58 protein-coding genes (1 of these 58 running past the window's edge) are annotated in these 57671 nt (G+C 32.7%); 24 read left to right on the forward strand and 34 right to left on the reverse strand.

Annotated elements, in window-relative coordinates:
• Positions 1 to 170: 170 nt before the first annotated feature.
• The 4 genes from DG435_RS00005 to DG435_RS00020 all read right to left on the reverse strand — a co-directional run bounded on the left by DG435_RS00005 (position 171) and on the right by DG435_RS00020 (position 2888).
• Entirely contained in the window at positions 171 to 458 is a 288-nt protein-coding gene (locus tag DG435_RS00005; RefSeq protein ID WP_106794748.1) for a hypothetical protein, read from the reverse strand.
• A gap of 1 nt (position 459) precedes the next feature.
• Positions 460 to 1374 carry a hypothetical protein gene (locus DG435_RS00010; protein ID WP_106794747.1) on the reverse strand — a complete coding sequence of 305 codons (915 nt, stop codon included), beginning with the start codon at positions 1372 to 1374 and terminating at the stop codon, positions 460 to 462.
• Positions 1375 to 1406: 32 nt separating this feature from the next.
• Positions 1407 to 1751, reverse strand: coding sequence for a hypothetical protein (locus DG435_RS00015; protein ID WP_106794746.1), 345 nt, complete (start codon positions 1749 to 1751; stop codon positions 1407 to 1409).
• A 63-nt stretch (positions 1752 to 1814) separates the two neighbouring features.
• A complete protein-coding gene (locus DG435_RS00020; RefSeq protein WP_106794745.1) occupies positions 1815 to 2888 on the reverse strand; it encodes a tyrosine-type recombinase/integrase in 1074 nt (357 codons plus the stop codon).
• Between the two features lie 139 nt (positions 2889 to 3027).
• Between DG435_RS00020 and DG435_RS00025 the strand changes: the two genes are divergently transcribed.
• Positions 3028 to 3387: a hypothetical protein gene (locus DG435_RS00025; protein WP_024769613.1), complete on the forward strand. Its 360-nt coding sequence runs from the start codon at positions 3028 to 3030 to the stop codon at positions 3385 to 3387.
• A 97-nt stretch (positions 3388 to 3484) separates the two neighbouring features.
• Here DG435_RS00025 and DG435_RS25340 read toward each other — a convergent pair whose 3' ends face one another.
• From DG435_RS25340 to DG435_RS00040, 6 genes are all read right to left on the reverse strand, one after another.
• Positions 3485 to 3667, reverse strand: coding sequence for a hypothetical protein (locus tag DG435_RS25340; RefSeq protein ID WP_159025768.1), 183 nt, complete (start codon positions 3665 to 3667; stop codon positions 3485 to 3487).
• Positions 3668 to 3851: 184 nt separating this feature from the next.
• Positions 3852 to 4040, reverse strand: a complete 189-nt coding sequence (locus DG435_RS00030; RefSeq protein WP_024769612.1) for a hypothetical protein — start codon at positions 4038 to 4040, stop codon at positions 3852 to 3854.
• 132 nt (positions 4041 to 4172) lie between these two features.
• The gene (locus DG435_RS25345) at positions 4173 to 4358 is read right to left on the reverse strand and encodes a hypothetical protein (protein ID WP_024769611.1); all 186 of its coding nucleotides are present in this window, start codon (positions 4356 to 4358) and stop codon (positions 4173 to 4175) included.
• A gap of 184 nt (positions 4359 to 4542) precedes the next feature.
• Positions 4543 to 4719, reverse strand: a complete 177-nt coding sequence (locus DG435_RS25350; protein WP_159025767.1) for a hypothetical protein — start codon at positions 4717 to 4719, stop codon at positions 4543 to 4545.
• A gap of 155 nt (positions 4720 to 4874) precedes the next feature.
• Entirely contained in the window at positions 4875 to 5063 is a 189-nt protein-coding gene (locus DG435_RS00035) for a hypothetical protein (protein WP_106794744.1), read from the reverse strand.
• A gap of 130 nt (positions 5064 to 5193) precedes the next feature.
• Complete coding sequence (locus DG435_RS00040) at positions 5194 to 5379, reverse strand: hypothetical protein (RefSeq protein ID WP_024769610.1); 186 nt, start codon at positions 5377 to 5379, stop codon at positions 5194 to 5196.
• 441 nt (positions 5380 to 5820) lie between these two features.
• Between DG435_RS00040 and DG435_RS00045 the strand changes: the two genes are divergently transcribed.
• A complete protein-coding gene (locus DG435_RS00045) occupies positions 5821 to 8394 on the forward strand; it encodes an endonuclease (protein WP_234387184.1) in 2574 nt (857 codons plus the stop codon).
• A 55-nt stretch (positions 8395 to 8449) separates the two neighbouring features.
• Here DG435_RS00045 and DG435_RS00050 read toward each other — a convergent pair whose 3' ends face one another.
• The 6 genes from DG435_RS00050 to recG form a co-directional block, all read right to left on the reverse strand.
• Positions 8450 to 8986: an alpha/beta hydrolase gene (locus tag DG435_RS00050; protein ID WP_106794742.1), complete on the reverse strand. Its 537-nt coding sequence runs from the start codon at positions 8984 to 8986 to the stop codon at positions 8450 to 8452.
• Between the two features lie 11 nt (positions 8987 to 8997).
• Positions 8998 to 9777, reverse strand: coding sequence for a glycerophosphodiester phosphodiesterase family protein (locus tag DG435_RS00055; RefSeq protein ID WP_106794741.1), 780 nt, complete (start codon positions 9775 to 9777; stop codon positions 8998 to 9000).
• Between the two features lie 130 nt (positions 9778 to 9907).
• The gene (locus DG435_RS00060) at positions 9908 to 10567 is read right to left on the reverse strand and encodes a LysE family translocator (protein ID WP_106794740.1); all 660 of its coding nucleotides are present in this window, start codon (positions 10565 to 10567) and stop codon (positions 9908 to 9910) included.
• Between the two features lie 33 nt (positions 10568 to 10600).
• A complete protein-coding gene (locus DG435_RS00065) occupies positions 10601 to 11131 on the reverse strand; it encodes a GNAT family N-acetyltransferase (RefSeq protein WP_106794739.1) in 531 nt (176 codons plus the stop codon).
• Between the two features lie 146 nt (positions 11132 to 11277).
• A complete protein-coding gene (locus tag DG435_RS00070; RefSeq protein WP_106794738.1) occupies positions 11278 to 11805 on the reverse strand; it encodes a hypothetical protein in 528 nt (175 codons plus the stop codon).
• 130 nt (positions 11806 to 11935) lie between these two features.
• On the reverse strand, positions 11936 to 14041 hold the full coding sequence (gene recG / locus DG435_RS00075) for an ATP-dependent DNA helicase RecG (protein ID WP_106794737.1): 2106 nt from the start codon (positions 14039 to 14041) through the stop codon (positions 11936 to 11938).
• A gap of 102 nt (positions 14042 to 14143) precedes the next feature.
• Here recG and DG435_RS00080 point away from each other — a divergent pair, with 102 nt between their 5' ends.
• From DG435_RS00080 to DG435_RS00090, 3 genes are read left to right on the forward strand one after another with little or no spacing between them, the layout of a single operon-like run.
• Entirely contained in the window at positions 14144 to 16264 is a 2121-nt protein-coding gene (locus DG435_RS00080; RefSeq protein WP_106794736.1) for a M1 family metallopeptidase, read from the forward strand.
• 8 nt (positions 16265 to 16272) lie between these two features.
• Complete coding sequence (locus DG435_RS00085) at positions 16273 to 17166, forward strand: patatin family protein (protein ID WP_074409920.1); 894 nt, start codon at positions 16273 to 16275, stop codon at positions 17164 to 17166.
• A 1-nt stretch (position 17167) separates the two neighbouring features.
• A complete protein-coding gene (locus DG435_RS00090) occupies positions 17168 to 18091 on the forward strand; it encodes a patatin family protein (protein ID WP_106794735.1) in 924 nt (307 codons plus the stop codon).
• 35 nt (positions 18092 to 18126) lie between these two features.
• On the opposite strand, the gene DG435_RS00095 is transcribed toward DG435_RS00090, so the two are convergent.
• Positions 18127 to 18645 carry a hypothetical protein gene (locus DG435_RS00095; protein WP_106794734.1) on the reverse strand — a complete coding sequence of 173 codons (519 nt, stop codon included), beginning with the start codon at positions 18643 to 18645 and terminating at the stop codon, positions 18127 to 18129.
• 378 nt (positions 18646 to 19023) lie between these two features.
• Here DG435_RS00095 and DG435_RS00100 point away from each other — a divergent pair, with 378 nt between their 5' ends.
• Positions 19024 to 20181, forward strand: a complete 1158-nt coding sequence (locus DG435_RS00100) for a hypothetical protein (RefSeq protein ID WP_159025766.1) — start codon at positions 19024 to 19026, stop codon at positions 20179 to 20181.
• Positions 20182 to 20199: 18 nt separating this feature from the next.
• Positions 20200 to 21291: a trypsin-like peptidase domain-containing protein gene (locus DG435_RS00105; protein WP_106794732.1), complete on the forward strand. Its 1092-nt coding sequence runs from the start codon at positions 20200 to 20202 to the stop codon at positions 21289 to 21291.
• A gap of 48 nt (positions 21292 to 21339) precedes the next feature.
• Here the strand turns inward: DG435_RS00105 and DG435_RS00110 are convergent, their stop codons facing one another.
• The 5 genes from DG435_RS00110 to DG435_RS00130 form a co-directional block, all read right to left on the reverse strand.
• Entirely contained in the window at positions 21340 to 22902 is a 1563-nt protein-coding gene (locus tag DG435_RS00110; protein WP_106794731.1) for an FMN-binding glutamate synthase family protein, read from the reverse strand.
• 10 nt (positions 22903 to 22912) lie between these two features.
• A complete protein-coding gene (locus DG435_RS00115) occupies positions 22913 to 24166 on the reverse strand; it encodes an amidohydrolase (RefSeq protein WP_369871661.1) in 1254 nt (417 codons plus the stop codon).
• Positions 24167 to 24314: 148 nt separating this feature from the next.
• Positions 24315 to 24854 (reverse strand): DsrE family protein, encoded by a 540-nt coding sequence (locus DG435_RS00120; RefSeq protein WP_234387183.1) that lies wholly within the window; start codon positions 24852 to 24854, stop codon positions 24315 to 24317.
• A 136-nt stretch (positions 24855 to 24990) separates the two neighbouring features.
• On the reverse strand, positions 24991 to 27366 hold the full coding sequence (locus DG435_RS00125) for a PKD domain-containing protein (RefSeq protein WP_106794728.1): 2376 nt from the start codon (positions 27364 to 27366) through the stop codon (positions 24991 to 24993).
• A 269-nt stretch (positions 27367 to 27635) separates the two neighbouring features.
• Complete coding sequence (locus tag DG435_RS00130; protein ID WP_051473707.1) at positions 27636 to 27923, reverse strand: hypothetical protein; 288 nt, start codon at positions 27921 to 27923, stop codon at positions 27636 to 27638.
• A gap of 429 nt (positions 27924 to 28352) precedes the next feature.
• On the opposite strand from DG435_RS00130, the gene DG435_RS00135 reads away from it, so the two are divergent.
• Entirely contained in the window at positions 28353 to 30680 is a 2328-nt protein-coding gene (locus DG435_RS00135; protein WP_106794142.1) for an ATP-dependent helicase, read from the forward strand.
• A 77-nt stretch (positions 30681 to 30757) separates the two neighbouring features.
• Positions 30758 to 31378: an L-threonylcarbamoyladenylate synthase gene (locus DG435_RS00140; protein ID WP_106794140.1), complete on the forward strand. Its 621-nt coding sequence runs from the start codon at positions 30758 to 30760 to the stop codon at positions 31376 to 31378.
• A gap of 27 nt (positions 31379 to 31405) precedes the next feature.
• Here DG435_RS00140 and DG435_RS00145 read toward each other — a convergent pair whose 3' ends face one another.
• Positions 31406 to 32128, reverse strand: a complete 723-nt coding sequence (locus tag DG435_RS00145; RefSeq protein WP_106794139.1) for a phytanoyl-CoA dioxygenase family protein — start codon at positions 32126 to 32128, stop codon at positions 31406 to 31408.
• Positions 32129 to 32213: 85 nt separating this feature from the next.
• Here DG435_RS00145 and DG435_RS00150 point away from each other — a divergent pair, with 85 nt between their 5' ends.
• From DG435_RS00150 to DG435_RS00160, 3 genes are all read left to right on the forward strand, one after another.
• Positions 32214 to 33080 carry an AraC family transcriptional regulator gene (locus DG435_RS00150; protein WP_106794138.1) on the forward strand — a complete coding sequence of 289 codons (867 nt, stop codon included), beginning with the start codon at positions 32214 to 32216 and terminating at the stop codon, positions 33078 to 33080.
• A gap of 140 nt (positions 33081 to 33220) precedes the next feature.
• A complete protein-coding gene (locus DG435_RS00155) occupies positions 33221 to 35326 on the forward strand; it encodes a LodA/GoxA family CTQ-dependent oxidase (protein ID WP_159025702.1) in 2106 nt (701 codons plus the stop codon).
• Positions 35326 to 36477: an NAD(P)/FAD-dependent oxidoreductase gene (locus tag DG435_RS00160; protein WP_106794136.1), complete on the forward strand. Its 1152-nt coding sequence runs from the start codon at positions 35326 to 35328 to the stop codon at positions 36475 to 36477. Before DG435_RS00155 ends, DG435_RS00160 begins: the two co-directional genes overlap by 1 nt.
• A gap of 83 nt (positions 36478 to 36560) precedes the next feature.
• Here the strand turns inward: DG435_RS00160 and DG435_RS00165 are convergent, their stop codons facing one another.
• From DG435_RS00165 to DG435_RS00175, 3 genes are all read right to left on the reverse strand, one after another.
• Positions 36561 to 37421 carry a flagellar motor protein MotB gene (locus DG435_RS00165; RefSeq protein WP_101449285.1) on the reverse strand — a complete coding sequence of 287 codons (861 nt, stop codon included), beginning with the start codon at positions 37419 to 37421 and terminating at the stop codon, positions 36561 to 36563.
• A 98-nt stretch (positions 37422 to 37519) separates the two neighbouring features.
• The gene (locus DG435_RS00170) at positions 37520 to 38512 is read right to left on the reverse strand and encodes a glycosyltransferase family 2 protein (RefSeq protein ID WP_106794135.1); all 993 of its coding nucleotides are present in this window, start codon (positions 38510 to 38512) and stop codon (positions 37520 to 37522) included.
• A gap of 148 nt (positions 38513 to 38660) precedes the next feature.
• Entirely contained in the window at positions 38661 to 39104 is a 444-nt protein-coding gene (locus tag DG435_RS00175) for a type I restriction enzyme HsdR N-terminal domain-containing protein (RefSeq protein ID WP_106794134.1), read from the reverse strand.
• A gap of 26 nt (positions 39105 to 39130) precedes the next feature.
• Here DG435_RS00175 and holA point away from each other — a divergent pair, with 26 nt between their 5' ends.
• Positions 39131 to 40135 (forward strand): DNA polymerase III subunit delta, encoded by a 1005-nt coding sequence (holA, locus tag DG435_RS00180; RefSeq protein ID WP_106794133.1) that lies wholly within the window; start codon positions 39131 to 39133, stop codon positions 40133 to 40135.
• A gap of 2 nt (positions 40136 to 40137) precedes the next feature.
• On the opposite strand, the gene DG435_RS00185 is transcribed toward holA, so the two are convergent.
• Together DG435_RS00185 and DG435_RS00190 are read right to left on the reverse strand one after the other, a co-directional pair.
• On the reverse strand, positions 40138 to 40866 hold the full coding sequence (locus DG435_RS00185) for an SDR family oxidoreductase (RefSeq protein WP_106794132.1): 729 nt from the start codon (positions 40864 to 40866) through the stop codon (positions 40138 to 40140).
• Positions 40867 to 40946: 80 nt separating this feature from the next.
• A complete protein-coding gene (locus DG435_RS00190; protein ID WP_106794131.1) occupies positions 40947 to 41402 on the reverse strand; it encodes an Lrp/AsnC family transcriptional regulator in 456 nt (151 codons plus the stop codon).
• A gap of 239 nt (positions 41403 to 41641) precedes the next feature.
• Here DG435_RS00190 and DG435_RS00195 point away from each other — a divergent pair, with 239 nt between their 5' ends.
• Positions 41642 to 42925, forward strand: a complete 1284-nt coding sequence (locus tag DG435_RS00195) for a cystathionine gamma-synthase family protein (RefSeq protein ID WP_106794130.1) — start codon at positions 41642 to 41644, stop codon at positions 42923 to 42925.
• A 93-nt stretch (positions 42926 to 43018) separates the two neighbouring features.
• Here the strand turns inward: DG435_RS00195 and DG435_RS00200 are convergent, their stop codons facing one another.
• The 3 genes from DG435_RS00200 to fumC form a co-directional block, all read right to left on the reverse strand.
• On the reverse strand, positions 43019 to 43561 hold the full coding sequence (locus DG435_RS00200) for an SRPBCC family protein (protein ID WP_024769579.1): 543 nt from the start codon (positions 43559 to 43561) through the stop codon (positions 43019 to 43021).
• Positions 43562 to 43779: 218 nt separating this feature from the next.
• Positions 43780 to 44199, reverse strand: coding sequence for a DUF2147 domain-containing protein (locus DG435_RS00205; RefSeq protein WP_106794129.1), 420 nt, complete (start codon positions 44197 to 44199; stop codon positions 43780 to 43782).
• A gap of 212 nt (positions 44200 to 44411) precedes the next feature.
• Positions 44412 to 45809 (reverse strand): class II fumarate hydratase, encoded by a 1398-nt coding sequence (gene fumC, locus DG435_RS00210; RefSeq protein WP_106794128.1) that lies wholly within the window; start codon positions 45807 to 45809, stop codon positions 44412 to 44414.
• A 188-nt stretch (positions 45810 to 45997) separates the two neighbouring features.
• On the opposite strand from fumC, the gene DG435_RS25800 reads away from it, so the two are divergent.
• A complete protein-coding gene (locus DG435_RS25800) occupies positions 45998 to 46174 on the forward strand; it encodes a hypothetical protein (RefSeq protein ID WP_167549785.1) in 177 nt (58 codons plus the stop codon).
• A gap of 71 nt (positions 46175 to 46245) precedes the next feature.
• Here the strand turns inward: DG435_RS25800 and DG435_RS00215 are convergent, their stop codons facing one another.
• From DG435_RS00215 to prfB, 3 genes are all read right to left on the reverse strand, one after another.
• A complete protein-coding gene (locus tag DG435_RS00215) occupies positions 46246 to 48690 on the reverse strand; it encodes a TonB-dependent receptor domain-containing protein (RefSeq protein WP_106794127.1) in 2445 nt (814 codons plus the stop codon).
• A gap of 192 nt (positions 48691 to 48882) precedes the next feature.
• Positions 48883 to 49224: an arsenate reductase (glutaredoxin) gene (arsC, locus tag DG435_RS00220; RefSeq protein WP_106794126.1), complete on the reverse strand. Its 342-nt coding sequence runs from the start codon at positions 49222 to 49224 to the stop codon at positions 48883 to 48885.
• Between the two features lie 17 nt (positions 49225 to 49241).
• Positions 49242 to 50340 (reverse strand): peptide chain release factor 2 gene (gene prfB / locus DG435_RS00225; RefSeq protein ID WP_108840536.1). Its coding sequence is split into 2 segments (ribosomal slippage): positions 49242 to 50276 and positions 50278 to 50340, totalling 1098 coding nucleotides; the frame shifts between segments, so codons are not numbered across the junction.
• A gap of 102 nt (positions 50341 to 50442) precedes the next feature.
• On the opposite strand from prfB, the gene DG435_RS00230 reads away from it, so the two are divergent.
• From DG435_RS00230 to DG435_RS00265, 9 genes are all read left to right on the forward strand, one after another.
• The gene (locus tag DG435_RS00230; RefSeq protein ID WP_106794125.1) at positions 50443 to 52854 is read left to right on the forward strand and encodes a zinc-dependent metalloprotease; all 2412 of its coding nucleotides are present in this window, start codon (positions 50443 to 50445) and stop codon (positions 52852 to 52854) included.
• 144 nt (positions 52855 to 52998) lie between these two features.
• Entirely contained in the window at positions 52999 to 54216 is a 1218-nt protein-coding gene (locus DG435_RS00235; protein ID WP_106794124.1) for a lanthionine synthetase C family protein, read from the forward strand.
• A 224-nt stretch (positions 54217 to 54440) separates the two neighbouring features.
• Complete coding sequence (locus tag DG435_RS00240) at positions 54441 to 54641, forward strand: hypothetical protein (RefSeq protein ID WP_106794123.1); 201 nt, start codon at positions 54441 to 54443, stop codon at positions 54639 to 54641.
• A gap of 181 nt (positions 54642 to 54822) precedes the next feature.
• Positions 54823 to 55029 carry a response regulator transcription factor gene (locus DG435_RS00245; protein WP_369871524.1) on the forward strand — a complete coding sequence of 69 codons (207 nt, stop codon included), beginning with the start codon at positions 54823 to 54825 and terminating at the stop codon, positions 55027 to 55029.
• A gap of 478 nt (positions 55030 to 55507) precedes the next feature.
• Positions 55508 to 55699 carry a hypothetical protein gene (locus tag DG435_RS00250; RefSeq protein ID WP_106794121.1) on the forward strand — a complete coding sequence of 64 codons (192 nt, stop codon included), beginning with the start codon at positions 55508 to 55510 and terminating at the stop codon, positions 55697 to 55699.
• A gap of 26 nt (positions 55700 to 55725) precedes the next feature.
• Positions 55726 to 55929, forward strand: coding sequence for a hypothetical protein (locus tag DG435_RS00255; protein WP_106794120.1), 204 nt, complete (start codon positions 55726 to 55728; stop codon positions 55927 to 55929).
• A 178-nt stretch (positions 55930 to 56107) separates the two neighbouring features.
• Positions 56108 to 56284: a hypothetical protein gene (locus tag DG435_RS25355; protein WP_159025701.1), complete on the forward strand. Its 177-nt coding sequence runs from the start codon at positions 56108 to 56110 to the stop codon at positions 56282 to 56284.
• Positions 56285 to 56296: 12 nt separating this feature from the next.
• On the forward strand, positions 56297 to 57544 hold the full coding sequence (locus tag DG435_RS00260; protein ID WP_106794119.1) for an HlyD family secretion protein: 1248 nt from the start codon (positions 56297 to 56299) through the stop codon (positions 57542 to 57544).
• A 3-nt stretch (positions 57545 to 57547) separates the two neighbouring features.
• Positions 57548 to 57671, forward strand: the beginning of a protein-coding gene (locus DG435_RS00265; RefSeq protein WP_106794118.1) for a peptidase domain-containing ABC transporter. Its footprint extends 2006 nt past the window's final position; 124 of the gene's 2130 nt are visible here — the first part of the coding sequence; it begins with the start codon at positions 57548 to 57550; the stop codon falls past the right edge of the window.

Consider the following 57671-nt stretch of genomic DNA (forward strand, 5'->3'; position numbering starts at 1 on the left):
CTAAAACATAAATTTTATTAGAAGCCTCTTCTTTACAAGCTAGAATTGTCATCAAAGTAATAATTATGAATAAGACTTTTTTTGTCATAATTGTAGTTAACGGTTCTTGTATGTTGTGTTTGCCTGCCGAAGGCGGCATATGCAATATACAAATTGTTGTAGGTAGTTTTTTATTCCAGAAGACCTTTGTTATCCAGAATTTCTAAATACTTTTTCTCAGATAGAGGACAGTTTACCAAGTCGGCAAACTCGTTTTTTGAAAGCTTACATTGTTTGGACATTTGGCTTATGAGAAAGTTGTCTAAATCCTTTTTACTTCCATTACTTAGTTTTGTATATAATATCATTTTTCCATTGTGATACAACTCTAAATATTTATGATCTCCACTATGATTTATTGAATCAATAAAACCTTTTTTCTTTAGATTTTTGTATGCTTTTTTCTTGTTTAAAACCATATTAAAGGACTTCTTTTACATAGCTATTAATAAATCCTTTAATTCTATTCAGGTGTTTACTCAACTTATCTTCGCTTAGTGAATTTAACCGATTAAATAAATAGTCAAATTCTTCATTAAAATTCTCCTCCGCTTCATCCTGAGTCATTCCTGTACCTACAATATCAAGTAATTCATTATTTATTAAATAATAATCGTCTTCTTTTTCAAACAAGCACCTTAAAGGATAATTGAATATATATTGCTTATTATTTACATTAATTATATCTGGTGAGTATGATAATGAATTATGCGTTGGAAGAATCACTTCCTGAATTCGGTTTTGTTTTTTATTACCTTTTGTAATTATCTTAATGGTTGCAAAAGCATTTTCTACATTTTTCTCTTCTTTTATTTCTTGAACTTTAACTAGAAGATTTTTTTTAATAGAAGACTTAAATTTTTTTGGTTTATAGCCTTCGTTAATATTTCCTTTTTCGTAAATATAGACTGGCGAATTTTTGAAACTTGTGGTAAAATTATAGAGTTTATCGACAAGTTCATTTCTTTTTATTTGTTCAGGATAAAACTCTTTTAGATCATTATAGCTCCCTTTGTCAGTAATACTTAATAGAGAGTTTAATTTTTTCCCAACCTCTTTTCTTTGTTGCAAATAATCCGAAGTTGTTACAGGAAACACTTTTTGAGTTAGAGCAAAAGTTGGAATTGCACTACCTTTTTTAAAATCGGTTAATTCAATTTTAAAATTATTTAGATCAATAGCTTCATCTATAGGTAGATCATATTTAGCAATAGATATTACTAACTCTTGCAAGGATTGGGCAATTTTAATTAAGGAATCAACGGAAAGTGTTTGGTTTTTCCCTAGCTCTCCTTCAATTTTTAGACTTAATCCTTTTTCTAAATCCAATTCCATTTTTCAAATGTACTTAATTCGATTTGTTTTATTTATTTTTTTATCCATTCAATTTCGTGACCAACCTCACCTTCTTCTATTTCACCAACCTTAAATCCCAGAATTTCTGTTGCAGTTTTTTTAAATTCATTTTTCCATTGCGTCCATTCATTAAGTTCCATATTCGCAAAAAATTGAAGACCATTTGGTTCAATGGATGCTGATATAGATTTATCTTCTTCATTATAACTAAACCAATAAGGGATTCCATTTTCTCCTTTTCCTTCTTTTCCGAACCCAATCCAACCGTTCATTCTTTCATAAACCAAGGGTACCTTATCCCATATCTCTCTGGATAAGTCATATCTTATATTCAGATTACATTCTTGATGTTCCATTATTTTCAATTACCTACAACAATGATATATGTGCACTGGTACACATATATCCATTATATTTTTTCACAAATCTAGGGGATTTCTGATTAACTTAAAATTATGTACAGCAACTTGGGTATATATTTCTGTTGTTTTTGTACTACTATGTCCTAAAAGAGTTTGTATATATCTAATATCTGTTCCATTTTCTAAAAGATGAGTAGCAAAAGAATGCCTTAACATATGTGGAGTTACCTTTCTTATAATTTTAGCTTTCTCACTTGCATTTCTAATAATTTTAGCAACACTTTCTGTCGAATATTTTTTTCCTAACATTCCTTCAAACAGATATTTCTTAGGTTTCCATTGCTTATAATAGATTCTTAAATCTTTTAATACTGTTTCAGATAGTAATGAATATCGATCTTTATTATTCTTAGCATTTCTAATATAGACCAACATTCGTTTACTATCGATATCTGTTAGTTGCAAATTTAATAGCTCACTTCTACGTAATCCTGCAGAATATAATAGCCCTACAATGCAACGATGCTTCATATTGTTTGTGCAAATCATCATTGACTGAATTTCTTCTTTCGATATGACTTGGGGAAGTTTATGTTCTTTTCTAGGTCTTTCTATATTATAAAAACGATTAGGCATCTCCATCACTGCCTCATAATAAAATTTAATACTATTGATGGTTTGATTGATATAACTATTGGATTTATTTTGTTGGATAAGTAATTGCAGATATGTTCTTATTTCCTGTTCAGACAACTCTATAATAGGGCAATTTGGGTATTGATTGATAAACTTTTCAAATTGAGAAATATAGGTTTTACAAGTATTTAAGGCATACCTTTTAAGCTCTAATTTGGTAAGATATGCTTCAGGAACATACCTGTATGATTTAGTTTTGATTCTATTACGATACCAGTTGATATCCACAGGCTCATTATCTCGTATTGGTTTTTCTTTGAAAAAAGAATTACCATTTACCCAGGCCACTCCTCTGAATTTCTCAAAAACCTGATTTAGGTTTTTTGCGGTATTTATAATATATACCATAGCAAACTCCTTGCTCCATTTAGGGTTAGGGAGTTCTTTGATCAATGCCTGTATAACCTTATCAGGGTAGAATTGAATCCCAATCATTTTTTGATTATTAATCAACAAATGTTTTAGAGTAATATGTTTAGAAATCGATTGCACAGTTTAAAGATGAGAAGGTTGAATTAAATAAAAAAATATAAATGTATATTTATACGTTTATTAAACGTTTAATACTACACTTATGGGTAAAGTATGCTTTCATTGCGATAAGGATTTGGAAGGGAGAACAGATAAAAAGTTCTGCACATCTTATTGTAAATCATCATACCATTATCAGAAGAATAAAGAAAATGAAGATAGCCTATTTCAGAAAATAGACCGGCAATTGAAAACCAATCGAAAAATCTTAAAAGAATTCAATAAAGCAGGATTAGCAACAGTAAGAAAAGAAAAGCTTTTGGATAAAGGTTTTGATCCTAACTATTTTACTCATTATTGGAAGAACAAGGAAAACAAAGTGTATCTTTTTTGTTATGAATATGGATTTATGAACCTTAAAGAGAAATATGTTTTAATCAATTGGCAAAAATATATGGGTTGATATACAAATTCTTAAAATAATAACTACCCTTGAGATCATAAGGATAAAAAAAAGGATGGCTTTTGGGCGCATCCTTTAATTCAAACTTAAAGTGTTGTTAGTATAAAATACATTGTCCCCATGTGTTGCATCTACCCGGTTCACAAAAACTTCCTCCAGCATAATTAATTCGACATTTGTTACGTCCACAACACGATATACTCGCCATAGCTCCTTTAATATTTCGTTGTTGTTGTTTAGAGAGTTTTTGAACTCCGGTTAATTCCAAAATGTTTTTCATTGCGTGAAAGTTTTAAAAGTTAATAATCTCAGATTTCTCTTGTTAAAAATATTAGATCATGTAGTAAAATACAACTCCATGTTCTTGAGATTTATAAATTTCAACTTATAAAAAACTGTTTTTAAAAGAATAATATAGGGGGGCACTATTATCCTTTAGTAATGGTATACAATATTGTTTTTAGTTATGCCCAAACGCAGTTTCCATTGGATTGACAATATCCATAATCACAAAATTCTCCTCCATTAGGAAGACGGAAACAACATCTTTTTGGTCCACCACAATATACTCTGCGACCCCAGGAACCTTTGATGTCTTGTTGCTCTTGCTTAGATAGTTTTTGTACTCCAGTTAAATTTAAGATATTCTTCATCGTGTAAAATATTTAAAAAAGTTAATAATTCAATTTTGATTACATTGATAATACTGTACCAGAATAAATTGGTAATTATCAAAAAAAATGACAAACCCAAAAGTTTGCCTTTTTATATGGTTTCGAATTTTCTTAGAAAAAGATACAACGCCCCCAACGGTCACAGCGACCAGGCTCACAAAAACTTTGATTTCCAAAGCTAATAAGGCATCCTCTTCCACTTGGACAGCAAGTCGCACGTCCCCAAGCTCCTTTAATATTTTGTTGTTGTTGTTTGGATAGTTTTTGAACTCCGGTTAATTCCAAAATGTTTTTCATTGTGTGAAAGTTTTAAAAGTTAATAATTCAGATTTTCCCATTAAAAATAGTAGAACATGTAGTAAAATACAACACGATATTCTTGAGATTTATAAATTTCAACTTATAAATAAGGCTATTCTTAAAAGAATAATGTATTAGGTTAACTATTATCTTTTAATACTTTCACACAGTACTGTTTTAGTTATGCCCACATACAACTTCCGTTAGATCTGCAATATCCATAATCACAAAAACTAGTTCCAGGAACACGACACTTTCTTGGTCCGCAGCAGGTGGCACGTCCCCATGTTCCTTTAATTTGTTGTTGTTGTTCTTTACTTAATTTCTGAACTCCGGTTAATTCTAAAATACTTTTCATTATATATATATTTAAGTTAGTAATTAAATATACTTTAAAATAGTGTGAGCCAGTTTTTTAAAACGTTAAATAACATTGTTTTATAAAAAGTATAGCACTAAAAAAAGGATAAACCCTGTTGGTTTATCCTTTTAACGATATCATTTTTTTTAAAGTTACGCCCACATACAACTTCCATTAGATTGGCAATATCCATAATCGCAAAATTCTGATCCGTTAGCAAGACGGAAACAACATTGTCTTGGCCCTTTACAATATACTCTGTGACCCCAAGAACCTTTGATGTCTTGTTGCTCTTCTTTGGATAGTTTTTGAACCCCTGTTAAATTTAAAATAGTCTTCATTATGTGATATATTTAAAAAAGTTAATAATTCAATTTTGATTGCAATGATAATACCGTACCAGAATGAAGCGGTAGTTATCATATAAATGACAAACCCGAAAGTTTGTCATTTATATGATTTTGAATTTTCTTAGAAAAAAATACAACGTCCCCAACGGTCACAACGACCAGGCTCACAAAAACTTTGATTTCCAAAGCTAATAAGGCATCCTCTTCCACTTGGGCAGCAAGTTGCACGCCCCCATGCTCCTTTAATATTCTGTTGTTGATCTTTACTTAACTTCTGAACTCCTGTTACATCTAAGATTTTTTTCATGGTGTAATATATTTAAGTTATGGTTTAAATTTAATTTAAAATATTGTAAATCAATTACATGAAAACCGCTAAAAAAGTAAGGTATTGATCTTGATTAAGGCTTATAGCCATCTCATCAGAGAGTAAACTTTCATAATAAAAAACCTTAAGATTGTTAGTTATTAGTAGTAATACGCGCGAAAATCATGCTTATGATTTTGTTTTTTTTGAAGAAATTAGCCATAGACTATACTCTAATTTTTTGTAAGAAATAACTTATTAACAATCGTTAGGAATGGTAATTGGTTGAATTGTAGTTGTTTGAATGTTGTTTGTTGTGTAAATAGTGGATTATCAACATACTAGGTAACTATTTCATAACGTTCTACTATAGTGAGTTTAACAAAATAATTTTAGATTCGAAACCACATAATTATGCATAATAAACTAACTTATAACATAATGAAAAAGATAATACTCTTACTTCTGTTTATACCTCTTATGGGATATAGCCAGATACCATCATACTACAATGATGTAAACCTAACCTTATCAGGAACTGCTTTAAAAAATGAATTAAGTGATAAGGTGACAAATACACATACCACATTTCTTAGTTATACACCTGGGGTGTGGGATGCATTAAAACAGACTGATTTAGAACCTTCTGATCCTTCAAAGGTTGTTTTGATATATGGATATAGTGATACTGACGGAAATTCTGGTACAGACAGAACTAGAGGAGTGAACAATAATGGGGGAGGGTCTACCGATTGGAACAGGGAACATGTGTATCCAAAATCATTGGGTAACCCCAATCTGGGAACACAAGGACCAGGTGCAGATGCACACCACTTAAGACCCGCAGACGTACAACGCAACTCATCAAGAGGAAATAGAAAATTTGCTGATGGATCGGGTAATTCTGGATCTACTTCTCAGGGACATTGGTATCCTGGTGATGAATGGAAAGGAGATGTAGCAAGAATGATGATGTATATGTATATACGTTATAATAATCGTTGTTTACCCAAAAATGTAGGAATAGGAACGGCCGCTACTGGTGATAGCAATATGCTGCAATTATTTTTAGAATGGAATGCAGAGGATCCTGTTTCACCATTAGAATTACAACGTAACCCAATTCTTGAAAATATACAGGGTAATAGAAACCCATTTATAGATAACCCGGCATTTGCAACGCAGATTTGGGGAGGGCCCCAAGCCGAAGATAGATTTGGGAATACTGGAGGGAATGATACTCAAGCACCAAGTATTCCTGCTAATCTGGGAGCTACAAATACAACCCAAACATCTACTGTATTATCCTGGAACGCTTCAACCGATAATGTTGGTGTAACGGGATATGATGTATTTAGAAATGGAACATTTTTAAGTTCTGTAACCACTACTAACTTTACTGCTTCAGGATTAACAGCTAATACCACCTATTCATTTTCTGTAAAAGCAAAAGATGCAGCAGGCAATGTATCTGCAGCAAGTACCGGGATTAATGTCACTACACAAAATACCTCTCCCGGCGGTAATGCTACAGCATTGTTTTTTTCTGAGTATATAGAAGGGTCTTCTAATAATAAAGCTTTAGAAATAGCAAACTATACAGGAGCATCAATTAATCTTTCTGGATATACAATCAAAAGGCAAACTAATGGTTCTGGATCCTGGTCCGGAGGATTAAATCTTTCTGGAGTTTTGGTTAATAATGAGGTTTATGTCGCTGCTAATAGTTCTGCTTCGAATACTATTAAAAATGAAGCGGATCTGGTTTCGGGAGCTTCAGAAATGACGTTTAATGGTAATGATCCGGTAGGGTTATTTAAAGATGGAGTTTTAATAGACGTTATAGGAACTTTTAATGGAGGATCTTCTAACTTTGCTAAGGATGCTACACTAAGAAGAAAAGCAGATGTATCATCACCATCTGTAACATATAAAACATCTGAGTGGGAGTCATATCCTCAAAATACCTTTGATGGCCTGGGAAAGCATACATTCAGTGGAGGCGGTAATACGGGCTCAGATACAGAAACACCAACGATTCCTGGTAATGTAACTGCTTCTAATATCACAGAAAATAGTGCACAACTTTCCTGGACAGCTTCTACAGATAATATTGGTGTTACAGGATATACGATTTATCAGAATGGAGCAGTACTAACAACTACTACCGGAATCTCGTATAATGTATCTGGCTTGACAGCAGGAACGAATTATACATTTAAGATATCTGCATTTGATGCTGCTGGGAATATTTCTGTATCAAGTAATCCTGTTGCAGTAACCACTCAGGATACAGTGATTTCTTATTGTGTGTCAAAAGGGAATACTGTAAAATATGAATATATAGATTATGTAGGAATAGGAGGGATCTCTAACACCACATTGGCTAATAGTGGTTATGGAGACTTTACCTCTCAGATAGCAAACTTGGACTATGGAGCTAATACTATTGTATTAAGTGTTGGATTCGCAAGCGCATCTTATACAGAACATTGGGGCGTGTGGATTGATTTTAATAAAAATGGAACTTTTGAAGAATCCGAAAAAGTAGTTAGTGGATCTACATCAGATACTGGTAACCTATCATATAATTTTGATATACCATCAACAGCAACATCAGGAAATACCAGAATGCGAGTTGCTATGAAGTGGAACGGTGTGCCAACATCTTGCGAGACTTTTGGATATGGAGAAGTAGAAGATTATACTGTAAATATAGGATCAACAACGCGAGCAAAAGGAGCATCATCAATAAAGATTGATGGAAAATTAGAACAGGAAGATAAAGTGTTTTTGGCTAAAGTTTTCCCAAATCCAGCTACAACTTATATTCAAATTCGTTTGAAAGATCATCGTGATAGTAACTATACATTGACCAACATGCAAGGTAGCATAGTAAAATCTGGAGTAGTAACCGATAACAAAATTTCTTTAGAAGGAATAACATCAGGAATTTATTTTATAACAATATCTGATGGAAATCGAAGTATTTCAGAAAAAATAATGATTAAATAATTTTTTTGCAAGTGTAATTACTGAAGCCTTACAATGTTATGTTGTAGGGCTTTTTTTATTTTCTAATGATTATACTATTTATAATTCTATTGCTTAATTGCACAGCAAATTTTGGTTCGATATATAGTTGATGCCCTTTTCCTTTTTCTATAATGAAATCGATATTCATCATATCATACCATTTACTTTTTGGAGTGTACATATCATTCTCTCCAAAATAGAGCTCTATTTTCGTTTTAGGTTTATTGCTTTCATATCGTAATCTTGTTGATGAAACAGCAAATAATGATAGTACATTCAGGTTTTTTATAGCAGATTTCCAACCAATAACCCCACCAATACTAAAAGCAAGTATATGTATTTTTCCTTTCTCAAGCTTAAGTAAGTTTTGTATAGCACGATCAATTCCTTCATTTATGAATTGTTTATGAAGATTTTCTTCTGTGTATGTTGAAGTGTCTATCTCTCCTAATTCACAACAGTCATAATACTTTAACTCAAAATGATCTTGAAGTTCTTTGGTATAATAATCAATCCAACCTGACTTTTTTTGCCCCCATAGATCAGATAAAATGATTAATCTTGGTTTCATGAGATCTTTATTTACTGTATTTGATTCATAAGTTTTTTTGGATAACCAGTAAATATACCTTGTACTCCAAGCTCTTTCATCTCATTTAATTCTGTTTCATCATCTACAGTTTTCACAATTTCTCCTTCATACATCCAGGCCCAAAGTGTTTTGTTTCGTTTTCTTGCATGTTTAACCACTCTTTTGGTTAAAACATTAATTTTACCTGCTTTTTTTGGAAGCATTAATATATCTGATGTTATAGGAAAGAGTTTATCTAAATAAAGAAAACTACTGTAGATCATTTTTTTGGCTTCTTTGGTTGGTACGCCATATCTCCATTTGGGTCGTTTCTTTTTGAAAGAGGAAATTACCTCATCATAACGGCTAACTATAATTACCTGATTGGCCATAGTATATTTTTTGATTAATGTAATCAATCGGTTAACAGCCAAAAGATTATTTGTATGAAGATCTAATAACAATTTAGCTTTTGGGAATTTTTGAAATACCTCTTCTACTGTTGGAATTTGTATTGGGTTTTCACGGTATATAAATTTATTTTCGACATTGAAATTATATCCTGCATTTAATTGTTGGATTTCCGTTAAGGTAAGTTGGTGAATTTTGTTATTTACTCCAGTGATTCGTTTTGTTTGATAATCATGAAATAGAACTAATTTTTCATCTTTAGTAATCTGAATATCCATTTCAATCCACCAATCAGGATTTATAGATTGACAGTGGTGTATTCCTTCAATTGTATTTTCAGGATTTTCGCCTCTTCCACAACCGTAACATACTATTTCCATATCTAATACTAATTATTTTGCACTATACTATCGGTAAAAGGACTTTGTTTTTAAGATGTAGTTACAAAAAAGCGAATCATGAAATGAATTATTTATTTTTTGACTATTTATACCATAATAAAAATACCAACTATTTTGTATTAGAATGTTCTATTGGTTGATTAATGGTTAATGTTATTAGGCCAAGGGCTATGTAAATAGAACCTGTAATATTTTTTTGTCTTTTGAGGTACTTTTTAGAACTGGTAAACCATTTTGATATTTTCACAGAAAGTAAAACATATAATGTATCACTTAATATTGCAAAAACAGTAAATAAAATACCAAGAAATAATATTTGACTGGCATTACCTCCTTTTTCAATATTTATAAATTGTGGTAAAAAAGAAAAGAAAAATATCGCCGTCTTAGGGTTAAAAGTGTTCACCAAAATACCTTCATAAAAAATTTTATCTAACCGTTTATTTTTATTCGTAATTACAGGCTGTTTATTAGGTGTTTTTTCTAGTAATTTTTTAACACCCAGATAAATAAGATAGATAGCTCCCAGGTACTTTACAATCGAAAATGCTGTAGAAGATGTTAGTAGTATAGAAGAAATACCTACCGCAGCGGCAGCAACATGAACCAAGCTTCCAATACCTATTCCTAAAACAGAAACAATCCCAGCTTTATATCCTTGTTCGACACTTTTGGCCATAATATAGAGAACAGATGGGCCGGGTATAAGAATTAATATAGAGGCAGCTGCCAAAAAAAATATAATATTATCCAAATCAGGGAGTATCATAGTTATAAAGTTTATTGTATCTAATGTGGTTTATTATTTTTGAAATACTAATCTAAAGCCAAAAACAGGAAGTTCTCCTTGCATAAAATCCAAATCATCGGATCTTCTAAATCCCATGTTTTCATACATTTTCCATGCTATTTGCATAGCTTGCGTAGAGTGAATTATCATTTGATTTTGTTTTTCATCTTTTGCAATCTGTATACAAGCGTTTGTTAAGCGTTTGCCTAAACCTTTACCTCTTGTAGCTGGATCGACTGCCAGTAACCTAAATCCTGAAGCATGCTTTTCTGCTGTAGCAGTACCACCAGAGCCATAATATTTCATATCACCAAAATAAACAACACCACCACCTATTTTTCCATTTGATGAAATGGCAACCAATAATTTGGTTTTAGGATTTTCTGTTAAACTACCGATACTAGCCAACATTTTATAATAATTAGGTTGTTCTTGTTTAGAAGGGAATCCTTCTAGTTGTGAATATACATTAACCATTAATTCTCCAATTTTTGCAAACTCACCTGGAGCAGCTTCCTTTATGATATATTCCTGATGACTCATAATTAATGCAAAAAAATTATGTAAGAGTATTAAAATAACTTTGATAAATCTCAAAGCTTTTAAAAACCTGAAAACTTGTTATTACAAAAGATAAAAATATGATTATGTGAATAAAAAATTCCTCTAATTCTCTTCTTAACCAAAATTTAACTCTTCGGTTTTCCGGTAAATACATTAACTTTTGAATCTATTGGATTACCTGTTGTTCTTCTAAATGATACTATTTGCCCAGTATGGTAGAGTGCATCAGATATTGGGCCATTGATCATATGCCAAAACGGGAACTCTCCTTTATGTCCTTCTCTTTGCATAATGATCATGTAGTCATCCATATCATCTTTTGTTTTTTCTGCATATGATTCACTTCCCTTCTTTAGATTCTGCAATGTCTTTTTTCTTAAGATATCAAAATTCATTGTAGATAGATCGTCTGGAGTGAGTCTGATACTGGGTAAATTTTGCGCAGTATTAGTAATCATGATTGAAAGCCAATATATATGCTCTATCGTTTCATATGTATCAAACGCTTCGACAGATGGCTTGTACTTTAGATCAGTATCAGTAAGACTTTCTGTAGCCCAATAATAGCGATATCCAAGACCATCAATAAGTCTAGAAATTATATTACCTGAGGAGTAATTTTCGGGGTATTCTGGTATCTGTTGATATGGCATTTTTGTAAAAATCTTTATTTATTTTTTAAACCACTTTGTTAAGTAATTTCTCAAAGATATTGTAATACAGTATACGTTTTAGATTATAAATTAGCTAAATATGATAGTATTGTATTCATTTTACTATGCATTAAGAAATGTAATTCCATATATTCTTATGCTTAGCGAGTTGCTGATAGGTGTATAGTAATACTTTATTTTTCTCTAAAGATAATGAAGGGTCTTCATTCAGGATTTTCATTGCATAGTGCCTTGCTGTTTTTAAAATATCATTATCTCTTACAATATCTGCTATTTTAAGATTAAGCACCCCACTTTGCTGGGTGCCCATAATGTCTCCGGGGCCTCTTAATTTTAAGTCTACCTCGGCAATATCAAAACCATCGTTGGTGCGTACCATAGTTTCTAATCGGGTCTTACTATCTGCAGATAACTTAAAGCTAGTCATAAGAATGCAAAAACTTTGTTCTGCACCACGACCAACACGTCCTCGTAACTGGTGTAATTGAGATAATCCAAAACGTTCTGCGCTCTCTATAATCATTACACTGGCATTTGGTACATTAACCCCAACTTCAATTACAGTAGTAGCCACCATAATTTGGGTTTCACCTTTTACAAAACGTTCCATTTCATAATCCTTATCTGCGGGTTTCATTTTACCATGAACAATAGAAATTTGATACTCAGGAGCGGGGAAGGAGCGAGCAATACTTTCATACCCGTCCATAAGATCTTTATAATCCATCGCTTCTGATTCCTGTATCAATGGATAAACAATATAAATTTGTCTTCCTTTCTGTATTTCTTCAGATATAAACTTAAATACTTTTAACCGATTACTATCGTATCGATGTACCGTTTTAATAGATTTACGACCAGGGGGGAGTTCGTCAATTACCGAAATATCCAGATCACCATATAAACTCATTGCTAATGTTCTGGGTATTGGAGTTGCAGTCATCACCAAAATATGTGGTGGATAGGTGTTTTTATGCCATAATTTGGCTCGTTGTGCTACTCCAAATCGATGTTGCTCATCAATAATAGCTAACCCTAGATTTTTAAACTGCACTTTGTCTTCTAATACAGCATGGGTACCAATTAAGATGTGTAATGATCCATCTTCTAGTTCCTGATGGATTTCTCGTCGTTCTTTGACTTTAGAACTACCCATTAATAATTTTACATTAACATCCAGCTCTTTAGTAAGTGCAGTAATCCCTTGGTAATGCTGATTTGCAAGAATTGCGGTTGGTGCCATTAAACAGGCTTGAAACCCATTATCGATAGCTAATAACATCGTCATTAATCCCACAATGGTTTTACCCGATCCTACATCTCCCTGCAAAAGACGGTTCATTTGAGCACTGCTTCCAATATCATTTCGAATTTCTTTGATCACCCGTTTTTGTGCATTAGTAAGATCAAAAGGAAGATGGTTCTTGTAGAAATTATTAAAATGTTCTCCAACTTCAGTAAAAGGAAACCCTTTTATCTTTTGTTTTCGAATTAATTTTTTAGTGATTAGCTGTAGCTGAATATAAAATAACTCTTCAAATTTTAGTCGATACTGTGCTTTGGCTAATAGTTCCTGGCTTTTAGGAAAATGAATATTAAAAACAGCTTCACTTTTTGATATAAGTTTAAGCTCTTCAAGAATTTCCTGAGACAGTGTATCATAGAAACGTATTTTGGTCTCTACAAACAATTGTTGCATCATTTTACTCATTACCCGATTAGTGATACCCTTATTAGAGAGTTTTTCGGTAGAAGGATATATGGGTTGCATTACCGTTCTTAGGTTTTGTTGATGCTCTGTCAATAACTCCATATCGGGATGTGGCATACTAAAACCATTATAGTATTTGGTTTTTCCAAAAATGACATATGGAGTATTGATTTTTAAATTTTCGCGTATCCATTTATGCCCTCTAAACCAAACCAACTCTATAGAAGAACCCGTGTCATCTACAAATTTAGCAACTAATCGCTTTCCTCTTTTTTGCTCTACAGTTTTAATATTAACAATCTTGCCTATAATTTGTACCTCTGCCGAATTACGTTGTAATTGGTTGATTTTATAGTATTGTGTTTTATCAAGATATCGATTCGGAAAAAGATTAACCAAATCCTGGTAGGTATGAATCCCTAGTTCTGATCGAAGCAATGTAGCACGAGAAGGGCCAACACCTTTCAGATAATCAATGGGAGTTTGTAAAATATTAGGATTCATCGTAGCGAATATACTATATTATAGAAATATTGTCAATCAAAAATTTGTAACATAAACAGAGTAATTTCGTTATTTTGGCAGAACATTTGATTTATGTGTAGTATGAAATTTATTTTAAGCTTTTTAATACTTGTTTTTTCTTCAATTGGCAATGCTCAGGAAATAGCTTCAGTAGAATCCCTTAATTCTAAAAAGGAACAAGCTGATGTTGATTTTTTAAAAGGTAAAGTCAATGTGACTGTAAACTCCAAATCAAGAGAAATAAAAGGAAAAGTAGCATACACTTTTAAAATAATAAACCCCATTCGATCTATTACGGTAGATGCCCAGCATATGATAATCAACAACGTATCTCTAGATGATAAAGATGTAGATTTTAAATATGATGATAAGAAGATTGTTATTAATTCTGGCTTTAAAAATGAGAGCGAGCATCGAATAGTGATTTATTATGAAGCTAAACCTAAAAAAGCACTTTATTTTGTTAAAGATTATGAAGGTAATGATCAGGTTTGGACTCAAGGACAAGGAAAATATACTTCTAACTGGCTTCCCAGTTTTGATGATATGAATGAGAAAACCGAATTTGATCTCACTATCAATTTTCAAAAAGGTTACGAAGTTATTGCTAATGGAAAACTTACTAAAACAGAATCGGTAAATGATTCTATCCAAAGTTGGCAGTATGATATGCAACGTCCAATGAGTAGCTATTTGGTTGCTTTTGCCATTGGGAAATATGATAAAGTAGTAGAAAGTTCGGCAAATGGAACTCCTTTAGAAATGTATTACTATCCCAAGGACAAAAATAAATTCGAGGCTACTTATAAACATAGTAAAAGGATTTTTGATTTTTTAGAAAAAGAGATTGGTTTTTCTTTTCCTTGGCAAAACTATAAACAGATTCCTGTTAAAGATTTTTTATATGCAGGTATGGAAAATACAGGAACAACCATTTTTTCTGATGCCTTTATGGTTGATGAAACAGCATTTATTGATCAAAACTATATTAATGTCAATGCTCATGAATTGGCACATCAATGGTTTGGAGATTTAGTAACCGAGACTGAAGGAACACATCATTGGCTCCAGGAAGGATTTGCAACGTATTATGCTTTGTTAGCAGAAAAAGAAATTTTTGGAAATGATTATTTTCAATACAAATTGTATGAAAGCGCAGAACAGCTTACCGAACTATCCAAAACAAAGAACGCAACATCGTTATTGGATCCAAAAGCAAGTTCTCTAACATTTTATCAGAGAGGAGCCTGGGCTATTCATGCATTAAGAAATTTGATTGGAGATACTAGTTTTAAAATTACAATCTATAATTATCTCGAAAAGCATAAATTTCAAAATGTGACAACTAATGATTTTTTTGCGATAGCAGAAGAAGTAAGTGGTACAGATTTGAAAGCATTTAGACAATTATGGTTAGAGAATATAAAATTTCCTTCGCAAGAAGCATTAGACATACTTGCAAAATCAGATTTCATTAAAAGCTACCTGGGCCTAGCGCAAGAACGTACTCAACCTATGGCAGGAAAATGGGGTACTTTGGCTAAAGCATTAGGTTTTCCTACAAATGATTACATTGGCCAGGAAGCGGTCTATCAGTTAGAAGGGAAAAACTCCCCAGAGGTTATAGCCTTGTATGATAAAGCTTTTGAGACGAATAACATTTTTGTGCGTCAAGCTATTGCCAATACATTAAATACAGTACCTAAGGATTTACAAGAACAATATGAATCTTTACTAAAAGACGCATCATATGCTACCATAGAACCAGCACTTTATCATTTGTGGACTAGTTTCCCAGAAAAAAGAAAAGAGTACTTAGATCTTACCAGAGAAATAGTAGGGTTTAATACTAAAAATATTAGAATGTTATGGCTAGTTCTAGCATTAAACACAAAGGATTATTATACTAGCGAACATCAAAAATTTTACCTGGAACTATCGGGGTATACGTCGTCTAAATTTGGGTTTAGTACTCGAGAGAATGCCTTTACTTATCTAGAAAGCTTACAAGCTTTTTCTGATCAATCCTTAATAGATCTTGTTGATGGAGCAACGCATCATAATTGGCGTTTTAGGAACTCTTGTAGAAAAATTCTTGATAAAATACTCAAGGATGAAAAATATAAAAAGAAATACGTAGTTTTATTGAATAGTTTACCGAAGAATCAATACGATTTTTTGGAAAAAAAATTAACCCCATAATATAGAACATGCGTGCATTAGTAATTTCTGGTGGTGGAAGTAAAGGAGCTTTTGCAGGTGGTGTTGCACAGTACTTAATTCAGGATTTGGGTAGAAAGTATGACCTGTTTATTGGTACTTCTACCGGAAGCCTTTTGGTATCACATCTGGCATTATCCAAAATCGAAGAGATAAAAACTTTTTATACCTCGGTAAATCAATCTTCAATATTTAAAAGCTGTCCTTTTACTATTAAAAAGCAAAGAGGATATACAAGTATCAATATCAATCATTTTAATGTATTGTATAATTTGATTAAAGGGAAAAAATCATTTGGAGATAGTAAAAACCTTAGAAATCTGGTAGAGAGCGCTATTTCTGAATCATATTTTGAAGAACTAAAATCTGGAGAAAAAGATATCGTCATTACGGTAACCAATCTTTCTACTAATGAAGTAGAATATAAATCAATAAAAGAATGTACATATCAGGATTTTTTAGATTGGATATGGATATCTTGCAATTACCCACCTTTTATGAGTTTGGTTAGAAAAAACCATTGTGATTATGTTGATGGTGGTTTGGGATCGATGGTTCCTATTGAAGAAGCAATAAAACGTGGAGCAACAGAACTCGATGTTATTGTGTTGGAAACAGAAATTAATTACTTAAATAGAATGCCTACCAAAAACCCTTTTACTTTAATAACAAGTATGGTCGACTTTATGATGGATAGGATCGAACATCAGAATATTCGAATAGGTAAGTTTAAAGCAATAGAACATGATGTAGCAATGGATTTATATTATACTCCTACCGTACTGACTACGAACTCATTAATTTTTGATAAGGAAAAAATGACACAATGGTGGGCAAAAGGTTATAAATTTGCAAAGAAAAAGAACATTTCGAACCCATTATAATATGCGAGCACTAGTAATTTCAGGAGGAGGAAGTAAAGGAGCTTATGCCGGTGGTGTAGCGCAATACTTAATTCAGGAGCAAGGTAAGAAATATGATCTGTTTCTCGGGACTTCTACCGGAAGCCTTTTAATTTCACAATTGGCTTTGGGTAATATCGAGAAAATGTATGATATCTATACTAATGTTAATCAACATACAATCTTTAATGTAAATCCTTTTGTAGTTAGAAAAAAAGGAAATAGAGAGTTTGTATCAATTAACTTTTTTTCATCTCTATGGCAATTTGTTAAAAGAAAACGAACATTCGGAGAAAGTAAAAACTTACGGCGAGCTATCCGCAGAAACTTTTCTGAAGAAGAATTTAAGCTGGCACGAACAAAAGTGGATGATGTTGTAGTTACCGTTTCTAATCTCACTAAAAATAGTACAGAATATAAATCTATTAATGATTTTTCTTACGAAGATTTCTGTGATTGGGTTTGGATATCCTGTAACTATGTTCCTTTTATGAGTTTGGTAACCAAAGATGGCTGTGAATATGCAGATGGAGGTTTTGGGTGTATGGTGCCTATTCGAGAAGCAATACGAAGAGGAGCCACAGAGGTTGATGCCATTATTTTGGAGTCAGAAAATATGGAACATAATAAAGTACTGGGTAAAAATCCGTTTTCACTTATGGTAAACCTATTTAGCTATATGTTGGACCAGGTTGAAGGGCATGATACCGTATTAGGTAAATTAGCTGCAATTAATAAAAAAGTCCCTCTAAATTTATACTATACTCCATCTAAACTTACAGAGAACTCATTGATTTTTAATAAAAAATTAATGAGTAGTTGGTGGAGACAAGGTTATGAATATGCAGCTCAAAAAGCCAAAACTGCAGAAGAAAATAAACTTAAAAATATAGACCTTGCAGGATAATCCTTTTGGGATAGATTCTCAAATAAAATGAATCTCTAAAATAGATCAGTAATTTCTTCTTTGATAATTGCAATTGCAGTATCGCTGGGAGCACCTTTTTCTATAAGTTCTGTAAGAATTACTTCTCTCATTTTATCAGCCGAATCTACATCTTCTTTTAATGCAGTTTTACGAATTAAAGCAATAGTTGCATTTTTGGAAGCTTTAACTGTATTCCAACATTCATCAGAAACATAAATCTGTTGAGTGAGATTATGTTCAAATTCTTGATCAATCGTATGAATCAATAAAGATTCGTAATCTTTTTTATCTTCTGTAATAGGAGCAATTCTTGTTAATAGATTACCAGGAGAGATTCTTTCCAAAAATAAAACTATACGTTCATATGCCTGAAGTCTAAGAGGTAAAGATTGCTTTTGATTCTCTCTATGCAAAAGAAATCTACGACGTTTTTCTTCATTACGAGTATGAAGACTGAAAAAATAGAATGAAATAACACCCACAATCACTGCAGGAATTATATTAAAAAGAAGATCAACTATTTTGGATTCCATATGTTATTACTTAAATACAAGTGTAGGTTACTATCTCTAGACAAATAAATCAAACTTTTTTGATTTATCTATCTAGATTTACAATAAATTTCTTTTTCCCATAAAAATTTTGCTTTACAGACTAAAACAAATAATATAGAAAGACAATTTTTTCACTGAAAATAGGGATGCGTACGCTACAGATATATTCTATGTTTGTTCCGAAAGAAAGAGTACAACAAATTTTAATAGATCAATGTCTTTATAGAAAACATAATGCTTTCACGACTCTTTTGTTAGGTTTGTTTTTTTGTTTACATTTAAATTTTAGAAAATAGAGGTTTGTTGTACTCTTTCTAATGGGAAAATAACATAAACATTAATTATTAATCTGTTCTTATGAAGGAAACTTTAAGTTTTGACGAGACCCTTATGTCATCTTTAAATACTAAGATTACGGTTTCAAAATGGGATGATACCAAAGAGGCATATGATCAAAAACAATATAAAGATGTTATTTTAAATTTGTTTGATTATCTGGATCTTGATATTAGAAAAAAATATGGCAACACAGATGAAACCTATTTTAAGATACCTCATGGCTCTATAATTGTAGAAATTAATATTACAGATACACATTTTAATGTTAAAGCACCTTTTCTAAAGGTAGGAGAGAATCAAAAAATACCATTATATAGAAAAATTGCTGAGGTCAATTTTTCACCTCTTAATTTGTCACAAATAAAGCTAGACGATGGTCAGCTTAATTTTTTATATAGTACTCCACTACATCTTTGTGAGCCTTTAAAAATATATTATGTTTTAAAAGAGATATGCCATAATGCAGATAACTTTGATGATGAATTTATTAGTTTGTTTGATGTAGAACAATTACACGACCCACATATTGAGAATTATAGTCAGGAGATTTTGGATACGATTTGGGAAAAATTCAATTCTTATTTAAAAGAAGCAGATCAGTATATAGAACACTTTGACCAAACAAGGGTAGGGTACTTTAATTGGGATATTATTAATATCACTTTAAAGCGTATAGATTATCTCATGGCTCCTCATGGTAAGTTGAGAACAGATATTGAAAATCAAGTAAATGATTTGTATTCACAAAGTGATATGCAAGATCGAATTCAAAGAGGGAAAAGGTTTTTGGATACGTTGAAAAATAAAAGTAAGGAAGAACTTTTGGCAGATTTCTATATTTCAGAATCATTTGTGCCAACTAAGATGCGAAGTGAATTAGAACATATAAAACAAAGTTGGGAGCGACCTTATGAAAATGCAAAAAAAGAAATTCAGAACAAACAATATACAGCAGCAACATTAACACTACTTGTTGCTTTTTATGATTTCTACTACTATAATAACATTCCCGAAGATATAAATTTAAAAATGGTGAACTCACTTAAAAATGCAGCAGGTAAGGAGTGGGAAGCATCTGCATTATCACTGTTTAATGGGATGGAAAGTATCTTAAATAATAAAGCAGTACAAACTTCGACTCCTAAGAAAGGATTCTTTTCTAAGTTATTTGGTTAGATTATAAATGAAAAAATTATGAGCAATTTAGATTCTTTAAAAGAAGCAACATTTAAAATACTTACCTCAAGAGGAACGGGGAGTGGTTTTTATATAAAAAGTAAAGATATTATTCTTACTAATCATCATGTTATTAGTGGTTGCAAAGAAGTCGCTGTCGAAGATGATCATAATAACAGAATGCTGGCAAAAGTTATTATGACAAATCCAGATATCGATATTGCAATACTTAAAGTAGAAGAGGAGTTGAATATTGATCATGGTTTTTCTGTAGATAATTCTTTAGAATTAACAAGGCAAGAAAAAGTATTTGCTCTTGGATATCCATTCGGAATGCCGTTTACCATAACCGAAGGTATCGTTTCGAATCCAGAGCAGCACATGAATGGGAAATATTTTGTGCAAACAGATGCAGCAATAAACCCAGGAAATAGCGGAGGCCCATTAGTGACACAGGATGGAAGATTGGCAGGCATAAATTCTTCAAAATTCAATAATGCAGATAATATGGGATTTGCAATTCCTGTTTCTGAAATTGAGCAAGCCATCGAAAGTATTGAAAACAATCCTGAATATAAGTTTTCTCTACAGTGCTCATCTTGTTCTGGACTCACATATGTCCCACAAGATTACTGTAATAATTGTGGAGCAACACTATCCAAAGATGTCTTTAATGAATTAGAACTCAATGAATTTTCAAATTTTATTGAAGATTCTTTGAAACAATTAGATATTAATCCTGTTTTAACAAGAACAGGCCAGGAGTTTTGGGAATTTCATCAAGGAAGTTCTCAAATTAGGATTTTTGTAATGAATAGAGAGTATCTCTATCTAACGTCTCCCTTAAATAATTTACCTAAGCAAAATCTCGAAAAGTTATATGAATATTTAATATCAAGTGATCAAGGACAATTTTCATTGGGGGTATATAAGAATACTATTTTTATATCTTACAGAATTAGTATCACAGATATATTTCAGGATGAGACTACAAAAAATGATATCAAACTAAAAATAAAGGAATTAGCTTTAAAAGCAGATGACCTTGATGACTTCTTTGTTGAAGAATATGGCTGTACTATGAGTACATATGCTAAAAAAGTTAGTTGATCAGATATTTTTTTGGTTTGTATTAGTTTAGTTAGATGTAAGAGAATTTTATTTTTGGTTAGTACCACCAAGATAAGTGCATTCTTTTAAATCCTGAGTACAAGTATATTCAACAGGAGTTTTAGTATACTTAAAAGATTCTCTTAATGTCTTGGTAAGTTCTCCGTCATCCACATTAAGATCTATATCCTGCATTGTAAACTGACAAGGATGTTCATATCCTGCAGCGTGAGTGATTTCTGTAAACTCTTTTCTAAACGTTTTAAAATACTGTGCCAAACGGTCTGATTTTAATGGAATATTAATTCCTTTCTGTAACCATTTACTTTGAGTTGCTACACCACTAGGACATCGATTGGTATGACATATTTGTGCTTGGATACAACCAATACTCATCATGGCCTCGCGGGCAACGTTTATACAGTCTACACCCATGGCAAATGCCATCGCAGCTTTTGCGGGAAAACCTAGTTTTCCACTACCTATAAAAACTACTCGATCTGTAAGATTATGTTTTTGAAAAATTTTATAAATGGCTGTAAATCCATATACCCAAGGAAGAGATACATGATCAGCAAAACTTGGTGGTGCAGCTCCTGTACCGCCTTCACCACCATCTATGGTAATAAAATCAGGGCCTCTATTGGTTTTCACCATCAGTTCTGCAAGAAGTTCCCATTGCTCTGTTTTACCAATTGCAGCTTTGATCCCTACAGGAAGTCCTGTCTCTTTGGCGATATCCTCAATAAATTGTAATAGTTCAGGAACATCAGAAAAAGCTTTATGTGCAGAAGGAGATAATACATCTTTGCCAACTTCTACACCTCTTATCTTTGCAATTTCGGGAGTGATCTTGGCACCAGGTAATACACCTCCTTTTCCAGGTTTTGCTCCTTGTGATAATTTGATCTCAATAGCCCTGATAAAAGGATTCTTGGTTACAAGGTCTTTCATTTTTTTCATCGAAAAACTACCATTCTCATCGCGTACTCCAAAATACCCTGTTCCAAAATGAAAAATGACATCACCTCCGTTACTATGATAAGGAGAAAGCCCTCCTTCTCCAGTGTTATGATAGGCATTTCCTTTTTGTACACCTATATTTAAAGACTCTATAGCACGTGCAGAAAGAGATCCAAAACTCATTGCAGAAACATTAATAACAGACCCAGGTCGATAAGGCTTCTCTCGTTGGTTATATACTCCCATAACCTTTGCGCAAGGAAGAAAAGATTTATCTTCTCTATTAGGATGATCCTTATCCATCTTATAAGGGATCATACAATTTTTTACAAAAATATGCTGGTGCAAATATATATCCCTATCTGTACCAAAACCCTCGTAATTATTTTCATTTTTAGAAGAAGCATATACCCAACCCCTCTCAATTCTATTAAATGGAAGCTCCTCTCGATTATTAGCTACAAAATACTGTCTTATCTCTGGGCCAATACTTTCTAATAGATATCTAAGGTGACCTACAATCGGGAAATTATGGCTTACCGTATGTCTCTTATTAAAAAATATATCACGAGCTGCAACTAATACTAGAGCAAAAATGATCCACATCCACCAGGATATCGAACCTAAAAAATTAAGTATACTTTCCATTTTATCTTATCTATTGTGCATTAAGATAATCAATAGTTAATTGGGACATTACCTTAACTCCTAATACTAATCCACTTTCATCTATGAAGAAATCGGGTGTATGATGAGAAGCTGCTTGATTGTTTCCAGGTGTTTTTCCGCCTAAAAAGAAATAAAACCCAGGGACTACTTCCTGAAAATATGAAAAATCTTCTCCTCCTGTGGTTGCTTTTGATAGAATAACATTTTCTTTACCAGCAATGCCTTCAATTGTGGGTAACATCTTTTTTACAAGATCTGGATCATTATAAGTTATAGAAGTATTATTTTGAAATTCAATAATAGCTTCACCGCCATATGCTTTAGCAATTGCAGGAACCATTTCATTCATACGACGAATAATAAGAGCTCTCATTTTTGGATCCAAAGTTCGTACTGTACCAATCATTTCGGCACTTTCTGGGATGATATTAAATCGTACACCACTTGTAATTTTACCTACTGTGATTACTGCAGCTTCATTTACGAGAGGAGATTCTCTACTTATAATAGTTTGTAAACCGTCAATAATCTTGGCCGAAATCAGGATAGGATCTACTCCTGTCCATGGAGCCGAACCATGTGTTTGTTTTCCTTTAACAGTAATAACAAATCGTTCTACTGCTGCCATTGTTCCTCCTGGCTTATAACGAATTTTTCCAACTTCTGTTCCCGAATTAATGTGTAGGCCAAAGATTGCATCTACATCCGGGTTCTTTAAAACCCCTTCTTTGATCATCAATTTAGCACCACCTTCTTCTCCCGGTGGAGGTCCTTCTTCTGCCGGTTGAAATATAAATTTAACCGTACCATTTATTTTATCTTTATGTTTTGAAAGGATCTCTGCTACTCCCATTAATATAGAGATATGGGTATCATGACCACAAGCATGACTAACACCAACTTCGGTACCTAGAAATGTAGTTTTCACAACAGATTTAAAAGGTATGTCTACTCGTTCGGTTACCGGTAATGCGTCAATATCTGCTCTAAGTGCTACAGTTTTACCTTCTTTTTCTCCTTTAAGAAGAGCTACTACACCTGTTTTAGCAACATTCTCGGTAACTTCTAAACCAAGACCTTTGAGGTGTTTTGCAATTTTCTTAGCAGTCTCAAATTCTTGATTGGAAAGCTCAGGATTTTGATGGAAATCTCGCCTCCATTCAATTACTTTGGATTCTATTTTTTCTGCAGAAGTATTAATGTCGGGGTCAATTTGTTGTGCCTGTATCGAACAAAAGACCATTAAGAAAATAAATAGAAAAGATGATGGTTGTGTTTTCATGCGCTTGTTTTAATGTTTAAAGAGAACCACAGGTAATCTAAGATGATAAAAATAATCATGTTGTGATATGCACAATGAGAGGATTATAATCATATTAGTTTCATTAAGTTTAAAAATTAATAAGTCTGTAGTTTTCGTTTTGTAATTGTACCAATGCGGTCATTGCAGATAATGCAATCTGTATTTCGGGAAGTGTATCTTCTTTAGAAATATCTCGATGTGCGGCGGTTTGCCCACACAAAATAAACTGCACTCCTTTTTTTGCTAAAGCGGAAAGAAGTGGGGCATTAGGGTTGTCAATATTGTATTTGGCTTTGTAATTTGCATTATTTAGAATATCATTTGCTGCCGAACCATGAATGACTAATGCTACTTTTAACTTTTCTACTGGTACTCCAGCATCAGCATGCATATTAAGATATCTTGCAGCGGTATTAAAAAGAGGATTTACTTTTGAACTATCTTTAAACGTTCTTCCTACATCAAATACAGCTTTTAAATCATGCTGTGTTTTAGTCTTAAAACCTGGGTCACTAACTGTATATGTTTTACCATATTCAGTTATTATTTTACCTTCGTTAGATTTTTGTTGAGAAAAAATAAAAAAAGGAAGTAAAATAAAAATATAGAATGCTATTGTGTTTTTCAAGCTGTAATTTTTGGTTTCTAAAGATATTCAAAAATCTATTAATTGAAAGTTAAAATGCTATTTTGATTTTTATCTACAAAAAAAGCATACCTCCTAAATTAAAGAAGATATGCTTTTGATATTTTTATTTACTAGCTTATTGTCTTACAAACTTACCAAGAGGTTTGTTATTGATTAAGATGATATATAACCCATGTGAAAGTTCTGATATATCCATCTCAGGGGTTGGTGCAGCATCAATTAATACTTGCCCCTGTATGTTAACGATTCTTACAGAATAATCAGTTGTTGTTATACCATCTATATGTAATATTTCATCGTCATTAATCGGGTTAGGATAGTAAGTAAACGTTTTGTTCTCTTGACCCAAATTAAGTAATGATTGATCAACATCGAATGTTTTAGAAGTTATACTACATCCAGCTTCATTAAATACTTTTATACTATATTCACCTACTTCTGTAGGTAAATATACAGCCTGGGTAGCATCACCAATAGATTCATCTTTATAATACCATTGATAAGAAGAAAATTGAGATGGCACAAATAGCATATGATTTTGGTTTACAGCTATTACTGGTGCTTCTGGATTCTCTGATACAATTGCTTTTACGGCTGTTCTAGTTGTCGTTGTACAATTACCAATAGCACCTTCTATATAATAAGTTTGAGTAGCATCGAGTATTGGGGTTTCGTATGATAATCCAGATGCGATACTGGTGCCTCCGGTTGAGGTAGTATACCATTTGTATTCGCTATTTCCTGATACGGTTATAGTTACAGATTCTCCTACACAAACATTTTGGTTTGTAGTGGTAGGAAGATTAGGAAGGTTTATCGATATAAAACCTGATTTTTCTTTGGTGTTATCTCCAGAATCATTAGTTGTTGTTAATGATACGGTATAGTCTCCACTAGTTGCATACGTATGTGTTGGATTTTGTTCTGTAGAAGTTTGACCATCTCCAAAATTCCATAAATAAGAACTTATTCTATTGGTAGAAGTACTTTGAAACTCTACTACCGAACAGTTTGTAGTTGCTTTAAAATCTGATAATGGAGGTTGTTTATCATCTCCTGGTATATAACTACCTGATATAGAATAATTACCTAAAGATGAGTAATCAGAATATCCATTGGCTAATGTTCCTTCACCTACACCGTCAATCTCAATATAATAAATTCCTTCTGTAAGGTTTTGATTGATCGATGCGGTAAGTCCGTTTGGATCAGAAAGTGCTACTTCCTGGCCAAGTTCATTTAGAATTCTTATTTGGATGTTTAAATTAGGATAATCGGGATCAGGATTAAAAGATAGAGATACATTTCCGGTTTCTACGGCAAAAGAGAAAACATCTTTATCATCTCTGGTACTTATTAATCCAAAGTTTTGATCAGCACTTACCACTCCAGAAGGAGCTACTTTAATTGCAGTAGCTTCATTAAATACATTGCCATGGTCATCATTTTGAAAACCAACACCATTTCTATTACCAGAAATAATTGCAATATCATCTTGTGTATTTGTTGCATCAGGATATTCTCCGCTACTCCAATGCCCTAATGTTTTATTGGCACTCCATCCCATAATTGGGCTCCATTCTCCGTGTCCTGAGTAGTATGTTGTACCTGGTTTTCCATCATGTGATAATCCCAAAGTGTGACCAACTTCATGAGATCCTGTTTCACCAGCAGATCTCGTTCCTAGATTATATACCCAACAAGGGTTATTGCTATTCGACGAAAACGAATTTAAATAAGCAACTCCTCCAGAATCTGGGGCAGCATCTTTTGTGGTCGTAAAAATGCACATCATTCTACGATTTTTAGGAGCTGCATCAAAAAGATCTCTTCGGGTAGTAACGTTTAGATTAAATGGGCGAAAATCTTCGGCCATGATTTTCCATACTTTGATTATTTTTTCATCAGAAAAATTAGGAGATTGTGCATTAATTGTAGCACCACTAAGCCAACTCGTATTAGAAACTAATTCTCCATCAAAGTCAAGATAAATAATACCCGGTGCTCCCGGAAGACTTTCTAATTGCGGTGCTGCTTTTGAAAATGAGGTTCCGGCATCTATGTCTTTTGTATTTGCTTTTTCAAAATCTACACAAAGAACTGTATTAATATCCGTTTCTTTCACGAATACCTGACCATTGGATTTAGAATATAAAGTATATGCTTTTTTTATATCATGAAGTATAATATTTCCTTCTAATGAATTATTAGTTTTGACAAAAGTGAATGACGATAATTGGTGATCATTAACAGTTCCAATTAAGGTAAGATCCTGATCGGTTTGATTTTGTACATTTAGTTTAAAAGAAAAAGCCTGGTTATTAGCAATTTTGATTGCTGAAGGCTTACTTTTTTTGGGGCTAATCAGATCATTTATAAAATTTTGTTGATTATCTGATATCAAATATGATTTTTCAGATTGAGCGTAAGTACTATATCCTCCTATTATCATGATAATAAGAAGAAAATACTGTACTGATTTTCTTTTCATGTTGAGTTTGATTATTTGGTAATTATTTCGACTGCAATTTTTACTACAACTAAATATTCCTAGTTTTAGTATAAAAAATCTAATATAGATCAAAATATTAATATCGAAGACTATATAGTGCCTTTCTATTTAAGAAAAACAAAAACAGTACATACATATTTCTATATTCAAAATACGTATATACCATTTTCGGAATCTAAATTTAGAACACTAAAAAATTAACTATATGTCTAGATTTAGAAATAGTAGCGTCTATACATAATACATAATTATGAAATGCTTATGATTCTTTCTAGCGGAATGATTGTAGATTGTTTTAAAATAACCTCTTTATCGGTTATTCCCCATATGGTAGTTTCCACTCTTTTCAAACCTTTATCGTCTACAAAAACGATTCTTACTTTATGATGTTCTAGATTTCCTAAAGAGAGTGCTCTTTGTAATTCTAAAAATCGATCAATTTGATCTTTTCTTTTGTTTAAAACATCTTCTTTAGGGAATTTTAAAAATTTAATTTGCTCTTTTTGTACCATTTGTACATTCATGTTTGGGGCCATAAGTGCTGAGTTTGGTTGAATTTTTATTTTAATAAAAACTAGTGTTTACTTTTCGTTTCTGCTAAATATAGTACATTTTATCCTAAAAAAATGCATTTAATCTATATTTTTTATTAAAAAGATATCAACTTGTAAGAATTTTTGTTGTTAATAATTCTGGTTTGAAAAGCATTAATTTTATTTACAGTTTACCAGTAATGGATAATGTGTATAACATTATATATCGCTGTTAGTCATACGATATCTAGTAAATTTTATTTTTTTATTTACGGTTTGATTACTAGTTATTTATGAGACAATTGATCAATGTTAAAAAAATATTGGTGTTTGCTAAAAGTTATTGACTATGATTTGTTTACAAAAAACATAAAGTACGTTTTCATAACCGTAGTTCTTTCCTTAAATTTCGACCTTAAATATAATGTTACTTTGGAAGAATATTTAGCAGAACTAAATGATGCACAACGAGCGCCTGTACTTCAAATAGATGGGCCCATGATTGTTATTGCGGGTGCTGGCTCGGGTAAAACAAGAGTACTTACGTATCGTATTGCTTATTTGATGCATAAGGGTGTAGATTCATTTAATATACTATCCTTAACATTTACCAATAAAGCGGCCCGTGAAATGAAAAAGCGTATCGCAAGTATTGTTGGACCTAGCGAAGCAAAAAACCTTTGGATGGGTACATTTCACTCAATATTTGCTAAAATATTGAGATTTGAAGCTGATAAATTAGGTTACCCATCTAATTTTACAATTTATGACACTCAGGATTCTCAACGATTGATAGCTTCTATAATCAAAGAGATGGGACTCGATAAGGATATCTATAAATACAAACAGGTGTATTCTCGTATTTCCTCTTATAAAAATAGCCTGATCACCGTAAAAGCATATTTTCAGAATGCAGAACTGGTAGAAGCAGATGCCATGGCAAAGCGCCCTAGAATGGGGGAGATTTATCAACACTATGTTGATCGTTGTTTTAAGGCTGGTGCGATGGATTTTGATGACCTTTTATTAAAAACGAATGAGTTACTAAACCGTTTTCCTGAAGTACTTGCTAAATATCAAAACCGATTTAGATACATCTTGGTAGATGAGTATCAGGATACCAATCATTCTCAATACCTTATTGTACGAGCATTATCTGATAAATTTCAGAATATTTGTGTGGTAGGAGATGATGCACAGAGTATTTATGCTTTCCGTGGAGCAAATATTAATAATATTCTTAATTTCCAAAGAGATTATGATAATGTACAGCAATATCGATTAGAGCAAAATTATAGATCTACCAAAAATATTGTAGAAGCTGCAAACTCTATTATAGATAAGAATAAAACCAAACTAGATAAAGTAGTTTGGACTGCAAATGATGATGGACCTAAGATAATTGTAAATCGATTATTAACAGATGGAGATGAAGGTCGATATGTTGCGAGTTCTATTTTTGAAAATCAGATGCAGCATCAACTGGGGAATGGAAATTTTGCAGTGTTGTATAGAACTAATGCACAATCCAGAGCTATTGAAGATGCATTACGCAAACGAGATATAAAATATAGAATATATGGCGGGCTTTCCTTTTACCAAAGAAAGGAAATTAAAGATGTATTAGCATATTTGAGGTTAGTGATTAATCCTAAAGATGAGGAGGCTTTAAAACGAGTAATAAATTATCCAGCCAGGGGAATTGGAGCAACAACTGTAGATAAACTGATAGTTGCAGCAAATCACTACGATCGTTCTATTTTTGAAGTGATTGAAAATCTGGATCGTATTAATTTAAAGATTAATAGTGGTACTAAAACTCGACTAGAAAACTTTATAACGATGATCAAAAGTTTTCAAATCACTAATGAGACTTCTGATGCATTCGTGTTAGCCGAAATAGTTGCTAAAAAAACAGGATTATTACAAGAACTTAAAAAAGATGGTACTCCAGAAGGTATTGCCAGAATCGAAAATATTGAGGAACTACTTAATGGTATACGTGATTTTGTAGAAGGACAGAAAGAAGTAGCAGATGTAAGAGGATCATTAGCAGAATTTCTGGAAGATGTCGCTTTGGCTACAGATTTGGATCAGGATACTGGAGATGATGATAGAGTAGCATTGATGACTATTCATTTGGCTAAAGGATTAGAATTTCCGTATGTATATATAGTAGGAATGGAAGAAGATCTTTTTCCATCAGGAATGAGTATGAATACCCGAAGTGAACTCGAGGAAGAACGACGTCTGTTTTATGTAGCATTAACACGTGCAGAAAAACAAGCGTACCTTACATATACACAATCCCGATATCGATGGGGTAAATTGGTAGACGCCGAACCTAGTCGATTTATTGAAGAAATAGATGAGCAATTTTTAGAATATTTAACACCAATAGAAAGTTATCGGTACAAACCATTAATTGATTCTGATATTTTTGGAGAAGTTGATAAAAGTAAGCTACGACTTAAAAAACCGGTTTCTGGAGCACCACCATTAGCACATAAACCTACCGAAGAACAGCTACGTAAACTAAGAAAACTTAGGCCTACATCTAATGATACGGCTGATGCATCTAATACAAATCTCTTTGATGAAGATCTTATACCAGGAACAATAGTTGAACATATGCGATTTGGTAGAGGAAAAATCATTAAAATTGATGGAGTCGGACAAGATAGGAAAGCCGAAATTCATTTTGAAAAAGGAGGAATAAAGAAGTTATTACTTCGCTTTGCAAAATTGAAGGTTTTATAATATATAGCTAATCGCTTAGGTTAGGGATTAGCTTTTTATACTGTATTTTACATTATCTTTATTTATAATCATTTTATATGGCAGAGTTCATAAAATTATATAATGAAAACCCAAACCCACGTGAAATACAACGAGTAGTTAATTGTTTACGTAGCGGAGGATTGGTTATTTACCCTACAGATACAGTATATGGATTGGGGTGTGATATTACAAATAACAGAGCTCTGGAACGGATTGCACAGATCAAAGGTGTAAAACTGGCAAAAGCTAACTTTTCATTTATCTGTAAAGACTTAAGTAATCTTTCTGATTATGTAAAACAAATTGATAATGCAACATTTAAATTATTAAAAAGAACACTTCCGGGACCATACACCTTTATTCTTCCGGGAAGTAATAATTTACCTACCGTTTTTAAAAAAAGGAAAACTGTAGGTATTCGTGTTCCTGATAATAATATTTGTACAGCTATCGTAGAAGAATTAGGTAATCCTATTGTATCCACTTCTATCTATGATGAAGATGAAGTCATAGAGTATACCACAGATCCAGAATTGATATTAGAAAAATGGGATAACCTGGTTGATATGGTGATCGATGGTGGATATGGTGATAATATGCCATCTACTGTAATTGACCTAACCAGTGGCGAACCAATATTACTTAGAGAAGGTAAAGGAAGTATAGATATTATCTAGCTTAGATATAAACCATAAATGCTTTTTTTATGATCGTTGCTTTCTTGCACCAGTATGATCTAATCCCTGACTTCTTTCTAATTTTATCATCTCTTTGGGTCTAAAATTTAATATTAAAGCTCTTCGTTGACTATTTGTAGTGTTTCCTCTACTATAATGTAGTGTAAAGCCATCATGAAAAGTACATTCGCCAATATGTAAAGGAACAGGGATTGCATTAGTGGTGTCAACATCACAGTATAAAGCTCCTCCATTTGGTAAATTGGTATGTTCTAATATTTGTTGATCTGTTACCGGGAGAAACCACATACAACCATTGTTCTCGTATACATTATCCAAAGCTATCCAGCAACTTACAGCTCTTTTATCTGGTAAATTTATCCAATAAGCAGCATCTTGATGCCATGGAGTAGGAGTATTGGTATGAGGCGCTTTATTAATAAGCATGTCAAAATCTAATTCCATATCATCTCCCAGCAATTTTTTTGCATAGTGTAATGCTTTTTTATAGGCAATATGATTTAACATTTTTGGTTTTACCAAACTTGGCCTCATGATTTGAGTGATCCGCTCAATTGGTTTAGTATCATTCTCCAACCCTGCTAAATCACTTCTTAAATGAGTTGTTTTTTCTTTATCGTTCAATAAACTATTGTAGATTGCTAATAATTCTCCGGCTTCAGTACTATCAAAAAGCTGATCTATTTTGGTATACCCATTCGTTAAAAACTCATTTTTTATAGTGTTCATCTTTATGGTATTGATTTTATCCAAAGATGAATAAATCATTTAAATAAATCTTCTAAATTTGTACTACCTTACTTTTTTATACAAAATGAGTGTAAATTCGGAACAACGCATAGTGCATTTTTTACCAGATTATGGTATTAACAGTTGTTTGCAGTTTGGCTATTACAAATATTCTAAAGCACAACCTCAATTACCAACACATGAACATTGTAATGCTATAGAAATATGTTTTTGTATCAAGGGAGAGCAGCATTATATAATTGGTGAGGAATTATTTCAATTGCATGGCAATGATATTCTTATTATTCCTCCAAATAAAGAGCATAGTACTGGCGAATATCCCGAGGATAAAGGAGAATTATTCTGGTTGCAAATCAATTGTTCTGATAACCAACATGGGTTATGTAATTTACCAGGGGATCATTCAAAGTATCTTCTGCGAGAGTTAAAAAAGACTTCAGAGCGAACTTTTAAGGGAGCATTTCAAGTCAAATTTATACTTGAAAAACTTTTAAATGAGCTGAAAACAAGTAGTGCTGTTTTATCAGAAATTACCATAAATCAACTTATTGTTCAGGTCATATTAGAAGTGTTGAACCTTTCAAAGAGAAAACAAGATAGCCCTCCATTAAAAAGATTAAATGATATAGATGCTTACATTTTAAACAATTTGCACCGCATAATTTATGTCGATGAACTCGCAGGTATTTCTAATGTTTCTGTTGGGTATTTTAAATCTTGGTTTAAAAACACCATGGGTATCCCTCCTAAAGAATACATAAACAGGTTAAAAATTGAGCAGTCAAAAATTGATTTATTGAAGAGTCACAGTATAACCACTGTAGCTTTTAATTTAGGATTTAGTTCGTCCCAATATTTCTCTACAACTTTTAAAAAGTTTACGGGGTATACTCCAAAAACCTATATTTCTTTAAAAAGTAATAATTCATAGCTTTCTGGTTTAAGTAGTACCTCTTCATATTGCCAGTTTTTATAGTGATTTAAACTTGATTTTGGTATAAAACCACGTATAAATACGTGTGTAATGCCGTAGGATTTTTATTAACTTTAAGAAAACTTAAAACCAATAAAATGAGTGTCAGGAAACTACCTAAATTCAGAATTTATCCTTCTATAGGCATTGCCCGATTAGGAAATGGTCCCGCTACAAAGGATCAGGTTATTTTTAGTCCAGAGATTCCTTGGGCTAATTTATTTGATACGGATCAACATTATCTTACCGAAGAAGGAGCTTTAAAAAAGCAGGCTCAGCGATTTTATATTTATGAATGTGATGACAATGGTGTACCTGTTAAGCAAATAGATGCTAATGATTATGATATCGAATGGACGGTAGAAGTAGCAAATAAGAAGCCGTTTTGGTATGATTTTAATAATAGCCTGGATCTCTCTGTTTTATCAGAAAATCAAAATTTATCTCCAAATTTCGCAAAAAATAAATTGGCACCAGGGATTGGAGCAAAACGAAGAAATCCTAATGTGCTAAACCAATCCATGAGGGTAGAAGGAGGATATGATTATCGTAAAGAACTGGTTAATCACCCGGGAAAGACAAAAGTAGACGCTACCGATCAACGTGAGATAATTCGCGGAAAATTCCCTTCTAATAGTAATGGGGGTGTTAGTAAATTAGCAGCTAGTATGAATACTTCTTCTAAATCTGTTGATCTTGGTACTATTGAGTATGATGAAGGGACGTTGATTTTTTATGGAGCAGATGGTATTTCGGCATCCCTAAACCCATCAGACCTTAATAACGATTTTGCAGATAACTCTAATTGGTATGATGATATTTGTGATGGAAGAGTTACGGCATCTATCGTTTCTAAAAATAGTGGAGATACGTATCATTTAGATGATGCATTATCTTCTGCCTGGATAGCCACTGCACCGCCAGATTATGCACCGCAGATCCAACCAATATCTACAATGTTTGATTTAATAGCAGGAGCAGCTAATGAGAGCTATGCTCCCGAGTTAAGTTTGGTATTTCCAATATTTTATCGTCTGTATAGGATGCAATGGGTTAATCTAGGAGATTTCCTTTCTCCATCATTTAAAGAAACGATCGATAAACTTATGGCAGATGGAAAATTTAAATACATCTATAAAAAAGAACCAAAAGAAGAAGCAGATGCTGTGAGACAACAAATATTTGATCTTTTTAGAGATCCTTCATATCATTATAATAACGAACCTATAATACCAAGTAAAGATAAAACTGATGTTGTTAATCGTGGTAGCGGGACCGATGAATTAAAACTTCCTTATTATCCTGGAGATGCTATTGATTATCCAGGAAGCCCGGCCCAATGGTTCGCTATCCCGCCGATGTTGTATGAACAATTGGAGAATTGGAAGGATGGAAAGTTCGAAACACCACCTGATTTTGATTTTCAGACTATAGATGAAATGGGGGCATTTTATCAAAATCAATTTTTTGAAGCTGCCAAAGATAAATCTAAAAAGCCATTACTAATGACCAGAGCTGTACTAGAAACGTTATATGGTGGTGGTTTTCATCCAGGAGTAGAATTAACTTGGCCTATGAGGCATAATCTTATTTATGCTGAAAATAGTATGATATATAAATGGATAACCGAAGGTGCTTTTAAGTATGGATTTTATGGATTAAGAGAAGTTCGCCTTAATGCTGCCACTAGCAAAGAGCAAAACGATATATTTTATAATGATTTTGGATTTCAGATGAATTCTGAAGATATTCGTGAATCTATGAATCCCAAAAATGAGAAAAATTGGTTATGGAAACTTACACCGGGCGATCTTACTAAATGGATGGGGATTCCCTGGCAATCAGATGCAGGAAGTTGCCAGGTAGTTTTTGTAGAGAAACAATATCCTATTCCATCCTGGTGGGCAGCTAATTTACCTGTACATGTGTTTCCTCAGGAAAGCTACCAAAAGCTTCTTGATCCCAATATTTTGGAGGATACTAAACGTAATATTTATGCAAACCGCTTAGCTTGGCTTCATACTGCAGATACAGGATTTATTGGGTATCATGCAGAAGGTGGGTATCTTAACGGACTTATTAATATGGTATATCAATGGGATAAAATAGGAATAGTTACCGGTAGAAAGTTAGATATAGATATAGAAGGAATGCCTAAAACGGTATATGTTTCTTATAGCGGAAAAGAAGCTGATAAAAAATAATGAATACAGATGTTATTATTGTAGGAAAAGGTATTGCAGGATTAGTGTTGTCACTTCTTTTGAAGAGAAAAGGAATACAACATCTGGTTTTGGATCGTAAAAGCAAGAAGAAACACTTTGCCTTAGCAGAGACATTACCTCCTTCTTCAATGCCTTTGTTACACTCTCTTGATCTCATAAAGATATTTGAAAAAAATGCGATCAGGAAAACATATGGTTACCATTCAATGTGGGGAAATACAAGAATATTGAATAATAATTTTTTCTCTCAATTGTCGTATAAAAATGGGTTGAAAATTGATAAACAAGCTATAGTAGACGATCTCGAACAGCTGTGTATTGAGAATGTGATGAGCTATGAAAAAATGTCGAATATGGTAATTTCTAAAGAAGAAGTTGTTGTAGAGGTAGAAAATAATCATCAAAAAGAAATCATTACGGCAAAGATGATTATTGATGCAACAGGAAGAAATCGTGCTATTCTTAAGAAATTAAATATCCCTATTCGATTATATGATAACTTAATATCTTTTAGTTGTCACTTGCCAAGAATAGAACATCCAAAATTAACATACGATGTATTTGTAGAATCTTTTGAAGACGGGTGGGGTATTGTTTCTGGTTTAGATGAAAAAACTAATGTTCTATCGATTTTTACAAATAGAGAAAACCTTGTTCAGTTAAAATTGAGAGATTATTCTGATTGGCAATCGGTTTTATCTAAAACGACTTTGTTAAAAGATTTTCTGGTAGAACAATCTGAAGTGAAAATTATAGGATCGGATGCAAATTCTTCTATAGCCAATTATTTATCAGGAGAAAATTGGCTAGCAGTTGGTGATGCAGCTTTATCTTTTGATCCTCTTTCTTCTCATGGCATTGCTAATGCGATATATACGGTAAGAGAAGCTTCAGATGCTATCGAATCCTATATATTAACAGGCGATAGAAAAGGGTTTGTGACGTACTCCAAAACATTGTTTTCTATTTTTGATAGTTATTATATGGTGAAAAATGAATTATACAGATCAGAATCCAGGTGGAAGGAATCTTCTTTTTGGAAGAAATTTTTTAAATCAGAAGAGGAAGAGGGTAAAGACAATACTCACGATTTTCCCAGACAGAATGGCACGGGAATTATTTTAAATTAATGAAAGAGTATACTGCTTGGTAAAACAAAAAAGGGAGATCAAAATGATCTCCCTTTTTATATGAATAGAAAAATATTCTTTTATTATTTTCCTGAAGCTTTTTTCATACCGTCTTCAATCATATTATAAAACTGATCAAGTTTTGGTAATACAACGATTCTTGTACGTCTGTTTTTTGCTTTGTTTGCTGCAGAATTATTATCAGTAACTGGTATATAGTAACTTCTTCCTGCCGCAGTCATACGTTTTGGATCTACTTTAAAATCATTTTGTAATACTCTTACTACAGAAGTAGCACGTTTTACACTTAGATCCCAGTTATCCAAAAGTACTTTGTTTTTAATAGGTACATTATCAGTATGTCCTTCTACTAGGAATTCGATATCTGGTTTGTCATTAACAACTTTTGCAACTTTACCTAATACTTCACGAGCTCTTGCAGAGACATTATAGCTACCGCTCTTAAAAAGTAATTTATCAGAAATAGAAACATATACTACTCCTTTTTCTACATTAATCTCGATATCTTCATCGGCAAGATTTCCTAAGGCTCCTTTAAGACTGGTTACAAGTGCCAAGGTTACAGAATCCTTTTTGGTAATAGCATCCTGCATTGTTCTTATTTGCAAATCTTTTTCTTTAATACTTTCTAGAGATTTTTCTAGATTCTCTGCTTCCTTAGTAGAAAGAGTGGCTAAATTACCTACATTATTTAATAGAGCAGAGTTCTGATTTTTAAGATTAGATACTTGATCTTGAAGAACTTTAAGTTGCGAAGATGAACTCGCTTTTTCTTCAAGGCAGCTATTTAATTTAACTGTAGCTGTATTTAATAGATCTTCAGTTTCTTTGTTTTTGGCTTCTAATTCTGAAAACTTCTTCTGCGAAACACAGGAAGATAGTAGAATTGCTAGAGAGGCCCCAATAATCATTGCTTTTTTCATTAGAAAATTTGTTTTTAGTCTTATTCTGGTTATATAACTCAAAATTATTAAAAATGTGACGTAATGCTAGGTCATTAACAATAATTTATTATATCTCCTTATAATTGATCAAAATGTTTACGTTTCAAAATAAAATACTGCCATACAACGGAAAAAAGAGAATAATATTTCCCCGTTTTTGAAAGTTTTTTACGTTTTTTATTAAAAGTGTTAAAATTAGCATAGAAACTAATATGTGCCTTGAAAATAGCGAAAAAATGAGAGAATTTACCTTGTGTAATAAATCTGATTGCAGCAAGCCCATCAAGAATCATTCTTATAAAAATCAAAAACCAGACTTTACTTCCGGGCACATTTTTGATCAGGAGATATAAGCTGTTTCTAAAATTTAAAAATGTTTTCCTGGGGTTCATAGAACCCAAAGTTGCTCCTCCTAAATGATAAATCGTTGACGAACCTTCATACATTATCGTATGACCAATACTGTGGATACGCCAACAAAGATCAATCTCCTCCTGGTGAGCAAAAAAATCTTCATCCAGTTTCCCAACTTCTTCAAATACCTGTTTTCTTATAAATAAGCATGCTCCGCTAGCCCAGAATATAGTAGTAGCGTCATCATACTGCCCATTATCTTCTTCAAGAGAGTCAAATATTCTACCCCGACAATATGGATATCCCAGTTTATCGATGTAGCCCCCGGCAGCTCCGGCATATTCAAAATGAGTTTTCTTTTTGTAATCAAGGATTTTGGGTTGTATAGCAGCAACTTCAGTATGGGATTGAAATGTTTTAAGAATAGGAACCAACCAATCTTTAGTAACTTCAACATCACTGTTTAGAAGACAAAAAATATCGGCATCAATTTTTGATAATGCATCATTGTATCCTTTAGCATAACCCCCATTGATTTTGTTTTGAATAATTCTAACTTCAGGAAAAGTAGTTGTTACAAAAGCAACAGAATCGTCTGTAGAAGCATTATCAGCAAGATAAACAATAGCTCCCTTAGAATTTTTGATCACCGAAGGTAAAAATTGCTCTAATAATGATCTTCCATTCCAATTTAATATGACGACTGCGATATTCACATCTGCAAAGTAAAAGGAATAATTGAGATAAATTCAAATAAAAAAGAATAAAGTAACGCTATTGAATTGATATCATATCTGGTTTTGAATATGAAATATTAAAACTTTGAGTAAAAAACCGTAGTATCTTATGCTAGGAAGGAAATAGCTATTTGTAATCTGGTATATCTTTTAAAAATGTATATTGCTTATCGGTATAGTTCATTTGACAATAATAATGATCAAGACCATTAGAGATCATTAAGTATTCTGAATCTAAAGCAAGATTGTATCTCGCAATCTGGTCAAATACTTCCTGTGTTATTTTTACACGAGCAGATTTACATTCTACAATAAGAAAAATACTACCGTCTGGATTAAATATAATAATGTCATAGCGTTTGTTAAGTCCATTGAGTTGTATTAGTTTTTCTACATTAATTAAGCTTTCTGGGTATTTCTTTTCTTCAATCAGATAATGAACGGTATGTTGTCGTACCCATTCCTCTGGAGTAAGGATGATGAATTTTTTACGAATTCTGTCAAAAATAGAAACTTTATTTTCGCTATTTTTGAACCTGAACCGATACTCTGGAAAGTTAAGCTTTTGCATAACACAAATTTGATGATTTTTTCTGAATGGATGAAGTAAAACAAATCGTAAGTGATATAAAAAAAGGAAATATTAAACCTGTCTATTTTCTTATGGGGGAAGAACCATATTATATAGATAGGATTTCTCAATTTATTGATAAGAATATACTGGCAGAAGAAGAAAAAGGATTTAATCAAATGGTCTTGTATGGTCGTGATGTAAGTATAGAAGATATTGTGGCTAACGCAAAACGTTTTCCGATGATGGCAGAGAGACAGGTTGTTATTGTTAAAGAAGCCCAAGAATTATCCAGAACGATTGAAAAACTAGCAGATTATGTAGAAAACCCACAACCTTCTACTGTTTTGGTGATGTGTTATAAATATAAAAAGATAGACAAAAGAAAAAAGCTTTATAAAATAGTTGCGAAGAATGGAGTCATTTTTGAAAGTAAAAAACTGTATGAAAACCAGGTTGCCGATTGGATAAGAAGGGTTCTTGGAGGGGCTAAATATACTATTGAACCCAAAGCGTCTCAGATGCTGGTAGAGTTTTTAGGTACAGATCTTAGTAAAATAAATAATGAGTTAGAAAAGCTAAAACTAATTATTCCTTCAGGAACTCAGATTACCGCTGATCAAATTGAAGAGAATATTGGGATTAGCAAGGAGTTTAATAATTTTGAACTTCGCAAGGCCATCGGAACCAGAAATGGGGTTAAAGCACATCTTATTATTAATTATTTTGCGCAAAACCCCAAAGACAACCCGTTGGTGGTTACCATTTCTTTACTCTATAGCTTTTTTTCTCAGGTATTACAATATCATGGCTTGAGTGATAAATCACAACGCAACGTTGCCAGTGCATTAAAAATCAATCCATATTTTGTAAAAGATTACTCAGAAGCAGCTCATAATTATCCTATGAAAAAAGTAAGCGGGATTATTGCCTACCTAAGAGATGCCGATGTAAAAAGTAAAGGAGTAGGGGCAACAAATCTTCCGCAAGGCGATATCCTTAAAGAGCTTCTGGTAAAAATAATGAGATAGCTTTATACCTTGGGATTTGTAGCAAAAACTGTGGCCTCGGTAATAAATCCTCTATCGTCCATTTCTAAAAGACTACTAATAGTATGGGCAATTTCTTCTCCTCTAAGTTTGGTTTGCTGTTCTGCTTCGGTGTATTGTTTTGTTTTAGAATTATTATCTATTCTGTTGTCAGAAAAACTGGTCATTACTTCACTTGGATTCACTTGCATAACTCTAATGTTATGAGGGCGTAACTCGTTTCTCCAACTTTCTGTCATACCTCGCAATGCAAATTTGGTAGCAACATATGGCGAAGCTGTTGGCGAGCCTTTTAATGAAGATGTAGATCCAATATTGATAATATTGCCGTATTCTTGAGCAACAAAATGCTTTGCCGACTCCTTAGCACATAGTGTAGCACCAAGGATATTGGTTTTAAATTGATCGATAAATTTATCGGCTTCGATATCAATAAGTTTTGAGATATATCCATAACCGGCATTATTGATCAATACATTAAGTCCATTCATTTTGTTTTTGGCTTCCTGTACCATATTCTGAACTTGACTTTCTTCGGTTACATCGGTCTTAATATATTCTATATTTAGTGCTTTTGCAGTTTCCTGTAATGTAGTTTCATTTCTTCCAGAAATGATTACCTGAGCTCCTTTTTCTTTTAAAAGTCTAGCAGTAGCTTTTCCTATCCCAGAATTACCACCTGTGATCAATACTTTCGCATTTTTAATATTCATAATCTGTGCAATTTTCTTTAGTTGAATATCAAAAGTACAGTATGTATTCTAAATCTTTTGTTAAGCCGAAATATATTTTTTTAAGGAATTGGCAGATATGAGAAATCTTTTACTTCAGTCATCACAAAAGAACTTTGCACTTTAGAAATATTTTCTAAAGAAGCTAATTTGTTGGATAGAAAATCTTGATAACGTTCCATATCTTCTGCATAGATTTTAATTAAGTAATCAAACATGCCCGCTACATGATAACATTCTACAACTTCAGGGAATTGCTGGATATCTTTTTCAAATTTTTTTAAATAATCGGTTTGATGAAGATTTAAAGTAACATTGCAAAACACCATTAGTTGTAATCCTGTTTTTTTACGATCTAATATGGCTTTATATGATTTTATATATCCTTCACGTTCTAGTTTCTTTACACGTTCAAAAATCGGAGTGGTAGTTAGATTTAATCTTTCCGCAATTTCTTTAATTGTGATTTTACCATCTTTTTGTAATAACAATAATATTGACCGATCTGTTTTATCCATAATAATTTTCTTTATAAAGCCTGATAACGCATCAAATATAGAATAAAATTCTTTTTGATTTAAAAATGAATATTATTTTTTCTTAAAATAAGGCTAAATAAGGTTTTTAATTCTTTTAGATGTAATTTTATGGATTGGAATGAGTATTTAGAAATCAATTCAATTTAAGAAAGTAAAGGCAAACATGCGATCTACATTAGCATTAGCTCTACTATTAAGAAAAAGAATAAAATAAATAGATGAAGAAACACGATTTTAACCCAGAGAGCTTAATGATGACTCATGGTTATAAACCAGAATTATCAGAAGGAGCTATAAAATGCCCAATTTTTCAAACATCAACCTTTGTTTTTAAAACAGCAGAAGAAGGAAAAGCTTTTTTTGAATTAGCTTATGGTTTGAGGGAGAAATCTCCAAAAGAAGAGCTTGGTCTTATTTATAGTAGAATTAATAATCCCAACCTGGAAATCTTAGAAAATCGTCTTTGTTTATGGGATAAAGCGGATGATTGTGCAGTTTTTGAAAGTGGAATGTCTGCAATAAGTACAGTATTGTTAGAATTTCTTAAGCCTGGAGATTTACTAGTATATAGTAATCCTTTATATGGAGGGACGGATCATTTTATCCATCATTTTTTAGATAAAATTGGGGTACACACGATAGGAGTAATGCCGAACCAAAGTATAGATGAAGTACTTCAAATGATCAAAGATTCTGGAAAAGCAGATCGGTTAGCAATGATTTATCTCGAGACTCCTGCTAACCCAACCAATGACATCGTTGATATCGAAAAATATAGCCAGATTGCAAAACAATTTAGTACTAATGACAGAAAAGCTTTGGTGGCTGTAGATAATACATATATGGGGCCATTATGGCAACACCCTTTACAGTGTGGAGCAGATTTGGTGCTGTATTCTGCTACAAAATATATAGGAGGACATAGTGATCTCATTGCAGGAGCAGTTTTGGGAAATGCAGAACTAATGTTAAGAGTAAAAACACTGCGTACTTTCCTGGGAAACATGGTAAGTCCACATACAGCATGGTTACTACTTAGGAGTTTAGAAACTTTAAAAGTAAGAATGGATCAGCAAACAAAAAATGCTCAGATCATTGCTGATTATTTGAATAATCATCCTAAGATTGAAAACGTATACTATTTAGGATTATTAGAAGAAGAAACAGAAGGGTATAAAACATTTCAAAAACAATGCTCTGCTCCCGGAGCAATGGTATCTTTTGATATCATTGGAGGAGAAGAAGAAGCATTTATATTCCTTAATAATCTTAAACTAATGAAACTTGCAGTAAGCCTGGGTGGTACAGAAAGTTTGGCAGAACATCCTAAAACAATGACACATGCAGGTGTAGATGAAGAGCAAAGACAACAAATGAATATTACAGATCAATTAGTAAGGTTATCAATAGGAGTAGAGCACTCTAAGGATTTGATCTGGGATTTAGAACAGGCATTAGAACAGGTAAAAATTGATTCTGAATTAGAATTAGAAAAAGTATAAGAATCATAATTTTAGAGAGTATAAAAAGCACAGCTAATTTCTCACTGTGCTTTTTGTTGTTAAACTCTCTATGCTATTTATCGATAAGATATTTTACCCTTTGTTTTCACAAATATTTTTGAGTGTTGATAGGCCTTTATCCCAATCTTTACCCATCATTTCTTCCATATTAGTAAATAGATTCATAAGATTCATAGGATAAGGCATCTCGCTTTGAAAACCCCAGGTTACTTTTGTAGTATTGTTTTCCTTCAGTACTTTAATGTATCCTTTGGCTTCACTTTCATAGGGTTCATAAAATTTGAGATCGGTTTCAAAAAGATTAGGTGCTTCGATTTTGGCTATGGTTTGACTACCCTTTCCTACTTCTTTTACATCACTGTCCCAACTGGCTTTTGCACCAATGGCCCCATCTGTGCCTGTAAAATCTTTTTTCATATTTGGGTCATAGTCATTCCATGGACTCCATTTGTCTAAATCGGTTAGACTATTTACATTTTCCCATACGGTCTCAATAGGAGCATCTATACTAATTGATTTTTCATAAACTACTTCTTTAGAAACAAAGATTGCCGCTATGAGGATAATAGCAATAAGTGCAATCAGTACAATTCCAATTTTCTTTAAGATTTTCATGTTATTGTTGTTTATTTATAGTTAAAATTAGATTCAATATATAATACTCTTAACAACAAAGGTTAGATTCATAGTTTGCTATTTCAGAAATGGGGATGTATACAAATTTAAAAGTTTTTTATGAATATGTATGGGTTAGCTATATTAGAGGTTGATTAAGAGTTAATTTAACCAGAGCTTTGATAGCGAATAAAAGAGATGCAATGTTTGAGTATTAGTTATTTTACTCTTCTGGCTTCAAACGTTTTAAATAAAAAACTTTTATACGCCCTAATAAAGCAAAGATCAGTATTATCACTATTAATCCAGACTTTTACAATATAGCTTTTACCACTATCTGCATTATAAATAGTGCCCCCTGATAATTCTCCATCTTTATAACTTAAATTTTCTAAAATATTCATTCCAAGTAAAGGGCGACCCTGAAGTTCTTTAAGAGGGTTCTTGTTGTCCAAACCATTAAGATTGGATAGTGGGCGTTCTGCTCTTTTATCAATTTTTCCATAAAAATAATCTCCATCCCTATAGATTTCAATAATAGAACCTCCTTTAATTTTCCATTTTCCGATATAGGTATCAGAACTTACAGAAGAAGATAGAAAAAGTAGAGGTAGAGCTAAGAATATGATAAATTTCATTATTGTAAACTTAACAATTAAATTAGATTAATTCCTAAAAAAATTATAAACGGTTTATTTTCAGGATAATAAAAACTTAAAGTGGTGTTGAAAAGATTCTTATAGGCTTATCCCAGACCTTATAGATGTAAAAAAACCGTTATTAGAGTAAATAACGGTTTTCTTGATTATAATTTTAATTTTTTAGTTGGTATAACACCAGGAAAAAGAATCTATTTTAAAACTCCCACCATATCTTCGGGTTTTACCCATTCATCAAATTGTTCTTCGGTTACATATCCTAAAGCTACAGCTTCATGCTTAAGTGTCGTACCGTTTTTATGAGCAGTGTTGGCTATTTCGGCAGCTTTATAATACCCAATTTTGGTATTTAAAGCGGTTACCAGCATCAATGAATTATTTAATAATTCGGTAATTCTCTTTTGATTGGGTTCAATTCCCTGGGCACAATGCTCATCAAAAGAAACACAGGCATCCCCAATTAGTTGAGCACTTTGAAGCAAGTTTGAAGCCATTACAGGCTTAAATACATTCAATTCAAAATGTCCTTGCATTCCTCCAACATTAATAGCTACATCATTACCCATAACTTGTGCACATACCATAGTTAATGCTTCACACTGTGTGGGGTTTACTTTGCCAGGCATAATAGAACTTCCTGGTTCATTAGCAGGAATAATTAATTCACCAATCCCACTTCTTGGTCCAGAAGCCAGCATACGAATATCATTTCCTATTTTATTTAGTGAAACTGCCAATTGTTTTAAAGCACCATGACTCTCTACAAAAGCGTCATGTGCAGCCAACGCTTCAAATTTGTTCTCTGCTGTGATGAATGGTAAGCTGGTAAATTGTGCTATAAATTCTGAAACCCGTTTGGCATACCCTTTTGGAGTATTTAACCCAGTTCCTACAGCAGTTCCTCCTAAAGCTAATTCTGCCATATGAGGTAAGGTGTTTTCTAAAGCCTTAATTCCATGATCCAATTGAGAGACATAACCAGATAACTCTTGCCCGATAGTAAGTGGTGTAGCATCCATAAAGTGGGTACGACCAATTTTTACTACATTTTTAAATTCTTCGGATTTTTTCTTAAGAGTATCTCTTAATTGAGTTACCCCCGGAATAGTTACTTCAACTATTTTTTTATAAGCTGCAATATGCATTCCTGTCGGAAAGGTATCATTTGATGATTGAGATTTATTAACATCATCATTTGGTTGTAATGTTTTCTCTCCTTCACCAATTGTTTTACCGGCTAATTGGTGCGCTCTATTTGCAACCACCTCATTTACATTCATATTACTTTGAGTACCAGAACCGGTTTGCCAGATTACCAAAGGAAATTGGTTATCGTGTTTTCCTTCTAGTATTTCATCGCATACTTGCGAAATAAGATCTCTTTTCTCTATCGGTAATGCTCCTAATTCGCAATTTGTATATGCTGCAGCTTTTTTTAAGTATGCAAAACCATATACAATTTCTAATGGCATAGATGCTGATGCACCAATTTTAAAATTATTTCTGGAACGTTCTGTTTGTGCTCCCCAAAGCTTATCAGCAGGTACTTTTACCTCGCCCATCGTATCCTTCTCTATTCTATATTCCATTTGGTAAGATGATTTGTTTTTTTTAAGAGTGCAAATTTAAGCATTTGCCTCACTACTTCTGAATAAAGCAGCTACTTTTTAGCATATAAATTAAGATCAAAAGAGATTTAAAAATAAATCATATTTCTGCTATGACATATAAACAAGAGTTATTATCTTTGACAAAATTTGAAAATTAGAATATTATTATGTTTGAATTCGATCAGTACCTTGGTTTTTTAGCGTTTTTAACTATCCTTACCATTGGATTTTGGTTAATGATCTTTTTATTAACTTTTGTTGTTCCTTATTGGATTATAGGAGCTAACATCGAGAACTTTAAATTAAGAAGAGAAGCTAAACGAAAAGCGAAAGAAGAAGCATAACAGTTTATAACATATATAAAAAAAGGAAGTCATTTTGACTTCCTTTTTTTGTTTTGCTAACATCATTTTTATTATCCTTCAAATTCTTCATCACCATTAATTCCTCTTTGAGAACGTTGCCTTTTCTTTTTCTGATTAAATCTATAGGTGAAGGATAGATTAAAACTACGTTCCCTCCACTGAAATTCATTATCCGAAATAAACGTAGTAGTAGTAGAGGTGCTTGTTCGTTTTCGAGAGTTAAATACATCACTAACGTTAAAAGTAAGCGAAGCCTTTTCTTTAAAAAGATCTTTGCTGAATGCAAAATTCATACTAAAGATACCATCACTTTTTGTTTGTGCATTTTCACTAGGTCCTCTATAAAAAAGACTGGTTTGCCAGTCTATTTTTGCCGGTAGTGTAACCTTATTATTAAGCCTTGCAAACCAACTAAAATTATCTGCATCAAGATTTTCTCCATTATTCTCTCCTCTAACACTATTCTGAAATGCATTAAAATTACCATTTACTCTCCATTTTCTACTTGGATTGTAAGTAAGTGTAAACTCAAAACCATACCGATCAGAGCTGGTAAGATTTATTGGTGTTCTTCTAATAACAGGGACTTCTGTACCAGGATTATTTGCATCTGCTCCAATAATAGCTGTGTCACCTGTATCTTCAGAAATAAAAGTGAATATCTGTGTAGAATGATTATAATATATAGATGTATTTAAAGTAAGTTTCCCCATTCTATTAAGATACCCTAAATCAAATGCATTAGAATAACTTGGGTCAAGATCTGGGTTTCCCTGAAATAAGTTAGTAATACTGGATCTAGAAGGAAAAGGATTAATAAACCTGGATCTAGGCCTGCGTATTCTACGGTTATATCCAAGAGTTAAACTTTGTTTTTCAGAGATTTCATACCCCAGATTAATTGTCGGAAATATATCGGTATAATTCTTTTTACTTAAATCATTACTAGTTTGCTGGTCGATAGTAATTCGTGTACTTTCCATTCTAAGTCCTAATAAATAAGATAATTTTCCCCACTTGCTTCCTAATTGTGTGTACCCGGCATTTACTTGTTCTTTATATAATAAGGTGTTGGACAAATCAGAATTTGTAGCTATGATTCCGTTATCTTCTAACTGTACCAGATAATCAGTATCCAGGTCATTAAAATTACCTCTATATCCTAATTCGAATTGAGTGTTTTCGCCAATAGGTAACACATAATCGGCTTGCAACAGAATACGATTTTGTTCTTCTATTGTCTTTACAAGCTCTACAGCGGTTATATTTTCTTGAGTAATTTTTGATCGCTCATCTTCATTGCTGTCTTCTATCTGAAAATCGAAAGTTAGTTTATGACCACTGGTATTAAAATCTTTTGTATAATTAAGAGAGTATTGTTTCGTAATATCATCTTCAATTTCTGGATCAAAACGAATATTTTGACTTAAAATATCTCCATTAGAATTTAACTCTGTTATTTTATTTGTTGTATTACTTTCTTTATCACTAGATCTGTATAAAAAAGATGTAGTAACAGATGAAGTCTCATTGATATACCATTCGACTCCGATATTAGAATTCAATCCTTTACGTATCCTGTCAAAATCACGTTCTTCTCTTAAAAAAGAGTTTGGTAGGCCACTAAAAAGGTATTGAGTTTGGGAAAAAGAATTCCCAGGGACTTCTCTATAGTTATACCCAGAAGTTGTAAAAAAGTTAAAATCCCCGGATCGATAATTTAGGTTTCCCGAAATACCGGCGGATAGGGGGTAACCACCATTAATTGTAATGGCTCCGTTCATGCCTTGTAATTTGCTTCGTCTTAGAATAATATTTAAAATCCCTGCAGTTCCTTCTGCATCATAACGAGCAGAAGGCGATGTGATTACTTCGACTCTTTCTATAGATTCGGCAGGTAATTGTCTTAATGCATCGGTACTATTTAAACCAACTAAACCTGATGGTTTCCCGTTAATAAGGATTCTTACATTATCGTTACCACGAAGCGCAACATTGCCTTCGACATCTACAGAGACAGAAGGTACGTTATCCAATACATCGCTTACTGTACCGCCACTTACTGTGAGGTCTTTACCTACATTATAAATCTTTTTATCTAGCTTAATTTCGACAGTCGTTTTTTCTGCTATGACCACTACATCATCTAGTGTTTCGGTATCCAGCCCGAGAGTAATCGTACCTAAGTTTGTGTTTTTGAATAACTTTTGTTTGGGAAGGTTTTTTGTTTTAAATGAAATAAACTCTACACTTATGTTATATACTCCGGCATCTACTTCGATATTAAATTTTCCGTTTTTGTCGGTAATACCACCAGTAACAATTTTCTGTAACCTGGGACTAAAAAAAGCTATCGTAGCATATTCGAGGGGTTTGTTGGTATCTTGATCTAGGATTAAACCAGTAATATTTACAGGTCCTTTTGAAAAGTTTCTATTTTGGGCTGATAGCATAAGTGTTGATGCCGAAAATAATAAGAATAAAAATTTCTTCATTTTAAAAATTGAATAATTCTGGCCAAAAGTATCGAAGCAGATACAAGAAGGCGGTTAATGATGTGTTAAATGTGATGTATTCAAAATGTGTGATACGTAGTATCACCTATTATGCATTACATGCATTTAGACATGAAGAAATGTAAAAGGTTTAATCTTATGCGAAAAAATATTTTGTAAGAGAGAGATTACTTATATAATATCAATAACTTTTTCTGGTGGTCTTCCGATTATTGCTTTATTTCCATTAACCACAATCGGGCGTTCTATTAATTTTGGGTTATTAGAGAGTATAGTAATCAATTCGGAATCGGTAAAATCTTTACCTTTAAATTGTTCTTTCCAGATGGCTTCATTTTTTCTAACCAAATCTATAGGAGGGATACCTAAAAGTTTAAGTATTTCTTTCAATTCTTCTTCTGAAGGTGGGTTTTCCTGGTAATTAACCACATTAATGTCTTTTTTTTGTTCTTCAAGTATTGCAAGACATCCTCTTGATTTACTACATCTCGAATTATGATAAATTGTGATCATTTTAATTTTATGTTTTTTTAATCTTCATTTTTTTGCCCCATTGTCATAAGGTATGCCTTTAAGAATTGATTGATATTTCCATCCATTACAGCATCTACATTACCTGTCTCTTCTGCAGTTCTTACATCTTTAACGAGTTTATAAGGATGCATTACATAATTACGAATTTGAGAACCCCATTCTATTTTCATTTTAGAAGCTTCAATTTCGTCCCGCTGTGCTTGTTGCTTTTTGAGTTCAATTTCAAACAATTGTGATTTAAGCATTTGTAGTGCTTTTAATCTATTTTCTTGCTGAGACCTTGTATCTGAGCATGAAATCTGGATTCCGGTAGGGAAATGGGTAAGCTGTACTTTAGTTTCTACTTTATTTACATTTTGTCCACCTGCTCCACTAGAACGAGATGTGATAATCTCATAATCAGCAGGATTGATGTCTATTTCTATACTATCATCAGCAAGAGGATATACATAAATAGAAGCAAACGAAGTATGGCGTTTTGCATTACTGTCGAACGGGGAGATACGTACTAATCGATGTACACCATTTTCTCCTTTCAACCATCCAAAAGCATAGTCTCCTTCTATTTCTAGAGTAACCGTTTTTATACCTGCTACATCACCGCCTTGATAATTAAGCTCTCTAATTTTAAAACCTTGCTTCTCTGCCCACATCAGATACATACGCATGAGCATACTTGCCCAATCACAACTTTCGGTACCTCCAGCACCTGCTGTGATTTGTAAAACAGCACTCATGCTATCCCCTTCATCACTAAGCATATTTTTAAATTCCAAATCTTCAATTGATGATTTGGTCTCATCATAACGCTCAGAAACTTCTGATTCGGTAGCGTCACCTTCTTTATAAAATTCATAAAGAACTTCGAGGTCATCAACTAGTGTAACTCCTTTTTCGTAATCAGAAACCCATTTTTTTTCAGCATTTAGAGTACGCATTAATTTTTCGGCCTCCTGGGCATTATTCCAAAAATCCGGAGCAAATGTTTTTTCTTCTTGATTCGCTATTTCTATAAGTTTGGCATCAATGTCAAAGATACCTCCTTAACGCAACCAGGCGCTCCCTAAGATCTTGTAAAGTCTCAGTATTGATCATAATCTATTTATTTTTGACAAAAATAAGATTTAACAGTTCAGTAAGAAGTAATTTTTGTGTTATTTTATAGATTTAGAAATTTTATCACATAAATCATAGTCTATGAAACTACGCTTCATTTGTTTATTCTTTCTAGCGGGGAATATCATTTCTGCTCAATTCTTGGAAAAACAGAAAAATCTTACATCTTTTGATGGCTATTTTAAGTTCCATTATAATGAATCAAAAGACGAAATCTATCTAGAAGTAGACAAACTTGACTCAGAATTTTTGTATGTACATTCGTTGGCTACAGGATTAGGATCAAATGATATAGGGTTAGATAGAGGACAGATTGGTGACGGAGTAGTAGTTAAGTTTCAAAAGGCAGGTAATAAATTATTACTTGTACAGTCTAATCAGCGATATCGGGCTATTACAGACAATGTACTAGAGAAGAGAAGTGTTGAACAGGCTTTTGCAAAATCTGTACTGTTTGGGTTTCCTATTAAAGAGGAGAAATCTAATACATATATTATTGACTTAACTCCTTTTCTTTTACAAGATACTCATAACATAATCAATCGATTAAAATTTCAAAAAGAAGGAACATACAGTGTTGATAAAACCAGAAGTAGTTTGAGTCTCGAAAGAACTAAAGCTTTTCCTAAAAATGTAGAATTTGAGGCTTTGATTACTTATAAGGGTTCATCTACGGGGCGAAATATTAGATCCGTATCGCCAGACTCAAAATTTTTAACGGTTATTCAGCATCATTCGTTTGTAGAATTACCAGATAATGGATATAAGAAGAGAGAATTTGATCCGAGGAGCGGAGCTATATCGATCTCATATTTGGATTATGCTACACCAGTACAAGATCCTATAAAGAAGCGCTATATTATTAGACATCGATTAGAGAAAAAAAATCCGAATCAGGCTATAAGTGAAGCAAAAGAACCTATCGTTTATTATTTAGACCCGGGCACACCAGAACCAGTACGATCTGCATTATTAGATGGAGCAAGATGGTGGAATCAGGCATATGAAGCTATTGGTTTTAAAAATGCATATCAGGTTAAGATGCTACCTGCAGATGCAGACCCTATGGATTTAAGATATAATGTGATACAGTGGGTACATCGTTCTACCAGAGGCTGGAGTTATGGTGCAAGTGTGGTCGATCCCAGAACGGGAGAAATTCTTAAAGGACATGTAAGTTTAGGGAGTTTAAGAATACGTCAGGACTTTTTGATAGCTCAGGCATTACTAAATCAACCTTTTGCAACACGAGATGATAATTATCAACCCATGTTAGAAATGGCACTAGCTCGTATTCGTCAATTATCTGCACATGAAGTAGGACATACTATTGGTTTTGCACATAATTTTACTGCAAGTACAAACGGAAGAGCTTCAGTGATGGATTATCCTCATCCAACAGTAAGGCTTAAGGATGGAAAAATAGATTTGTCGGATGCTTATGATACTAATATAGGAGAATGGGATAAGGTAACTGTGGCATACAGTTATTCAGAATTTGACAAAAATACAAACGAAAAAGAAGCACTTAATAAAATTTTGAACACAGCTTATCAATCTGGTCTTCGTTTTATTTCGGATAGTGATGCCAGACCACAAGGAGGAGCACATGAATTGGCTCATTTATGGGATAATGGTAAAAGTGTTACAGAGGAGTTGGGAAATATGTTGAAAATTAGAGAAGTTGCGATACGTAATTTTTCTTCAGATAATATAAGAAGTAATGAACCGTATTCGGTTTTAGAAGATGTTTTTGTACCTCTCTATTTCTTCCACAGATATCAAACTGAAGCTACAGTAAAGCTTATTGGGGGGCTAAATTATAATTATGCAGTTAAAGGTGATCAACAAACGATTGTAGAAACCGTTGGTTCGAAAAAACAAAAAGAAGCACTTGGACAGGTTTTACAAACATTAGCTCCCGAAATTTTAGCTATTCCAGAAGATAAATTAAAATTATTTCCACCAAGAGCCTTCGGATATGGTAGAACCAGAGAATCTTTTAAAGGAAAAACAGGAGTTGGTTTTGATGCTATAAGCGTAGCTTCTACAGCAAGTGATATGAGTCTTTCCTTGTTACTGCATCCAGAAAGAGCCTCTCGTTTGATACAGCAAAAAAGTTTAGATCAAAATCAATTGGGATTAGTAGAAACCCTTAATCAATTGTTGAAATTTTCTTTTGAAACCAAAGCAAAAAATAAGTATCATAAAGAAATACAGCATACTGTAAAAACTAATGTTTTAAAACACTTAATGAACTTAAGTAAAAATACACAAGCATATTCGCAGGTTAATGCTATTGCTTATGCCAAAATTAAAGGGTTAATCCCCCTTCTTAAAAATAAGGCAGGTGATGTTACTGATAAGATGTATAATGAATATTACCTGAATCAAATTAATAAGTTTATAGAAAAACCAGGAGATTTTAAAGCACTACCATCCCCCAAAATACCAGATGGATCTCCTATAGGTAGTTTTAGTTGTGGTTTTTAAATATGTATACCCTATCATTTAATATAATTTAAATAGATGTCAGTCTAAATTCTAGAATTTAGACTGACATTGTTTGAAGCACTACTATTTTACTCTTTATCTTTACCATTTTACAAATTCGAAATATCAAATACCGGACACTACATGACTATTGAAATTCAACTAAGGAATAAATTAAAGGAAATAAGTGAGGTTATAGATGCTAAGGCAGAAAACAATCAAGAAGTAGGAGTTTTATCCGGAGTTTCTGGAGTTGCATTATTTCAATTTTATTATTCAAAGTTTATGGATGAGGATATTCATGCAGATAAAGGAGCAGAAACCATCACCAGAGCCGTAGAGCTCATTAATAATGGATTTACTTTTCCTACTTTTTGTACCGGAATTGCAGGAGCATGTTGGGTGTTGGAAATTCTTAAGGAAGAAGAGTTCGTAGAGTTAGATGATGATTTTCTTTCATCAGATTTAGATTCTTATTTATTGGAGGCGATGAGAACTGATATAGAAACAGAGAATTATGATTTTCTGCATGGTGCAATGGGATATGGATATTATTTTTTAAAACGATATCAAAACACGACTTCAGAAGAATCAAAAAAGAAATATAAGAATTACCTGGATGAATTAATTACTGCACTAAAAAAATCATCAAAAAAGAATGACTACGGAATATGGTGGGAATCTGTTTTAAGGCGAGAAGAAGGGATTTCGGGATGTAATTTAAGTTTATCTCATGGAATATCGAGTATGGTTAATTTCCTATCCCGAATAGCCGAACATAAAGAATTTTATGATGATGTTAGAGAGATGTTGGAACAAGCTGTGAACTATATATTGCATTGTAAAAATAAAGACAAAACGATGACTGCTACATTTCCAAACTGGATTGTTAAAGAGAATATAGTTGATAACAATTCGAGATTAGCATGGTGTTATGGGGATTTAGGGATAGGAATATCAATATTTCGAGCTGGTAAAATATTAGGAGATACTCAAATTAGCGATGAAGCAATAGCAATTTTAAAATATTCTACCCAACGAAGAGATATTGAAGAAGCAGGAGTTCAGGATGCCGGATTGTGTCATGGAGCATATGGAATACTTCTTATTTATAATTACTTATATAGAAAAACAGACGATATCGTATTTAAAGAAGCTTCTGATTTTTGGGTTCAGAAGGCGCTGGATATGGCAATACATGAACAAGGGTATGCTGGATATATGGTATGGCGAGGAGTAGAAGAAGAGAAATGGAAGTCTGAAGTGAGTTTACTTGAAGGTATCGCAGGTATAGGATTATCTATTATATCCTATTTGGCTCCTTTTGAAACAAAATGGGATGAATGCCTTTTAATTAGCTAATTCATTTTTCTTTATAATTTCAAAAACCATAGCTTTAAATGGTTGTTTTAACTACTTCGGGGTAAGGTTTTCTGTGATTTAATCTGAAAATAAAGTCGAAATTCTGGAAAATCGATCGAAATTCCAGAATATTGAATACTACTATTTGCATTAAACTCACAGAGTGAGCTATGTTTGTTTACATCAAAGCGCTTTGATATTTGTATAACTTAAAATTAAATATCATGAAAAGTAAAAAGAAATTGAACCTTAAGAAAATGAATGTCGCACAATTAGATAGTATTAAAGGAGGGGTGAGATTTCCTTCTCCTGTTTTTACAAGTCCAACTCTCCCAACAGCAAACCCTGATGGTTGTGGAAATGGCACACAAGGATTAGCATGTCAATACTCTCAGACACCAATGAGTTGTATGGTGTGTGTGTAATATCTGAAAATAAATAACACTATTTTTTCGATTTTCTTTGATAACACATTTTTAGCTGATTTGTGAGCACATGGTTTTTCGAAAGTTGAGATGAATCGTCTGAAAATATATTTTCAGACGATTTTTTGTCTGCATAATTTATATGTGGAAAGTAGTCGCCAACTATAAAATATTAAAAAAAATGGAAGAAGTTCAGTTAACAAAAAGAGAGATTGATGTTATTGTTTTAATAGCTCAAGAGTATACAACAAAAGAAATTGCCGATGAACTATTATTGAGTACTCATACTGTAGAAAGTTATAGAAAAATTCTAATTTCAAAGCTGAATGTTAGAAACTTAGCAGGATTAACAAAGTATGCTGTAATAAATGAGTTGTATAAACTTTAATATAGTTACCTAAATTTTTAGGAGATAAAAATGTATTGAATATTCATTTCTTAGACTTTCTATGTAAATGAGTTGTTAAAAAATATATACCGTTTGAAATGAACTTCAGGCGGTTTTTTGTTTTATAACAGATAGGAATTATATTAATTTTCAATAAAAAGAATTCACGTTTTTACCTTATTGCAATGATTGATTCTGTTACTGTGTATATTTTGACTTTACACTGTTTTGATGTATATAAAAAAGCTTAGTGAAAACTACTTTTTTTATGACTAGGCATTCGCTTTCTTAATGGATAATAGTATCCAAAAATAATCATCGAATTTTTTTCTAAAAACAAAATCGAAATTCTGGAAAAACGATCGAAATTCTGGAATCCCCGATACAAGATATTGCAATGAACCTCTTTGTTCTTCTATGTTTGTTGATGTCAAAGCGCTTTGATAAAAAAGAAGTTTAATAATTAAAATTTTACAAAATGAGAAATTTAAAAATAGAAGAAGTACAAGAAGTAAATGGAGGTGATGGAGCACAAGCTACAAAAGAAGTTATAGATGGGGCTTGTGCCACAGTTGCTGTCACGGGTGTTCTTGGATGGGCAGTACCAGGACTTAATGTAGCTAAAGCCTTTTGTGCTGGTTGGACCGTTGGAAAATTAATTAATGATTAATACTAATTTATACAAAAAATAAAAAAATGAGAGATTTAACAAATATAGAAATATCGAATACAAACGGAGGAGTAAAAGCAACTGAAGCGGCAGGAGCAAGTTGCGCAGTAGCAGTTTTAGCTGGAGCAGCATTAATTGCCGGTACTGGAGGTTTAGGAGCAGTAGCTGCTTGGAGTATAGGTGTAGCAGCATGTACAGGGTTTTCTGCTGCTGCTGCAACGTCTAAATAATTAGATTAATAATTGTTATCTGTATTTATAGTGAAAAAAGAAATTAATAAGGAGGACTAGTAAAAGAGGTCTAATCATTAATTTCTTGTTATAAACTCTCTTGAGATAAAATTCAGGAGAGTTTAGATAATAATTTAGAATATAGAAATTACTTAAAAACAAATATAAAATCAATAAAATGAAAAAGTTAAACCTTAAAAAAAGTACGATTTCAAACCTTCAATTACAGCAAATTAATGGAGGTGCTAATCAAGGGAACGTAGGGGTAGTTGATTCTTGTACTCCAGATTGTCAACAAACGTTTGGAATTTGCTTAACAGAATCAGGAAAGAAAAAGACTTTTACAGGAGTATAAATAATATTAGATATGAGTTCCCCGCTATTTAGAAAAGAAGCGATACAAAATAACACCCAACGGTTATTAGGAGATGTTTTATTGATACGCCCCATATCCTTTTGGATATTTACAATAGCCATAACAATGATCGTGATTATAGTGGGAGCTTTTTTAGTCTTTGGTACATTTGCCCGTAAAGAAATGGTTACAGGATATTTAATCCCTGATAAAGGAGTAGTACGCGTATACGCTCCTTTTAATGGGATTATTAATCAAAATTATAGTACCGATGGGCAAAAAATTAGCAAAGGTCAAAACTTACTCGAAGTTACTACAGAGCGAGGTACAAAAGATAGTGTTAGTATCAATCAACAATTGATTACCAGGTTAGAAGAGCAAAAAATAAATCTAGAACAACGAATTGTAGATGAAACACTGGTTCTGGATAGTGAAGGTAGCCGCTTGTCGGTAATTCTAGCCAATCACAAGAACGAATACTATCAGATCAATCAACAATTACAAAGTCAGAAGGAACAAGTACAACTGGCAAAAAACCAATGGAATACCTATAAAAAATTAAGAGTAAAAGGACTAGTTTCTGAAGATGACCTTAGTAGTAAAAGAAGTATATATTTTAGAGCTAAGGCATCTTTTAATGCTACCAAAAGGTTACAAATCAATAAGAAAACAGAAATCGCCAATATACGAAAGCAACAAGAGCAATCCCCCTTACGCAAAAGCACGCGGTTAAAAGAATTACAAAACCAGCTGGCACAAATAGAAGAACGTCTTATAGAATTAAAAAATAGTCATTCTTATATGATTAAAGCCCCGGTAAATGGTCGTATTACTTCAACCCAGGTTAATATTGGACAAAATGTATCTTCTGCTGTACCTATATTAACCATCATACCAGAAAATACAACCTTGTATGCCGAGTTGTTTTTGCCTTCAAGAGCTATTGGTTTTATAAAAAAGAACCAACAGGTATTGTTACGGTATGATGCTTTTCCGTATCAACGATATGGATTGTATCAAGGCAGAATTGAGCAAATAGCAGAAGCAGTTATTAATCCAAACGAGGTGTCAATACCAATTCCTATGCAAGAACCTGTATATCGCATAAAAGTGGCTTTAGATGTACAAACTATTAATGCGTATGGCAAAAAGATGCCATTACAATCAGGAATGTCTGTGGCGGCAGATATTATCTTAGAAGAGCGCAGCCTGGGGCAATGGCTGTTAGAACCTATTTATAGTCTAAAAGGAAAATTATAGTATATGCAAAATCCTATTCATTTACTTCATTACGGTTGGAGAAAAAGAGTCCCTGTAATCATACAAACAGAGGTAGCAGAATGTGGGCTAGCTTCTATAGCTATGGTTGCTAATTACTATGGCCATA

The organism is Aquimarina sp. Aq78, assembly GCF_900299525.1.
In the GTDB taxonomy this organism is placed as follows: Bacteria; Bacteroidota; Bacteroidia; order Flavobacteriales; family Flavobacteriaceae; genus Aquimarina.

Coding starts and splice junctions, on each gene's coding strand:
- DG435_RS00005 (WP_106794748.1), bottom strand. CDS start 458: ATGGTTTTAAACAAGAAAAAAGCATACAAAAATCTAAAGAAAAAAGGT.
- DG435_RS00010 (WP_106794747.1), bottom strand. CDS start 1,374: ATGGAATTGGATTTAGAAAAAGGATTAAGTCTAAAAATTGAAGGAGAG.
- DG435_RS00015 (WP_106794746.1), bottom strand. CDS start 1,751: ATGGAACATCAAGAATGTAATCTGAATATAAGATATGACTTATCCAGA.
- DG435_RS00020 (WP_106794745.1), bottom strand. CDS start 2,888: ATGATTGGGATTCAATTCTACCCTGATAAGGTTATACAGGCATTGATC.
- DG435_RS00025 (WP_024769613.1), top strand. CDS start 3,028: ATGGGTAAAGTATGCTTTCATTGCGATAAGGATTTGGAAGGGAGAACA.
- DG435_RS25340 (WP_159025768.1), bottom strand. CDS start 3,667: ATGAAAAACATTTTGGAATTAACCGGAGTTCAAAAACTCTCTAAACAA.
- DG435_RS00030 (WP_024769612.1), bottom strand. CDS start 4,040: ATGAAGAATATCTTAAATTTAACTGGAGTACAAAAACTATCTAAGCAA.
- DG435_RS25345 (WP_024769611.1), bottom strand. CDS start 4,358: ATGAAAAACATTTTGGAATTAACCGGAGTTCAAAAACTATCCAAACAA.
- DG435_RS25350 (WP_159025767.1), bottom strand. CDS start 4,719: ATGAAAAGTATTTTAGAATTAACCGGAGTTCAGAAATTAAGTAAAGAA.
- DG435_RS00035 (WP_106794744.1), bottom strand. CDS start 5,063: ATGAAGACTATTTTAAATTTAACAGGGGTTCAAAAACTATCCAAAGAA.
- DG435_RS00040 (WP_024769610.1), bottom strand. CDS start 5,379: ATGAAAAAAATCTTAGATGTAACAGGAGTTCAGAAGTTAAGTAAAGAT.
- DG435_RS00045 (WP_234387184.1), top strand. CDS start 5,821: ATGAAAAAGATAATACTCTTACTTCTGTTTATACCTCTTATGGGATAT.
- DG435_RS00050 (WP_106794742.1), bottom strand. CDS start 8,986: ATGAAACCAAGATTAATCATTTTATCTGATCTATGGGGGCAAAAAAAG.
- DG435_RS00055 (WP_106794741.1), bottom strand. CDS start 9,777: ATGGAAATAGTATGTTACGGTTGTGGAAGAGGCGAAAATCCTGAAAAT.
- DG435_RS00060 (WP_106794740.1), bottom strand. CDS start 10,567: ATGATACTCCCTGATTTGGATAATATTATATTTTTTTTGGCAGCTGCC.
- DG435_RS00065 (WP_106794739.1), bottom strand. CDS start 11,131: ATGAGTCATCAGGAATATATCATAAAGGAAGCTGCTCCAGGTGAGTTT.
- DG435_RS00070 (WP_106794738.1), bottom strand. CDS start 11,805: ATGCCATATCAACAGATACCAGAATACCCCGAAAATTACTCCTCAGGT.
- recG (WP_106794737.1), bottom strand. CDS start 14,041: ATGAATCCTAATATTTTACAAACTCCCATTGATTATCTGAAAGGTGTT.
- DG435_RS00080 (WP_106794736.1), top strand. CDS start 14,144: ATGAAATTTATTTTAAGCTTTTTAATACTTGTTTTTTCTTCAATTGGC.
- DG435_RS00085 (WP_074409920.1), top strand. CDS start 16,273: ATGCGTGCATTAGTAATTTCTGGTGGTGGAAGTAAAGGAGCTTTTGCA.
- DG435_RS00090 (WP_106794735.1), top strand. CDS start 17,168: ATGCGAGCACTAGTAATTTCAGGAGGAGGAAGTAAAGGAGCTTATGCC.
- DG435_RS00095 (WP_106794734.1), bottom strand. CDS start 18,645: ATGGAATCCAAAATAGTTGATCTTCTTTTTAATATAATTCCTGCAGTG.
- DG435_RS00100 (WP_159025766.1), top strand. CDS start 19,024: ATGAAGGAAACTTTAAGTTTTGACGAGACCCTTATGTCATCTTTAAAT.
- DG435_RS00105 (WP_106794732.1), top strand. CDS start 20,200: ATGAGCAATTTAGATTCTTTAAAAGAAGCAACATTTAAAATACTTACC.
- DG435_RS00110 (WP_106794731.1), bottom strand. CDS start 22,902: ATGGAAAGTATACTTAATTTTTTAGGTTCGATATCCTGGTGGATGTGG.
- DG435_RS00115 (WP_369871661.1), bottom strand. CDS start 24,166: ATGGTCTTTTGTTCGATACAGGCACAACAAATTGACCCCGACATTAAT.
- DG435_RS00125 (WP_106794728.1), bottom strand. CDS start 27,366: ATGAAAAGAAAATCAGTACAGTATTTTCTTCTTATTATCATGATAATA.
- DG435_RS00130 (WP_051473707.1), bottom strand. CDS start 27,923: ATGGCCCCAAACATGAATGTACAAATGGTACAAAAAGAGCAAATTAAA.
- DG435_RS00140 (WP_106794140.1), top strand. CDS start 30,758: ATGGCAGAGTTCATAAAATTATATAATGAAAACCCAAACCCACGTGAA.
- DG435_RS00145 (WP_106794139.1), bottom strand. CDS start 32,128: ATGAACACTATAAAAAATGAGTTTTTAACGAATGGGTATACCAAAATA.
- DG435_RS00150 (WP_106794138.1), top strand. CDS start 32,214: ATGAGTGTAAATTCGGAACAACGCATAGTGCATTTTTTACCAGATTAT.
- DG435_RS00155 (WP_159025702.1), top strand. CDS start 33,221: ATGAGTGTCAGGAAACTACCTAAATTCAGAATTTATCCTTCTATAGGC.
- DG435_RS00160 (WP_106794136.1), top strand. CDS start 35,326: ATGAATACAGATGTTATTATTGTAGGAAAAGGTATTGCAGGATTAGTG.
- DG435_RS00165 (WP_101449285.1), bottom strand. CDS start 37,421: ATGAAAAAAGCAATGATTATTGGGGCCTCTCTAGCAATTCTACTATCT.
- DG435_RS00175 (WP_106794134.1), bottom strand. CDS start 39,104: ATGCAAAAGCTTAACTTTCCAGAGTATCGGTTCAGGTTCAAAAATAGC.
- holA (WP_106794133.1), top strand. CDS start 39,131: ATGGATGAAGTAAAACAAATCGTAAGTGATATAAAAAAAGGAAATATT.
- DG435_RS00185 (WP_106794132.1), bottom strand. CDS start 40,866: ATGAATATTAAAAATGCGAAAGTATTGATCACAGGTGGTAATTCTGGG.
- DG435_RS00190 (WP_106794131.1), bottom strand. CDS start 41,402: ATGGATAAAACAGATCGGTCAATATTATTGTTATTACAAAAAGATGGT.
- DG435_RS00195 (WP_106794130.1), top strand. CDS start 41,642: ATGAAGAAACACGATTTTAACCCAGAGAGCTTAATGATGACTCATGGT.
- DG435_RS00200 (WP_024769579.1), bottom strand. CDS start 43,561: ATGAAAATCTTAAAGAAAATTGGAATTGTACTGATTGCACTTATTGCT.
- DG435_RS00205 (WP_106794129.1), bottom strand. CDS start 44,199: ATGAAATTTATCATATTCTTAGCTCTACCTCTACTTTTTCTATCTTCT.
- fumC (WP_106794128.1), bottom strand. CDS start 45,809: ATGGAATATAGAATAGAGAAGGATACGATGGGCGAGGTAAAAGTACCT.
- DG435_RS25800 (WP_167549785.1), top strand. CDS start 45,998: ATGTTTGAATTCGATCAGTACCTTGGTTTTTTAGCGTTTTTAACTATC.
- DG435_RS00215 (WP_106794127.1), bottom strand. CDS start 48,690: ATGAAGAAATTTTTATTCTTATTATTTTCGGCATCAACACTTATGCTA.
- arsC (WP_106794126.1), bottom strand. CDS start 49,224: ATGATCACAATTTATCATAATTCGAGATGTAGTAAATCAAGAGGATGT.
- DG435_RS00230 (WP_106794125.1), top strand. CDS start 50,443: ATGAAACTACGCTTCATTTGTTTATTCTTTCTAGCGGGGAATATCATT.
- DG435_RS00235 (WP_106794124.1), top strand. CDS start 52,999: ATGACTATTGAAATTCAACTAAGGAATAAATTAAAGGAAATAAGTGAG.
- DG435_RS00240 (WP_106794123.1), top strand. CDS start 54,441: ATGAAAAGTAAAAAGAAATTGAACCTTAAGAAAATGAATGTCGCACAA.
- DG435_RS00245 (WP_369871524.1), top strand. CDS start 54,823: ATGGAAGAAGTTCAGTTAACAAAAAGAGAGATTGATGTTATTGTTTTA.
- DG435_RS00250 (WP_106794121.1), top strand. CDS start 55,508: ATGAGAAATTTAAAAATAGAAGAAGTACAAGAAGTAAATGGAGGTGAT.
- DG435_RS00255 (WP_106794120.1), top strand. CDS start 55,726: ATGAGAGATTTAACAAATATAGAAATATCGAATACAAACGGAGGAGTA.
- DG435_RS25355 (WP_159025701.1), top strand. CDS start 56,108: ATGAAAAAGTTAAACCTTAAAAAAAGTACGATTTCAAACCTTCAATTA.
- DG435_RS00260 (WP_106794119.1), top strand. CDS start 56,297: ATGAGTTCCCCGCTATTTAGAAAAGAAGCGATACAAAATAACACCCAA.